This is a genomic window from Fictibacillus sp. NRS-1165 (genome assembly GCF_050468105.1).
Taxonomy (GTDB): domain Bacteria; phylum Bacillota; class Bacilli; order Bacillales; family Fictibacillaceae; genus Fictibacillus_C; species Fictibacillus_C terrinigri.
This window is the reverse complement of record NZ_JBDPNU010000051.1, coordinates 1-40,539: the sequence shown is the minus strand read 5'-3', so window position 1 is coordinate 40,539 and position 40,539 is coordinate 1. Positions and strand designations below refer to the sequence as shown.

Here is a 40,539-nt window from a genome sequence, read left to right as displayed (position 1 = left end):
TAAGCCTGAATGGCGGCTAATTGAGTGTCTAAAGAATAGTTAGTCACAAAAAACTGCACCTCCAATTGTTAGTTGTGTCTAACAATTGGGGTGCAGTTCATTCTGCTCCGGTTTATTTTTTCTTTATAAAGATAAAGTAAGCACCAACCCCAATAAGAATGAACGGCCAAAACCCTTCGATGGATGAGAACCATTCTTTGATGGAGGGAGTGTCTGATCGGTTGAAGAAACTCCATCCTGAGATCGCAAGCAGGACAATCCCTGCCAGCAAGCCTTCCTTTGTCTGTTTGTACATATATAAAAAGGCGAGCGCGATAATAAGAATAATCACGGCGGGTTCCTTTGGCCAGCCGTCAACATGCGAAATCGCATGAAAATGGATACCCAAGCCTAGCAGCAGAACAGCTGAAAAGGAACTTGGGCCCTCTTTACCGCTTGAACTTTGAACTAGAAAGGCCAATCCAATAATGATCAGAAACGTTGGCCAAGTTAAATAGGGCAGTACATATGTAATATTCATTTGCCGAGCTAAGAAGAATAGCCCGATCCCCAGTAATACAATACCTGAAAAACTTCCTTTACCTTTCATTACAACCTCCAAACCATTTTAAAACGAGTAAATCAATCCTTTGCTAAAAGGGTCGAAATTTGTTATTTTTATATGGGTATAAGTTTATTAATTTTTTTTAAATTAGATTTGTTTTTTTATAGTTTGTTACGGATTGGACAGAATAGGGAAGAACTAAATTTATGGCTGGAGCCATTTGCGCTTTTCTAATCATAGCATACGATTCATATTCTGTTCACATTTTTAAAATGATTATTTCTTAGTACATGTTATAATGGACATGGATATTATTGTTGATTTTACGATAGAGATAAAGGGGGTGAGTGGGATGCACATCCTTGTTGTCGGTTTAAACTACAAGACAGCACCTGTTGAGATTCGTGAAAAAGTGTCATTCAATTCAAACGAAATGGACCACGCATTGAAGGCTTTGCGGGAGAGGAAAAGCGTGCTGGAATGCACCATCGTTTCCACATGCAACCGCACGGAAGTATACGCTGTTGTGGATCAGATCCATACAGGGCGCTACTATTTGAAGTCTTTCCTTGCTGAATGGTTTTCCATTGATTCCAACGATCTGAATCCTTTCTTGTTTATTCGCGAGGAAGAGATTGCTGTAGAGCATCTTTTCAGAGTGGCAGCAGGTCTTGATTCTATGGTTCTAGGAGAAACACAAATTCTCGGGCAAGTTCGTGACAGCTTTCTTCTTGCTCAGCAGGTAGGAACTACAGGAACAATCTTTAACCAACTGTTCAAACAGGCAATAACACTTGCAAAACGATCCCACTCGGAAACAGAAATTGGAGAAAATGCTGTATCTGTAAGCTATGCGGCGGTGGAGCTTGCCAAAAAAATCTTTGGCGGGCTTGAAAAGAAGGATATTTTAATCGTAGGTGCAGGGAAGATGGGTGAATTGACGGCCAAACATCTTCACAGCAATGGGGTAGCGAGTGTTCATGTCGTCAACCGTACGTTTGAAAAAGCAGCTGAACTGGCAGCACGGTTCCAGGGTGCGGCTTATCCGATGGAACAAATGACGGCAATGCTCGCCCATGCCGATATCGTCATCACGTCAACCGGTTCGGATTCATACGTCATTACGAAAGAAATGGTTCAATCGGTACTTAAGCAGCGGAAAGGCCGTCCTTTGTTCATGGTGGATATCGCCGTCCCGCGTGACCTGGATCCATCACTGAATGAGCTGGAAAGCGTTTTTCTTTACGATATTGACGATCTGGAAGGCATCGTAGAAGCCAATTTGGCCGAACGAAAGAAGGAAGCCGAAAAGATAGAGATCATGATTGAAGATGAAATTGTGAGCTTTCACTCATGGGTCAACATGCTGGGCGTGGTGCCTGTCATAACCGCACTGCGCGAAAAAGCCTTGGCTGTACAAGCTGAAACGATGCAGAGTATTGAGCGGAAAATGCCTCATTTGACAGATCGTGAAAAGAAAGTATTGAGCAAACATACAAAAAGCATTGTGAACCAGCTGCTTCGTGATCCGATCGTAAGGATTAAAGAGCAGGCCGGAGAACCTGGGGCGGATCAAGCGCTTGAATTTTTTATGAAGATCTTTGCGCTTGAAGAAGAGGTTAAACAGCAAGAGCACAAAAGTGAAATGGAATTAAAAAAGTTAAGTGAAACATCCCCTTCATTGCCTCTGTAACGGGAATGTCACTGGGCTCCTAGAGAGGAGTTTCTGATATGCAGAACGCGAATTGGATATATGATACGACGATCATCTTGTATGCTTTAAGCATCATAGGTTATTTTATCGATTTCTTACAGAACAACCGGAAGGCTAACCGAATGGCCTTCTGGTTGCTTTCTATTGTCTGGACGATGCAGACCGTATTTTTTGTTCAAAGAATGATAGAAGTAGGCCGTCCGCCTATTTTAACGCCTTTTGAAGGCTTGTTTTTTTATGCCTGGATTTTAGTGACCTTCTCTTTGGTCATGAACTGGTTTTTCAGGATTGATTTTTTAGTGTTTTTTACGAACGTACTCGGATTCTTGATCATGTCTATTAATCTTTTCGCTCCGGGAGAACAGGTGAGTGATGAGATGTCGACCCGGCTCATCTCGGAGCTGCTGGTCATCCATGTGACGATGGCTTTTGTATCGTACGGAGCGTTTACGCTCTCTTTTATCTTTTCAATCATGTATTTGCTTCAGCACAGGCTTCTCAAGCAGAAAAAGTGGAGCAAGCGCCTGCAGCGTCTTGGAAGCCTGTCTTTGCTTGAAAGGCTCTCCTTTGTGCTCAACATGACAGGTGTTCCGATTCTCCTTTTAAGTTTAATATTAGGCGTGATCTGGGCATTCTTGAAAGTACAGGGCTTTTCATTGCTTGATGCAAAGGTCATTACATCCTTTATCGTTATCGCAGTATACAGTGTATTTTTATATCAAAAAGTGGCGAAGGGACTTCAGGGGAAATCGCTGGCAATCTGGAACGTAGGGGCATTCCTGATCGTTCTGATCAATTATTTCCTGGCTTCGACCCTGACTGAATTTCACTTCTGGTACCGATAAGGCATACGGTCACTCTTTTAGGAGGTTTTTATAGATGAGAAAAATAATAGTAGGTTCCAGGCGAAGCAAACTCGCCATCACTCAAACCAGCTGGTTCATCGGTCAATTGAAGGCGCTTGGGCTTCCTTTTGAGTTTGAGGTCAAAGAAATCGTCACCAAAGGCGATGTTATCCTTGATGTCACTCTTTCTAAAGTAGGAGGTAAAGGGCTGTTTGTGAAAGAAATTGAACAGGCCCTGCTTGATAAAGAGATTGATATGGCAGTACATAGTATGAAGGACATGCCCTCTGTTCTGCCGGATGGCCTGATCATCGGCTGTACGCCGAAGCGCGTGGATCCAAGGGACGCTTTTATTTCAGAAAAGTACAATTCCTTGGAAGAGCTTCCTTCAGGATCCATTGTCGGTACGAGTTCTCTCCGCCGGGCTGCACAGCTGCTTCATGTCCGGCCGGATCTCGAAATAAAATCGATCAGAGGCAATATCGATACACGTCTCGGGAAATTAAAATCCGGTGAATTTGATGCTATCATTCTTGCAGCAGCAGGTCTTGAGCGAATGGGCTGGTCAGCGGATACAGTGACTGAGTATCTGCCCGTATCATTGAGCCTCCCTGCGGTAGGGCAGGGATCGCTCTCCATTGAATGCCGTGAAGAGGATGCAGAGCTTAGAGAACTCCTTCAGCACTTGAACGATGAAGATACTTATCGAACGGTTATGGCTGAACGTGCTTTCCTGCATACGCTTGAAGGAGGCTGCCAAGTGCCGATTGCAGCTTATGCAGAAAAAATGGAAGGCGAAGAAATCTCTTTAACGGGGCTCGTGGGTACGCCCGATGGGAAAACGGTGATTAAAGAACAGGCGGTCTCGGATGATCCCAATATGCTGGGAGTGGCCCTCGCGGTAAGACTTCAAGAGAAAGGCGCACTTGAGATCCTCGAAAAAGTAAAGAAAGATCTCGGAATATGAATCCCCGGCCGTTAGCAGGAAAAACGGTGGTCGTAACAAGGGCGGCTGAGCAATCGGCAAGCCTGATTTCAAAACTGGAAGAAGCAGGAGCAGAAGCAGTCAGCTTTCCGGTTCTGCAGATCGTAAAAGTAAACCTGGATCCTGAAGCAAAAACTTTGCTTCAGCGGTTGGAAGAGTTTGATTGGCTGGTCTTCACGAGCGCGAACGGGGTGGGGTGTTTTCTTCAGTGGCTTGATGAATCAGGGAAGAAGCTGACTGCTCAGAAAATAGCTGCAGTGGGACCCAAAACCGCAAGCAGACTTCAAGAGAGCGGAATTTCCATTGACCTTATACCTGATAAGTACGAAGGAAAAGAGTTGGCCCGTGATTTAATGAAGAGTGTGAAACCCGGATCCAGAGTTCTTATCCCAAAAGGCAATCTTGCTAAGGCAACGGTCACTGATGCGCTTCAGCACCTTGCAAAAGTAACAGAGATCACCGTTTATGAGACGAGGAAGGCCATGCCTTCTATTGAAATGCTTCCCGGGAAAGTGGATGTCATAATTTTTATGAGTCCATCCAGTGTGGTCTATTTCGGTGAAGCTGCTGGCGATCGCCAGCAGCAGTATCACCAGAACACAGCTGCAGCCTGTGTGGGGCCTGTCACGGAAGAGAAAGCGAAAGAATTTGGGTTTCATAAGCGGATTAGTGCCACTGATTATACTGAAGAAGGTATAATAAAAGCTGTGAAGAGTTATTTCAGAGAGGAGACCACATCATGAATTTTCAAAGACATAGAAGATTAAGAAGCAGTGAAAGTATGCGGGCCCTTGTAAGAGAGACGCATATCACTACAGACGATTTGATCTATCCGATCTTTTTTGTAGAAGGTGAGCGCATTAAGCAGGAAGTCCCATCCATGCCTGGGGTCTACCATGTCTCTCTTGACTATTTAGAAGAAGAAATGCAGGAGCTTGTGAATCTTAATATCCGTTCTGTTATGGTCTTCGGGGTACCGGACCATAAGGATGAGGCAGGGAGCTCAGCATATGATCATAACGGAATCGTACAAAAGGCCATCAAGAAAATAAAAGAAGGGTTCCCGCAGCTGACAGTTATTGCGGATACATGCCTTTGCCAATACACGGACCATGGGCATTGCGGTATCATCCGTGACGGGGAAGTGCTCAATGATGAATCACTATCTGCTCTAGCCAGCACGGCGGTTTCACAGGCGAAAGCAGGAGCGGATATAATAGCTCCTTCCAATATGATGGATGGATTTGTCGCAGCGATCCGGGAAGGCCTGGACGAAGCAGGGTTTATGAATGTTCCGATCATGTCTTATTCTGTTAAATATTCTTCTGCCTATTATGGGCCGTTCAGGGAGGCTGCTCACAGCTCGCCGCAGTTCGGAGACCGAAAATCCTATCAGATGGATCCGGCCAACCGGCTCGAAGCAATGCGTGAAGCCGAGTCCGATATCGAAGAAGGAGCAGACTTCCTGATGGTCAAACCAGCACTTGCTTATCTGGATGTGCTGCGTGAACTGAAAGACCGTTATCCTCTTCCGCTCGTTGCCTACAATGTGAGCGGTGAATATTCCATGATCAAGGCTGCTGCCCAAAACGGCTGGATCGACGAGGAAAGCATCGTGATGGAAACATTAATCGGGATGAAGCGTGCAGGAGCTGATCTGATCATCACGTACCATGCGAAGGATGTATCACGCTGGTTAAACCGCTAAGGACAGGAGATGGTAAACATGAGAAGCTTTGAAAAATCAAGTGCTGCCTTTCAGGAGGCCAAGAAATACATGCCAGGAGGCGTTAACAGCCCAGTGCGTGCGTTTAAATCGGTAAACATGGATCCTGTATACATGGAGCGCGGCAAAGGCTCCAAGATCTATGATATTGATGGAAATGAATATATCGATTATGTGCTGTCCTGGGGCCCTTTAATTCTTGGACATGCCAATGAACAAGTAGTAGAAGCTCTAAAGAAAACAGCTGAACTTGGAACGAGCTTTGGAGCTCCAAGCGAATGGGAAACAAAGCTCGCCAAGCTTGTTGTCGAAAGGGTTCCTTCGATCGAGATCGTCCGCATGGTAAACTCCGGTACTGAAGCGACGATGAGTGTACTTCGCCTTGCGAGAGGCTATACTGGCAGAAACAAGATTTTAAAATTTGAAGGGTGTTACCACGGCCACGGGGATTCACTGCTCATTAAGGCTGGATCAGGTGTAGCGACGCTAGGACTGCCTGACAGCCCAGGAGTTCCCGAGTCCATCGCTAAGAATACCATTACCGTTCCATACAATGATTTGGAAAGCGTGCGTTATGCATTTGAACAGTTTGGTGAGGACATCGCATGTATCATCGTTGAGCCGGTTGCGGGTAACATGGGCGTGGTTCCTCCTCAAAAAGGGTTCCTGGAAGGTCTTCGCGAGATAACTAAGCAATATGGCTCTCTTTTAATCTTTGATGAAGTGATGACCGGATTCCGGGTGGATTACAACTGTGCACAAGGATATTTTGGAGTAACGCCAGACCTTACGTGCCTTGGAAAGGTCATTGGCGGAGGACTTCCTGTTGGAGCGTACGGCGGGAAGAAGGAAATCATGGAGCAGATTGCACCAAGCGGGCCGATCTACCAGGCAGGCACTCTATCAGGAAACCCGCTGGCCATGGCAGCGGGATATGAGACGCTGTCCCAGCTGAAACCTGAATCTTATCAGGATTTTGTGAAAAAGGGTGACCGCTTGGCTGAAGGAATCGCAGCTGCAGCTGAAAAATACAGCATTCCCCACACCTTGAACAGAGCAGGTTCCATGATCGGCTTCTTTTTCACTGACCAGGATGTAGTAAATTATGAAACGGCAAAATCATCGAACCTGGATCATTTTACCCGTTATTTTAAATATATGCTGGAAGAAGGCATCTCACTTCCTCCGTCTCAATTTGAAGGCTTGTTCCTTTGTACAGAGCACAGTGATGAAGATATCGAGAAAACCATTGCTGCCTGTGAAAAAGCCTTCTCCAGACTATAAATTCGAACTGCTCTTTTAGAGGGCAGTTTTTTTTGTTCTTCTCTTCCAATCATATTTTTACCAATTGGGTCATAATCCTGTAATGTATGATAATTGGCTGAAAGGAGGAGAAAGGCATGAATCCATCGAAGCTGCGTTTCTCCATAGAGGAGTCCGTCTGGTTAAAGAAAGGACAGGAAGTTGCAGAAGTGTTATCAATGGCTCTGGAGCCTGATATTCAGATCACTGAAGAAGGCGGCCAGGTTTGTGTAAAAGGAGCTTTAAAACTGCACGGAGAGTACCGTCCATGCGCAATGGATGACGGGAATTCCCTTAACCTGGAAACGGGGTCCCTGAGAGAGCAGGTTTCCTACCGCTCGCTGACACAGCTGAAAATGAACGATGAGGGGATAGCAGAACTCGATCACCGGTTCCCTGTTGATATCACGATCCCATCAACACGGGTGCCAAAGCTCGATGAAGTGTTTGTTCTTGTAGATGCCTTTGATTATGAGCTTCCAAATCCCACTTGCCTGGAGTTAACAGCATCCGTATCCATCTCGGGCATCCAGGATGGAAAAGAGGTGTCTGTACAAGATGAACAGGACGATTTTCAGGCTCCGGAGATGATTGAAGAGAACATGGTCGCTGATGAAGACATATCAGCGGTTCAGGAACAAAACGAATACGAAGCGTTCCAGATTCCTGTGTTTGAAGCTAGATTTGAAGAGAGAGATGAGCAGGAAGACATGGATTCAGAAGAGGAAATAAGAACAGAAGAACAAGAAATCTTTGCTCCTTTCCAATTTGAAGCGAAAAAGCTGTTTGAGATGCCGGTTATTGAACCGGAAAACGAAACCGAATATACGGAACCTGCGATTAATTACAACCGTCAGGACGATGAACCAGCTGCTTATCAAGCGTTTAATGAAGAAGAGGCAATGGACCAACGGGACCAACAGGAAGGACAGGAAGAAGAACAGTATGAACAGGCAGAACAGTATGAACAGACAGAACAGGAAGAACAGGCAGAACAGGAAGAACAGGAAGAATTAGAAGCACAGGAAGCACAGCAGGCAGAAGAGGCTGACAACGGAATCCCAGCTTTAAAATCTCTGTCTTACTATACACCTTCCTATACTCCTCCTCCTCCGCCTATCATGCCAAGCCAACAGATAGAGGTACCTGCCGAAGTTCAAGAGACTTATAGCCGGCCGGAGCCGCAGTCCTATTCAGCGGAACCAGCAGAACCGCCGTTCCTGGAGCCGTCTGATGAAATGGGAGACGATCAGGAAGAACAGGCAGATACTTCAGCAAGTTCGGCAAGGAAAGAGGAGAATGCTTTATATTTAACGAAGATGCTTTCCGGAAATGAAGAACGATTTTCAAAGATGAAAATGTATATCATCCAGCGCGGAGAGTCGCTTGACAGCATTTGCGAGCGATATGAAATCTCCATTCATTCTCTGATGAGAGTCAATCGCATCAACCAGGAAGAGGTCGCAGAGGGCCAAATCATTTACATCCCAGTTTCACAAAGCCGCTAGTTAAGGTCAGGTGGAAACGATGACCATATTACAGGAAATAAAGAAGCATTATGAGCTTCAAACCGTGACATGGAAAGAAAAAGAAACCCTGGTGGACACCGATTGCGGAGTCAAACGGATCCGAATCTGGAGTGACTTGCATCTCTTAAACTGGCATGTCCGATGGAGAGATGAAGTCGGCAAGAATAGCCTGGCGGTTGCCGACCGGATGATCAGGACAGTGGACGGAGCTTGTTGGGTAGATCTAGAAGGCAGATACCTTACTCTCCATGATTATGTGGAGGGGCGGCATGAGAGGGGCGGTCACGAGAAAAGGTGGGGCCTTCTGCTTGGCAATATGCTCCAAACTGGTCTTGATCTGCAAAAGGAGTTCGGTCCCATCACTCATGCCGACCGCTATTCCTTTGATGCGTGTCTGGCAGCCATCCATAAACTGAGCAAGGATTACAATGAACTTGTTAGTGTCCGTAATTCTTTGCCTGAAGCGAACAAAAGATTGAACCTTGCCATGGAACTAAAACAGGCATCCTCTCAAGTGCCGCTACCGCTTCTTGACTCAGATACACACATGAGCAATGGAGCACAGATTTTTAATATTTTATTTTATCGGGGAAGCAATGGATATCCAGAAGAAGGCTACCGCCCGCTCCGTAAATTTTTGACGGAATGGCTGAAGGAATGCGGTCCCTATTCTCTACGGAAGTTATTAACCTGCATCAACGAACATTTCTCCTTGGAGCGCGAACATGGATATTTGCTTCTGGCAGAAATCTTGACGCCATGGGAACTGCAGGATTGCGTGGATCAATTAAAGAATACAGAGCTGTCTCATATTGTTGCTTGCGTTGAATCATTCGAACAAGATTGGGATTTTAACAGAATCCTTCTTCACTGTTTTACTGACTGGATGGACGATAAACGAAAGAGGGTGGCTTTGTGAGCCATTCAAAAGAAACCGTAAATTATGGTCCCGTCTTATTTCAATATGACCTCTATCCAGAGAAAATTGAGGCGTTTGGCAAAGTGAAAAAAGTGATATCAAGAAGAGGGACATTTGCGTTAAAGGAAACGAGTTTAAACGAAGAAGAAGTGAACTGGTTTACTCATGTCGTCCACAGGCTGTCCGAAATCGGCTACCATCAGATCGTTCCTCTCTATCCAACGAAATACGGTGATTATACTGTACAGCATGGGAACAAGACCTACTATCTCATGCCGTGGTTTGCAGGCAGTGAACGGCTCGGGCAGACGCGGGAAGAAGTGATGATCGATGAGATCGGAAAAATTCATTATTTGACCTTGAAAGAACAGGACTTCTCTCCTGAGGTGGTCGACCACTCCTTTCAGTATTTGATGCAGCGATGGGAAACACGGCAGCTTGAAATGGAGAGATTTGCTGAGGAATCTGAAAGGATGCCGTACATGTCTCCTTTCGAGCTGACGTATTTAAGCCATTTTCATCACATGATGAAAATGGCGGAGGAAGCCAAACGGCGCTTGAAAGACTGGTACGATGCCTGCCATGCAGAAAAAAGGTATCGCAGTGCACTTTGCCACGGCAAACTGTCACGAAATCATTTGTTATTTTCTCATAATGGAGAACCGCATCTCCTTAATTTTGAAAGAGCAGTACTTGATACGCCTGTAAGGGATTTGGCGATCTTCTTCAGAAAAGCCGTACATCATTCCATCTGGACGCGAGAAGAGGGCGGAAGGCTGCTTTCGCTGTATGAGAGGCATATTCCACTCCTTGATGAGGAAAAAAGCCTCTTGGTCAGCTATATGAGCTATCCTGAACCCATCTTTAACTCCGTTGATTTATACCGTCATAAAAGAGAACGATACAGCCAGATTGAGTTTGTCCACCGTTTGGAAAAAAGGATATCGGCGATGAGGCATATCAGGGATTTCTGTGATCTTATCCTGACACCTCCGCCGCCTGCACCGCTCGATCCAAATGAAAATGTCGATCACATATAGCAGGCTATATGTGATCTTTTTTAATTTTTATAACACCTCATACGAAAAACAAAAATGAAGAATGAGCAGGATGAGGATGATCATAAAATCTATGCCGGATGGAAACAGGATGGTGCGGATAATCTGAAACACGATCAGAGGTATGGTAAATTGGCTAACGACATCCCTTGCTGCCCGGAGCCAATCAGGAATCTGAAACTTAAATGGAAGTTTGCGGTTTCTTTTGAAATAGCGTTTAGCCATGACGATCCTTCTTTCGTACATCTAGGTTGATATCATGGTATTCAGAAGCCCGCTTATTCGTGAATAAAAGCCGGCATTCACACTTTTCTTTTGCGTGAATAGAATAATTGTTACTACAAATGGGAAAGCTATTGACGTTTTCCTGTTTTACTAGTTAAAATAGTGAGTAATGAAATGATATCACTTGCTTTGAAAGGGAAGAGTACAACGACTGTCCTTAAAGAGAGGGAAATCAGATGGCTGAGAGATTTCCTAAGGAAAACGGCGCTGGAAGGTCGCCCTGGAGCAGCTTCTTTGAACAAAGGCTTTTTGCCTTATTAGAAGAAGACGGCGAAAAACCGTTATCCGGCAATGAGTGTGCAAGAAGTGTAATTTTGCTTTTTGCAAACAAAGGTGGTACCGCGAACAATGCTTCTTTCGTCCTTTGAGACGAAAGGGGCTTTTTTATTTGTATTGAGAAGGAGGAGACATTCATGTCTACTGAAAAGCAAGAAGTTACAATGCCTACGAAATATGATCCGAAGGCAACTGAAGAATCCTGGTATAAATACTGGGTGGACGGCAAATTTTTTGAAGCAACAGGTGAAGAATCCAAAACGCCTTATACGATTGTAATCCCGCCGCCGAACGTCACCGGCAAACTCCACCTTGGCCATGCCTGGGACACCACACTTCAAGATATTTTAAGCCGGGCAAAACGTATGCAGGGCTATGACGTTCTATGGCTTCCTGGAATGGACCATGCGGGAATTGCGACACAGGCAAAGGTTGAAGCAAAACTGCGTGAACAAGGTATTTCCCGTTATGATCTTGGAAGAGAAAAATTCCTTGAAAAAGCTTGGGAATGGAAGGATGAGTATGCGGATTTTATCCGGAATCAATGGGCAAAACTGGGACTCGGCCTCGATTTTTCACGTGAGCGCTTTACCCTGGATGAAGGTCTGTCAGAGGCGGTCCGCGAAGTATTTGTTACGCTTTATAACAAAGGTTTAATCTATCGCGGTGAATACATCATCAACTGGGACCCGCAGACAAAAACTGCTCTTTCTGATATTGAAGTAATCCATCAGGATGTCCAGGGGGCATTCTATCACATGAGATATCCTCTTGCAGACGGATCCGGCCATATCGAAGTTGCAACCACAAGACCGGAAACGATGCTTGGAGATACGGCCATCGCCGTACATCCAAAAGATGGGCGTTATCAGCATTTAATCGGTAAAAAAGCCATCCTGCCAATCGTCGCGCGTGAGATTGAAATTGTGGGCGACGATTATGTGGACATGGAATTCGGTTCAGGTGCTGTCAAGATTACACCTGCTCATGATCCGAATGACTTCGAGATCGGTAACCGCCATAACCTTGAACGAATCCTTGTTATGGACGAGGGCGGCAAAATGAATGAAAACGCAGGCAAGTATCAAGGATTGGACCGTTTTGAATGCCGCAAGCAGATCGTTAAAGACCTTAAGGATGCAGGCGTACTCTTTAAAATTGAAGAACACATGCATTCTGTAGGGCACTCTGAGAGAAGCGGGGCGGTAGTTGAACCTTACCTCTCGACTCAATGGTTTGTAAAGATGCAGCCGTTGGCAGAAAAGGCCATCGAGCTTCAAAAATCAGAGGAAAAAGTAAACTTTGTACCGGAACGTTTTGAGAAAACATATCTGCATTGGATTGAAAACATCCGTGACTGGTGTATTTCCAGACAGCTTTGGTGGGGTCACCGTATTCCTGCCTGGTACCATAAAGATACCGGCGAAGTATACGTAGGCCATGAGGCGCCAAAAGATGAAGAAAACTGGGAGCAGGATACAGACGTTCTTGATACGTGGTTCTCATCCGCACTTTGGCCATTTTCCACCATGGGATGGCCGGACGACGAAGCGATTGATTTCAAACGCTATTATCCGACCAATGTACTCGTTACAGGTTATGACATCATCTATTTCTGGGTGGCCCGCATGATCTTCCAGGGTATGGAGTTTACTGAAAAAAGGCCGTTCAATGATGTATTGATCCATGGACTTGTTCGTGATTCTGAAGGCCGTAAGATGAGTAAATCTCTTGGCAACGGTGTTGACCCGATGGATGTTATTGAAAAATACGGAGCGGATGCTCTTCGTTTCTTCCTGTCCACAGGCAGCTCGCCAGGTAACGATCTTCGTTTTTATTGGGAAAAGGTAGAATCTACCTGGAACTTTGCCAATAAGATATGGAATGCTTCACGCTTCGCCCTCATGAACATGGATGGAATGAAAGTGGAGGAAATTGATCTCACCGGCGACCTTAGCCTGGCAGATCAATGGATCTTAACCCGTTTTAATGAAACAGCTGAAAATGTAACCAGACTGATTGATACGTATGAATTTGGAGAAGTTGGCCGGCTTCTTTATAACTTCATCTGGGATGATTTGTGTGACTGGTATATTGAGATGGCCAAACTTCCGCTTTATGGGGAAGACGAGGCTGCCAAAAAAACGACTCGCTCAGTATTGGCTTATGTATTGGACCATACATTGAGGATGCTTCATCCGATCATGCCATTTATTACCGAGGAAATCTGGCAGCATCTTCCTCATGACGGTGAATCGATCACCGTTGCGCAATGGCCTGTGAAGCGTGAAGATCTTCACTTCCCGGAAGCTGCCAGAGATATGAATCTCGTAACTGAAATTATCCGTACAGTACGTAACATCCGGTCTGAGATGAACGTTGCACCGAGCAAGCCGATCGAGCTGCAGATCAATGCCAAGAGTCAAGAAGTGCTGAACGCCCTCGAGGCCAACCGCAGCTATCTTGAAAAGTTCTGCAACCCAAGCACATTGACGCTTGGGACGGAGCTTTCAGCACCGGATAAGTCAATGAGTGCTGTACTTACTGGGGTAGAGATGTATCTGCCGCTTGAAGGCTTAATCAACCTGGAAGAAGAGATTCAGCGTCTTGAAAAAGAAGTAGAAAAATACAACAAAGAAGTCGAACGTGTACAGAAGAAATTAAGCAACGAAGGCTTTATGAAAAAAGCTCCTGAAAAAGTAATCGAAGAAGAACGAGCAAAAGAGAAGGACTACAGCGAAAAACGCGATAAAGTCCGCCAGCGCATTCAAGAACTGAAAGCATAAAAAGAGAGCCTGAAGTGTCACACACTTTCAGGCTCTTTTAATTGCCTTGAGATATGGGCGATATAAATTTTGGCGATGTTGATGTCGGATGTTGCGCTTAACGTACGGCTGCCCACTACGTCCTCCACTTCATTAAAAATAAAGGAGTGGTCCTCTTCCATTAAAAAATCGATCCCGGCCATTCCAATATCAAAATAAGACATCACTTTGTGTACCAATGCTTTCTGTTCTGCATTCAGTTCATAGAATTGAGCTTTTCCTCCGAGAGAAAAGTTCGCTCTGAAATCCTCGTCAGAACTTCGAAGGACAGCGCCGACGATTTGGTCTTCAACGACAAATACCCGAACATCTCTGCCAGGAAGAGCCGCAGGTTTTTGAATCACCCAATCCTGCGTGGGATAAGTGGATAGCGCCTCCGACAATTCCTGATCGTTCTTTGCAAGGTAAACCTGTGCACCGCCTCTTCCTGAAGCTAACTTTGCAATTAAAGGAAAGTCAAAAGGCAAAGATTCAGGACGATATAAAGAAGGAGAGATGAACAGGGTATCCATCATGGGAATACCAGCCCCCGTCAAAAGCTGGTGTGTCATGGCCTTATCATTCGCTACTCTGGAAACAAAAGATGAGTTAAAGGTTTTAACACCCATTTTTTCAAGCTGCTGAGAGAATAGAGGGTGAATCGTTCGGACCACAGCAAACGCTGGTAATGGTTCCTGCCGCTTATCGTAATAGAGAGAAAGCTGATTTTTCGTTACACCGAATGCAAACCTTTCGATGTAGCGGAGTTCCAGATCTAACCCCGCTTCTTCAGCCTCTTCCGTCAGCCATCTGATGAAGGACGCATTTTTTACAGAATCTACTTCACTATATATCAACCAGCCCTTTTTATTCATGGACGGATCCTCTTCGTTTGAGATCATCGAGGATAAAATCCATCATAGGGAGAGCAACATCAATGCCCGTACATTCATAAATGCTGCGGATATGAGCGTTTGAGTTAATTTCACAAACGAGAGGAGATCCATCCGGGCCAAACAGCAGGTCGACTCCAGCAAAAGCGGTGCCTGTAACTTCCCCACACGCTGCGGCCAGTTGAACCTGTTCTTCTGTCGGGGTATAGGGCTCTGTTTTTCCGCCGAAACTTACATTTGCACGGAAATCGGACTCCGATCTTCTCAGCATGCAAGCAACGGCCTTACCACCGACAATATTGATCCTTACATCTCGACCGTAGCTCGAGCCGACCATCTCCTGAAACACATACTCCGTGTTTTTTAGGGTCCGCATCAGCTCCAGCAATCTCTGCTCATTTTCTGCGAGATGTACCTGCATGCCAAAGGAACCAAAGGCCTCTTTAATAACCATCGGAAAGCCGATTTCCTTTACGATAGCAGGATAATGGCTGTAATCATGCAGGTCTCCGAACACTTTTGGTGCTATAATGGTTTTTGGAAACGGGATTCCGTGGTCTGCCAGGGTTTGGTACATTCTCGATTTGTTATCGCAGATTTCTATAGAATCGGCAGAATTATATACCGGTATACCTAATTTTTCGAGTTGTTTGGCAAGGAAAATATCCTTGTCTCCGAAGATCACAAAGTCTGGAGAGCTGTTTTCATAGCGTCCAGAAATAGAAGATTTTCCGTTCTTAAACGACACGAGCAATTCATTATTTTTGATGATTGATGGTGTAATGCCTTTTTTTTCTGCAGCTTTAGCTGTCCATTCGGCAAAATCCATAAACTTTTTCTGAGGCAGATTGCCGTTATAGATAATCCAGCAGGTTGGTTGTGCCATGGTTGTCCTCCGTCATGTTCCAATACTATACCGTTATTTTATCGTTCTCAACTATATATCTCAATACGAAGGGTGGCGGATCGCCAATGTTTACAACTTATGATGATATCAACCATCAATTAGAAATATCCGATGCAGGCGAGATGAAAATGGGCATTGAACGCATGCAGTCCATTCTGCGAAAACTCGGAAATCCTGAAACAAACGTGCGCTGTATCCATGTGGCAGGAACAAACGGCAAAGGTTCAACCATACAGATGCTACAAGCCATCCTGCGTGAACAAGGCTATTCTGTCGGTACTTTTACATCCCCCTTTCTCATGAACGTCAAAGAACACATTCAGCTGAATGGTGAATGGATTTCGGATGATGAGCTGAAACAGATCATTATGAAGATGAAGCCACTGGTCAGGGAACTGGAAAAGGAAGGATTCGGAAGCTTGTCAGAGTTTGAAGCAGTCGCTGCTGCTGCTTACGTATTTTTCAGCCAATGTTCACCGGATCTATGTCTGATAGAAACCGGACTTGGAGGACGGACCGATGCAACGAACGTTATCTTGCCCTTGCTATCTATCATTACGAACATCGGGTACGATCATGTGAATCTTCTTGGCACGAGCCTTACTGAGATCGCCGGTCATAAAGCAGGAATCATCAAGCCTTCTGTTCCTGTCTTAACAGGGGCTGATCAGAGTGAGGCGCTGTCTGTTATTGAAAAGACAGCCCTGAAAAATCACTCGCGCTGCTACAGGCTGGGTAAAGAAATGTACACCGAGCGAATAAGGGCCAAGGAAGGCAAGGAAGTATTTTGCTACAGGTCCCCTTATTCAAACCGAAACCTTATGGAAATTACTATGCCAGGGAAGCATCAAGTCAACAACGCCGGATTAGCTTTAATGGCAATTGATCTTCTTAAATATGAGAGGGGCTGGGAGATCGATGAGGAATCGATCAGAAACGGAATAAAAAAGGCGAAGTGGGCCGGCAGGTTTGAGACAGTTAATAACCATCCAAAAATAATTATGGATGGTGCCCACAATCCCGAAGGAATCCTTGCTTTAGCGGAAACGTTAAAAAGCCATTTTCCCGGAAAGCCCATTCAAGTACTGTTTGCAGCATTAAAGGATAAAGATACTGGAAGCATGCTCAAACCGCTGGAAGAAATCAGTTCGTCCATAACGTTTACTTCGTTTAAGCACCATCGAGCCGACAGTGCCCGATCCTTATATGAAAAAAGTACTATGAATGAAAAGCAGTATGATGAGGATTTGGAAGCCGCCCTTACGAAATTTTTGAAACGGGGCAAAGGGAAAGATATCTTTCTGATTACAGGCTCCTTATACTTTATTGGGGAATGCAAGAATTTTTTACAGAAATTAAATGGCAAGTAATTGAAATTTTTCAAACTTTAGTTACAATAAGTAAGATAATAGTATTTACCTAGCTGTTTGCAGGATATAGGAATTTTTGCTCATGAAGGGGGACCGGGGGAACATGGATAAAAAAAGGCGGGTTGCTATGTGGATAGTATGGCTCATACTCTATCCAGCAGCAATTTGGACAGGCTACTCCCTGAATGTTTTCCTGCATCCATTTCTATATTTGATATTTCGGTATTAACAATACTCACCGTGGTCGTTTCATTGTTCCCAATCAGAGTACTAAACTCCAATATTTCTCTCATCACCGGTATTTCGCTGGCGATTTTCCTTTACTACGGATTGTTTTTCTCACTGGTCATCACTCAGATTGCTGTTTTCTCATTGACTCTTAAAGTCTATTTCAATACGAAAGAGCATTATCGCTACTTAACGAACAGTCTGATGTTTGCCTGGATTTCTGTAGGTTCCGGTATCATATTTGAGCTGCTTGGTGGGCAGACCGGCTCCTACGACAACAACACTGGTTTTTATTTATTACCGATTGCCGGATACATAGTGGCGCATTTCCTCTTGAACCATCTCTTGTTATATGTGGTTAGAACGTATGTGTTTGCACAGAAAGTACGTTTTATTGAAAAGGATCTATGGGTTGATATTATTTTTGAAATGATGGTTATTCCAGTCGGAGTACTCCTTTATGTTCTTTATTCGCAGATTGGCACACCGGCCATTTTTTACGTAGGGTTTCCGTTTTTGAGCCTGTCGATCATCATTAACTTGTACCATGCCAGCCAGCAGGTTAATGATCTCCTGCAGAAATCGAGTGAGATCGGCCAGCAGATGTCTGAACATCTGCAGGTTAATGATATTCTTGATGTGTTCATTGATAAGCTGACTTCCTTTATAATGGTGGATGGTGCCTATATCTTTGATGCAGAGGCAGGAGAATATTTTAAACCCATAAGGAAATACTAGAAAAACGAAGGCATGATCGAACATGATATTAAACTTCTTCGAACGGAAGGAGTTAGCGGAAAAGTTTGGGCAACCGGGAAAAGTGTGCTCTACTCATCAAAAAAACAATGGAGAGAAACTTCTGACAGCCACTTTAACGGCCACGGGGAATCTATTATCTCCGTTCCGATGATTAGAAATCAGAGAATCATCGGCGTAATCACCTTTATGAATCAGAAGAAAAAGACGTTCCAAAAACACCATCTCATGATTATGGAAATTCTGGCCAACTATTTAGCGGTAGCGATTGATAATGCGAGGAATTATGAGACCACGAAGCTCAAAAGTGAGCAATGCCCGCTGACGGGACTCTATAATTACCGTTATTTTGAGAATCTCCTCTCTCAAATGTATGATGAGTTTAATTATTTTAAGCGGGAGTTTTCTGTCATCCTTATGGACATTGACCATTTTAAAAAGGTGAACGATACATATGGACATCAAAGCGGCAACGAAGTGTTAATTCAATTGGCACGCCGTCTCGAACACTACATCGGAGAAAACGGGACAGTGGCAAGATACGGAGGGGAAGAATTCGTCATCTTGCTTCCGCATATGAATTAGATGGATTGCTATCGCGCGGCCGAAGAACTGAGGAGCATTATATCCATGCATCGTTCCTCATTAAAGATGATTTAAAAGACAAACGCTCTCATCAAATCTATATCACCGCAAGTATCGGAATTTCCACCGCTCCACTTCATGGTGAAGATCCGCTCACTCTACTGCGGAATGCAGACCGCGCCATGTATACCGGTGCCAAACAGCAGGGCAGGAACAAGGTTGCCAGGTATGTAGGATAATAATAAAAGCCTTCTCATGAGAGAAGGCTATTTCTTATTTCATGTGCGGTTCGACGATGGCTGGATCATCGGGGTCTGTGATCAAGGGTTCGGATAGAGTACCCATCAGGTTCACCGTAAATTGCTCTATCAATCTATCTCAACCGAAACAAGCCATCTGGTAGTGATTAAAAATTCTGCTGTACCTTAATGCAGGTAAAAATTTTCAAACAATTGGCTCAGATATTCTATCCGCTTTCTCAAGTTCCGTTTCTGTGCTTCAAGCTCTATCATTAGTAGAAAAGGTCGTAGAATTGAGGTAGTGGACCGGGTACAAGAAATCAAGAGGGGAACTTTGCTCAATAGTTGCACGAGCATATTAATCATTTTGCCTATGTTTAAATCCAGAAGCCTATGATTCGGATTGAAGCAGTGCAAAGATCTGAAAATTGGCCGAAAAAAGGAAAATAAAAATGCCCACTGTTTCTTAAACCAAAAAAGATACGGCGGATTTTAATTAAATGTCTAAGGATGTTCAATATGGAATTGTTAATTGTTTATATGGCAGCACTATATGGCAGTTTACTCGGATCCTTCTTCAACGTAGTGGGCCTGCGCGTCCCTAAAAACGATTCGATCGTACACACAGGCTCCCACTGCACAGCCTGCAGCCGTAACCTTAATTGGTACGAACTGATTCCGATTTTCTCATGGCTATGTCAAAAGGGAAAATGCAGAGGCTGTCAAACAAAGATATCAGCTCTCTACCCAGTAATAGAATTATCCACCGCATTTCTTTTTATGATTTCCCCACTGGTGGTGGGGTTGTCAAAGGAACTGCTCGTTTCCTGGTGTCTGATCTCGCTCCTTATGATTGTTACAGTATCGGATATCAAGTACATGATGATTCCGGATGGTTCTGTTATTTTTTATGCCCGTTTTCATTGCCTTACGTATATTTATTCCCCTTGCTCCTTGGTGGGATCCCATAGCTGGATTTGCTCTTGGCTTCGGGCTTCTGTTCTTCATTGCTGTTGCATCAAAAGGAGGGATGGGTGGAGGAGACGTTAAACTCATGGGTGTACTTGGAATCGTTCTTGGGTGGAAAGCCACACTGCTTGCTTTTATACTGGCTACCCTTTTTGGTGCCGTACTCGGTGTTGCTGGTTTGGCATTAAAACTGATAAAAAGAGGGCAGCGGATTCCGTTCGGTCCATATATTGTACTTGCAACATTCGTCTCCTATTTTTTTCCACGAGATGATCGATTGGTATTTTCATTTCATGAACTGAATGCAACAAAGACATAGTTGCAGAAAAAAATGGCTATGGATTAGCTTCATTTATTCTATTAAACGCGATTCTTTTTGTTCTATGAAACAGGATTTCTGCATACCCTGTTTACTAGATGATAGAACAAAGGAGCGGATGTCATGAAGGAGCAAAAGCCGATCACAGTATTGATCAATGGTAAGGATACTGCCTTTAAGGAAGTACAGAAAGAGAAGGAGTCTCCGACGAAGGAAATAGCGGCAGCGGTTTATACAGAGGAAACGACCGGATGGGAAATCATCGACTCTGAAGGATCCGGGAAAATACTTGACTTTAAAAAAGTGGTTTCCACAGTTCCCCGCCCGTCCGCTTTGCGAAAAAAGTGGTCCAAACGAAGAATGGTTCTGATGGACCGCAATCGCAACACCAGTCTGTTTTCAAAGAAATTCATTACCGCAGTCATTGCTGCAATTCTAACAGGCTGCACGTTTGGCGGAATAATCCTCATGCTGTTTACCGGTGAAACCGCATCGACCCAGAGCGAGACAGCGGCTGCACAGCAGGCCAGTGCCAGCTCCAAAGCCCAGGCTCCAGCGACGATTCCTTCAATCTCCATGGACTTTCATGCTGCTCAGAACGGACTCTTTTCAACCAAGAAAAAAGCGGAGGAAATCAGCAAGGACATGAAAGACCAAGGATATGCGGCGTCCGTTTATAAACAAGGGGCGAACTACTCTGTACTGATCGGTCTCGGAAATAAAAAAGAGGAGGCACGCGCACTGGCGGATGTCTATAAGCTTAAAGGAGTGGAAGTTTGGCCGAAGCAGCTGGATGCTTCTTATACGGATCTAAAGATACCCCATAAAATGGATGAACCTTTTATCGTAAACGGAAAGATTCTTCTTCAGAATGTGATTACTCTTTCTCAGGTGCCAACGCTGAGCAAGAAAGCAAAAGATTCCATTATGAAGGATTATGAGGGTTGGAAAGCATATGGTGATAAACAGCATGAACAATGGCCGGCGAAACAGGAAAAGGCCGTTCGGAACTACGAAAAGGATATTTCCCGGGCGTTAACCAGGCTTACCGCCAACCGGCCAGGCGAAGTTGACTGGCCGTTGCAGCAAGCCGTACTGGACAGTTTTGTGTCCTACACAAAGCTGCTTGAGGTTTTAAAATAGCGTATGAGAAGCAAAGCGCCGTAAACCAGCTTTGCTTTTTTATTTTCCATAAAAAAGAAATCCGACAAAAATTAAAAGAAAATGTTAAATCAAGACATAAACAGACAAGTTTTGGCGAAAAATTAATAGAACAATCATGATAAACGGATTGCTTATTGTCTAACTTTGGAGATTTTGATATGCTTAATTCAAATCTCTCTTACAGTTGGTTGATTATAGTAAACCGCTAATTAAAAGGGTGATTATATGAAACGCCTCATACTAGCCTCTTCTTCACCTCGAAGAAAAGAACTTCTTTCAATGAACCTTCTCACGTATGAAGTTATTCCAAGTACTATTCAAGAGGTCATGGATCCCTCATTGTCACCTGAAGAGCTTGTTTGTTCGCTTGCCAGGCAAAAAGCGGAAGATGTATTTAGGCTGCATAAAGAGCATGTAGTGATTGGTGCAGATACGGTTGTTGTGAACAATGGTACCGTGATGGGAAAACCAGCGGGAAGAAAGGAAGCTGTTGCGGCTCTCCGTTCACTTTCAGGCCGGACTCATACCGTGTATACAGGTGTCTGTATTCTGTCCGAAGGCAAAGAACGTTTATTTTCAGTTTCAACTGATGTAACGTTTTGGGAGCTTTCAGAAGCAGAGATCGAAAACTATGTGATCAGCGGTGAACCGTTTGATAAGGCCGGCAGCTATGGGATCCAGGGATTGGGCGCAAGACTCGTCCAGTCGATCGCCGGAGATTTTTACAGCGTGGTGGGATTGCCGGTATCCAGAGTAGTAAGGGAGCTTGAAAGCTTTGGAATCAGCGCAGTCAGTCAGGAAGATGACATTTAAGGAGGAATACGTAAGTGGCCGAAACACCGCTTATGATTCGAGATTATCCTGTACAAGAACGGCCGCGTGAGCGAATGCTCATCAGCGGACCAGACACCCTGGCGAACCATGAACTCCTGGCGATCATATTGAGAACAGGATCAAAGAACGAATCTGTCATTCACCTTGCGAACCGAATCATTCAGCATTTTGAAGGACTTCGTTTTTTGAAGGACGCAACGATTGGCGAATTGAAAGAAATTCACGGCATTGGGGATGCGAAAGCCGTTGAGCTTCTCGCAGCCATTGAATTGGGAAGGCGCATCAGCCGACTGCCGTTTGACGAACGGTTTGCGATCCGCTCACCTGACGATGGGGCTCAATATATGATGGATGAATTGCGCTTCCTCCAGCAGGAGCATTTTGTCTGTCTCTATTTAAATACGAAAAATCAAATCATTCACAAGAAAACGATTTTCATTGGAAGCTTGAATTCATCGATTGTCCATCCCAGGGAAGTTTCAAGGAAGGGTTCAGGCGGTCAGCGGCTTCCATTATTTGTTTCCACAACCACCCAAGCGGTGACCCCGCTCCAAGTAGGGAAGATATCGACGTTACAAAAAGATTGGTAGAATGCGGGAAAATGCTCGGAATCGAGCTTCTGGACCACATTATTATCGGTGATTTAAAATATGTAAGTTTAAAAGAAAAAGGTTATGTTTAACATTGTCATTTGCGCTTTTGTTAGCGTATAATCATATTTATGAGTTTTGCTTGATGAAAGGAGTTACATAAATGTTTGGTGGATTTTCAAGAGATTTGGGGATTGATTTAGGGACTGCTAACACTCTTGTTTACGTGAAGGGTAAGGGTGTTGTTGTGCGTGAACCTTCCGTAGTGGCATTGCGAACTGATACAGGATCAATTGAAGCAGTAGGTAACGCGGCGAAGAATATGATTGGCCGTACGCCTGGAAACATTGTAGCAGTACGTCCGATGAAAGATGGAGTTATTGCTGATTTCGAAACAACGGCAACAATGATGAAGTATTTTATTCAACAGGCACAGAAGAACCGTTCTGTGTTTGCTAGAAAACCTAATGTTATGGTCTGTGTTCCTTCTGGGATTACTGCGGTTGAAAAACGTGCAGTCGAAGATGCGACCAAACAAGCAGGGGCACGTGAGGCGTATACGATTGAAGAGCCGTTCGCAGCAGCGATCGGTGCTGATCTTCCGGTATGGGAGCCTACAGGAAGCATGGTTGTTGATATCGGTGGCGGTACAACGGAAGTGGCGATCATCTCCCTGGGAGGAATTGTAACAAGCCAATCCATCCGTATTGCCGGGGACGAGATGGACGATGCCATCATTCAGTATATTAAGAAAACCTACAACTTAATGATTGGTGAGCGTACAGCTGAAACACTTAAACTTGAGATCGGATCTGCCGGTTCTGCTGATGGAATTGAGAACATGGACATCCGCGGGCGTGATTTATTGACAGGGCTGCCGAAAACGATTACGATTACGGCGGAAGAAGTTTCCAGTGCGCTGAGAGATACAGTCAACAGCATCATGGAGGCCGTTAAAGTAACACTTGAAAAAACTCCTCCTGAGCTTGCAGCGGACATCATGGACCGTGGAATCGTATTGACTGGAGGCGGAGCTTTGCTTCGCAACCTGGACAAGGTGATCAGCGAAGAAACTAGAATGCCTGTCATCGTTGCTGAAAACGCTCTGGACTGTGTCGCTGTCGGAACTGGACGCGCGCTAGAAAACTTGCATCTTTTCCGTTCAAAGGCAGGGATTACTTCTCGTTCGAAAACAAAGATTTAAGTAGGTGTTTAGATCGTGCCACAATTTTTCTCAAACAAGCGGCTAATTATTCTTCTTGCGAGTATCATAGTCTTGGTGGCAATGATCGGTTTTTCTATGAAAGATCGGGAAGAATTAAGCTGGCCGGAACAATTTTTAAAAGATACGGTTGGTGTAAGCCAGTCGCTGTTTTATAAACCCGCTAACTCCATAGCGGGTTTCTTTGAGAACCTGACAGAAATGAAGCATATGTATCAAGAGAACAAACAGCTGAAATCGAAGCTGGACGAATACGCACAGCTATCTGTAGACGTGAAGGAACTGAAGAAGGAAAACAAAACATTAAAGAACCAGCTCGAAAAAGAGGCTGATCTTACGGAATACAAAGTAAAGGAAGCATCGGTCATCGGACGGTCCCCTGACCGCTGGAACAAGTTTATTTTTGTGAACAAAGGGTACAGAGACGGTGTGAAACCGAAGATGGCTGTTGTTTCACCTGAAGGATTCATCGGGAAAGTAGCAAAAGTATCTGCTTTCCATTCCACCATCCGGCTGATCAGTGACAACGAGCGCACGAACCGGATCTCCGCTATCGCTGAGAGCAACAAGCGCATTTTTGGCATGATTGAAGGCTATGATTCCAAAAAACAAGCGCTGCTGTTTAAAAAGATACCGGTGGATGCCAAGCTGAAAAAAGGCCAAAAAGTGATTACTTCAGGCCTTGGCGAGGTGTTTCCGCGCGGTTTGCTGATCGGTACGGTCAAGGAAGTGAAGCCGGATGAATACGGGCTGACAAAGACCGCTTATTTAAAGCCGTCGGCTAACCTTTATGATCTCGATCACGTGATGATTCTTGATCGTTCGATGCCTCAAGTCGACGAAAACGAATTTAAAGCAAAGGAGGAAGAATAATGAACAGGATTCTTCTTCCTTTTATTACCTATATTGCTTTTGTTGCCGAAAGTACAATCATGCAGGTTCTGGCGCCGGAGCATTATAATTGGGGCTTCCAGCTGATTCCCCATTTTTCTCTCGTGCTGATCATCCTTATATCCTGCTATCTTAAACCATCGTACGGCATTGTATACGGGATGGTCTTTGGGCTTCTTACCGATCTCATCTACACGGATCTGATCGGTGTGTATATGTTTTCTACTGCATTGGTGGCCTATTTCATTTCTGTTCTATCCCGCTATCTTTTCAGCAATTTCTTTGTTGCTATACTGTTAAGCGCAGCCGGGGCGGCAGGACTGGAATTTATGGTGTATGGATTAAACTCTCTGATTGGTATTGCCGATACAAATATAGACTCCTTCTTTTATGACAGGCTGCTTCCTACGCTGATTTTAAACGCTGTGTTTACTATCCTCGTTTATTATCCGTTTGCCAAGCTGCTGAAAAAGGTGCGAAAAGCCATCCATGAAAACTAATGGACATATAAAAAGAGGATTATTTAAAAAGTTGTCGAATGAAAGTATGTTGAGGTGAACGATGGCAATGGCACAAAAACTCCAACATAATGTAACAATAAAAGGTACGAAAGACGGTCTGGTCCTGTTGTTGGACGACCTATGCTCATTTGAGCAGCTGGTCGAAGAGCTTAACGATAAATTATCTGACGACCATGGACAGTTGCTGAATGGACCGCTTATTTCAGTCATTGTCAAAACGGGCAACCGGTATTTAACAGAGCAGCAGTCGCAGCTTGTCCGCGAGATTATCGGCCAGAAGCAAAACCTGGATATCAAACGGTTTGAATCGAACGTCATCACGGTGGCTGAAGCGGAGGAAATGAAGAGGGAAGCTCAAATCATCCGAGTTTCAAAAGTGGTTCGTTCCGGCCAGGTGTTAAGTGCTCAAGGGGATCTTTTGCTGATTGGAGATGTAAATCCGGGCGGCACGATAATGGCAACGGGCAATATTTTTGTGATGGGTTCGCTGAAAGGCATCGCCCACGGAGGTTCATCCGGAAACCGTGAAGCGGTCATCGCCGCTTCTGTCATGAAACCCACCCAGCTAAGAATTGCGGATCTGATCAGCCGGGCGCCTGACCATTATCCGGAAATTGGGCATGAAATGGAATGCGCCTTTATTTCTGATGAAGAAAATCAAATATTGATTGACCGAATCAGTACTGTACATAGAATCAGGCCCAATTTGAATCGTTTATAGTAAGAAAGGGGAATGAATCATGGGAGAGGCAATTGTCATTACTTCTGGGAAAGGGGGAGTCGGTAAAACTACGACTTCTGCAAATATCGGTACGTCCCTTGCCCTTTCTGGTAAAAAAGTATGTCTAGTGGATACTGACATCGGCCTTCGCAATCTGGATGTATTAATGGGTCTGGAAAATCGGATCATCTATGATCTGGTCGACGTTGTCGAAGAACGCTGCAAGCTGCACCAGGCGCTGATCAAGGATAAACGGTTTGAATGCTTGTTCCTTCTTCCTGCTGCGCAGACGAAGGATAAAAGCTCGGTTCAGCCAGAACAAATGAAGAAAATCATTACTGAATTAAAGCAGGATTATGATTATGTGATCATCGACTGCCCTGCAGGCATTGAACAAGGATTTAAGAATGCGGTCGCAGGGGCGGACAAATCCATCGTCGTGACCAATCCTGAAATTTCTTCGGTTCGTGACGCTGACCGTATTATCGGGCTGCTCGAACAAGAAGAGGTAGAGACTCCTAAATTGATCGTTAACCGAGTCAGGAATCATCTGGCTAAAAGTGGAGACATGCTGGATGTGGATGAGATTGTTTCCATCCTTGCGATTGAGCTGATCGGCGTGGTGGTCGATGACGAGAATGTCATTAAAGCGGCCAATAAAGGTGAACCGATTGCGATGAACCCTGACAGCAGGGCGTCCATCGCCTATCGGAATATCGCAAGGCGAATTCTTGGGGAATCCGTGCCTTTAACGACGATTGAGGAAGAAAAAGGCTTCTTCTCAAAAATTAAAACATTGCTGGGCATGAGATAAAATCATCCCAATTAAACCTTCGCTGAAGGGAAGACAGTGTATCTGCCTGTTCCCGAAGTGAAGGTTTTTTCGTTGTTTAGGGACAGACAGTGCCCTCCTCTGTCATAAGGGCTCCGGACAAGTCATAAGATGGGGTATAACATGATGCGGAGGAATGGATGATGAGAAACAGTGCGGATGATTTAAGGCGCAGGTATGCTGACAGAATGGCTCAAGGAGACAGTGAATCGTTTAGAACCAGTCTGAATACGGGGAATTCTGCTTCCATGGGGGAAAAGAAAAAAGGGCCATTGTTTAACGGTTCGATCTTTTTGTTTCAGATCATGATGTCCGTGTGCCTTTTTCTTGGAGCAGGAATCGTGTTTAAAAATGACAGCGAGCTGTCTGCAAAAGGGCAGAGTTTGATTAAGAACATGTATCATAGCGAATTTCAGTTTGCCGCCGCTAAAAAGTGGTATGAAAATCAGTTCGGTAAACCACTGGCGTTATTGCCAGAAAAACAATCCGCAGCACCCGAGAATACCGCCGCCGGGAATAAAAAGGATACTTATGCACAGCCTGCATCCGGCAGAGTGTATGAATCCTTTCAGGCCAATGGAAAAGGCATCATGCTTGAAACGGGAAAAACCTCGAAGGTGGATACGGTAAAAGAAGGGTACGTCATTTTTATCGGGAAAAAGAAAAATCTCGGAAATACCGTTGTGATCCAGCATAGCAATGGGGAAGAATCGTGGTACGGCGAATTGGACAGCATTGATCCGAGTGTAAAGCTATACAGCTATATGGAAAGCCAAAAAACGCTGGGTAAGGTGACACCGAATAAGGACGGGAAGACAGGAAAGTTTTATTTTGCACTAAAAAAAGGCAATACGTACATCGATCCGAGCAAGGTGATCAGATTTGAATAATACAGTCTTTCAATTTTTAAGCAAAGTAAGGATCAATCCTCTCTTCTGGATGATCATCGGACTTTCGATCATCACCGGGCATTTCCGTGAAATAATATGGCTGTTTTTGGCTGTTTTTATACATGAGATGGGTCATTATGCGGGGGCCCATCTTTTTCAATGGCGCGTGAAAAAAATTGAACTGTTTCCTTTTGGAGGGGTGGCTGAGGTAGAGGAACACGGGAACCGGCCGTTCCGAGAAGAAGTGATCGTTACATTGCTGGGTCCTGTACAGCACCTCTGGCTGATGCTGGCTGCTTTTTTCATTTTTCAGCTTGGCTGGTGGAACCCCGGTGATTACGAGTGGTTTATCAAAATGAACGTAACTCTTTTAGTCTTTAATCTTTTACCGGTTTGGCCGCTGGATGGGGGGAAGCTGATGTTTGCTGCAGCTGCCAGCATTTTTCCGTTTAAAAAAGCACAAACTGTATTTTTATTAACCTCTTTTTCCATCATGCTGATCCTCTTTGTTTCCTTTATACACCGGGATCCTCTCCATTTAAACTTATGGTTTGTTGCCATCTTTCTTGGTGTCTCCCACTATATGGAGTGGAAAAGGCGGCAGTTCGTCTTCCTCCGTTTTTTAATGTCCAGGATAGCAAGTGTTCAGCCGGCGAGTGCCCTTACAAAACCCATTCATGTCCCGGCAGATGCTGCACTGTATGACGTCATCAGCCTGTTTCGAAAGGGGGTTCGGCACTTTATCGTTATTCAAATCTCTGGAAGAAGCAGGATCGTTGAAGAGAAGCAAGTGCTGAGCATGTTTTTTTCATCCAATCAGGTCAGGTGTGCAATCGGCCATCTTTTTCGTTAGAATAAGAGGATGAGTCATGTAAGCGAGGTCAGTAAATGTGAAAAAAATTATTATAAACGCTTTAACCCAAATCAAAAGAACAGCAATAATGGAAAACGGAGAAGCATTAGAACTGCATGTGGATGATTCCTCCGATCAGCCTGTACCCGGCAGCATCTATAAAGGCAGAGTAAGAAAAGTGCTGCCCGGCATGCAGGCAGCCTTTGTGGACATCGGAGCGGTCAAGAATGGTTTCATTCATCGTGATGATCTGCTCTCCTATCAGCAGTCCTATATGGCACCAGAAGATAAAAAGGCGGCATCGATCAGTTCCTTCGTGAGAGAAGGGGAGGAACTGGTCGTACAGGTTATAAAGGAAGAAACAGACACCAAAGGAGCCAGGCTGACCGGGATGCTGTCCATACCGGGCTCACGGCTCGTCTTTCTCCCCAATGCCTCCCATATCGGTGTATCCAAGAAGATGGGCAGGAATGAGAAGGAGAAATGGCGTCAGTTTGGCCATTCTCTAGTGAAAGGCGAAGATGGGGTTATTTTCCGCACGGCTTGCACAGGGCAATCGGAAGCGGACATACAAGCGGAGTTCGATGGTCTTGTAGAACGGCATCGCCATCTGGCAGCAAGAGCTGAACAAGCAGCGGCACCTGGTATTTTGCATGATGAGGGAGAATTTTTAAATAAGATCATACGTGATCACGCCTATGAAAACGGTACGGAGATTATTATCGATGATGCATCGGAATTCAGGAAACTGATCTGGCTGGCCAAGCCTTTTCCGCTTCTCCAGAAGAATATTGTCCTGTACAGCGGAAAGGAAAATATCTTCTCGTATTACGGAGTGGACGCACAATGGGAAAAAGCGCTCAGGCCGCACGTCTGGCTGAAAAATGGTGGTTCATTGCGGATCGATCAAACCGAAGCCCTGTCTGTCATCGATGTAAACACGGATAAATTCACCGGAAAGTCCAGCCGAAGAGAAACCGTTCTTCTAACGAACCTTCAAGCGGCAGAAGAGATCGCGAAACAGCTGCGGCTTCGAAACCTTGCGGGGATGATCATCATTGATTTTATTACGATGAGCGAGCCTGAGGATCAGCAGAGGGTAGAGGCTGCTTTAAAAGAGGCTTTGGCTTCTGACGGAACAACGACCGTGGTGCATGGCTTTACACGGATGGGCGTTTTTGAAATGACACGCAAAAAAGAGAAGCAGTCCTTGTTCCATGCCCTGTCCGAACCTTGTTCTGTCTGTAAGGCCACGGGAAGGGTCCAGTCCGTGAGAGCCGTTGCCAACCAAGCGGAGCTCGTACTGCGGGAATACCGGCATATGGATGATGAAGCCTTGTGGATCGAGGCTACCCCTGAAGTCGCCCGCCAATTAAAGGGCGTAAACAGTGAGCATCTCCACCATCTGGAGGCACACCTCTCTTATCGTATTTATCTTACGGAGAGCGGAAGTGATGCAATGCCATCCTTTGCCATCCGGCATATCGGGCCATCCAGGGAAATTGAAGAAAGAATAAAAAAGATAAATTGACACGGCAGATCATAACATGGTATGATTCTTCTGTTAGTTTATTGGAGCACCGTCTCCAACCGCTCAGGAACAGGTTTTCAAGCTTACACAAGCACCTGTGATGGCGAGTCTGAGTTTACAAGGAGGTGCACGTGATGTACGCAATTATTCAAACTGGTGGTAAACAAGTAAGAGTTGAAGAAGGTCAAGCGATATATGTTGAAAAGCTTGATGTGGAAGCTGGCGATACTGTAACATTTGAGGATGTTCTTATGGTTGGTGGAGACAGCCTGAAAGTAGGAGCTCCTTTGCTTGATGGAGTGACTGTAACAGGTAAAGTTGAAAAACATGGCCGCGGACAAAAAGTGATCGTTTACAAGTTCAAAGCGAAAAAGAACTACCGTCGTAAACAAGGTCACCGTCAGCCTTACACTAAAGTAGTTATCGATAAAATCAACGGTTAATTCCAATGATCAAGGTAACCATTTATAGAGATGAACAGCATCATATTCGTTCGTTTTCAATGAGTGGACATGCCGATTCCGGGCCTTATGGACAAGATCTTGTCTGTGCCGGGGCATCAGCCGTCTCTTTTGGAGCGATCAATGCGCTGGAAATCCTGTGCAGCATTACACCTGATGTGGAAACACGCCAGGATGGAGGCTACCTGGTATTTCATGCTCCAGATCATCTCGAAAGCCATATCCATGAAAAAGTACAGCTTCTTCTGGAAGGTATGGTTGTTTCCTTAAAAACAATCGAAAACGACTACGGTCGATTTATTTCATTGCAGGAAAAACAGGCATAGGCTTGGAAAGACTGCAAAACACCGAATGAGGAGGTGGGACGAATGCTAAAATTAAACCTTCAATACTTTGCTTCCAAAAAGGGAGTAGGTAGCACAAAGAACGGTCGTGACTCCATCTCTAAGCGCCTTGGTGCTAAGAGAGCGGACGGTCAGCTCGTAACAGGCGGATCTATCCTTTACCGTCAACGCGGTACTAAGATCTACCCTGGTACTAACGTTGGACGCGGCGGAGATGACACTCTTTTTGCGAAAGTGGACGGAGTTGTTCGTTTCGAGCGTCTTGGACGTGACCGCAAACAAGTAAGTGTATACCCAATCGCAAACGAAGCGTAAGAAGATAGCTCTAACCGGGTTGGTTAGAGCTTTTTCTTTTGTAAGATGGGTATTTCATAACAGGCTTTTCGGTCTAATCCAGTGAAGCAGAGGAAATGGAATTTAACTATTCAAACAGGAGTGCGAATATGGGTAAAGATTGGTCAACGTTAGAATTATTAAGGCATGCCCGCCATGACTGGCTCAATCAGCTCCAGCTTATTAAGGCAAACCTATCTATGGGACGGGCCGAACGGGCAAACGAGATTATTGAGGAAATCATCCTTGCTTCGAGGCACGAATCAAACCTCATGAATTTGAAAGTTCCTGAACTGGCGGAATACCTCATTACCTTCAACTGGCTGAAACACCCCATTGTACTTGAAGCGAAAGTAACCGGAGAGATTAGAGACCTTTCGAAGGCGGAGAAGGTACTGCTTGAGGCGTGCCAGTCTCTTTTTGGCGTCATGAACCGCTCTGTTAATCCCCAGGCTGAAAACAGGCTCGTTTTCACCATTTCAAACGAGCAGCATCCTTCCGCCTTCATGTTTCGGTTAACCGGAAGTATACATAATTCTGAGGAATTTGAATCGGAGCTGCAAGATGTGATGGCAGCACATAAATTATTGGACGTAATCGAAAGCTATATTCAACCCCATGAAGTATATCTTGTTTTACAATTGTATCAGTAAAGAACTTATAGAAGGAGGCGAGCAAACATGTTCGTGGATCAGGTCAAAATATTTGTAAAAGCCGGCGACGGCGGAAACGGAATGGTTGCGTTTCGCCGTGAAAAATACGTACCTAACGGCGGCCCTGCCGGTGGAGACGGCGGTAAAGGCGCTAATGTTGTTTTTGAAGTAGAAGAAGGCCTTCGTACGTTAATGGACTTTCGCTTCAACAAGCATTTTAAAGCCAAACGCGGTGAACATGGCATGTCCAAAGGCATGCATGGCAAAAATTCAGAAGATATGATCGTAAAAGTACCACCTGGCACAGTCGTAACAGACGCTGAAACCGGACAAGTCCTGGCCGATCTTGTTCATCATGAACAGCGGGCAGTAATTGCCAGAGGCGGACGTGGGGGACGGGGAAACACACGTTTCGCTACACCGGCTAATCCTGCGCCTGAACTGGCGGAAAACGGCGAACCCGGTGAAGAAAGAGAAGTCATTCTGGAATTAAAGGTATTAGCGGACGTTGGGCTGGTCGGATTCCCGAGCGTAGGAAAATCCACGCTTCTTTCTGTGGTTTCAGCGGCTAAGCCGAAGATCGCAGAATATCATTTTACGACCATTACTCCAAACTTGGGTGTAGTAGCGGTCGATGATGGAAGAAGTTTTGTTATGGCTGACCTGCCGGGTTTGATCGAAGGCGCTCATGAAGGTGTCGGTCTCGGGCACCAATTCCTTCGCCATATTGAACGCACGAGGGTTATCCTGCATGTGATCGATATGTCCGGCATGGAAGGAAGAGATCCGTATGAGGATTTCATAAAAATTAATGATGAACTGAAGCAGTACAATTTAAGGCTAACCGAACGGCCGCAGATTGTGGTAGCCAACAAGATGGATATTCCGGGTGCGGAAGAGAATCTTGAAGAGTTCAAACAGAAACTTTCCGGAGATATTCCAGTGTATCCGATATCAGCCATTACAAGACAAGGATTAAAAGAGGTCCTCTATACAACGGCTGACCTTCTGGAAAATACACCTGAGTTCCCGTTGATTCATGAGGAAAAAGAAGAGAACCGGGTGCTCTACCGCCATGAAAAAGAAGAATCCGGTTTTTACATTACAAGAGATTCTGCCGGAACATTTATCATCAACGGACCGAAGATCGAACGACTCTTCAAAATGACCGACTTTACACGGGACGAGTCTGTTAAACGATTTGCGCGCCAAATGCGTTCGATGGGCGTGGACGAAGCACTTCGTGAAAAGGGAGCGGAACATGGAGATACGATTCGAATCTTAAAATATGAATTTGAATTTATCGAATAGGCTGCGTTTCAGAGCAGTCTATTTTTTTGTCTATATGGGATAGACATATGGCGTTCTCATTGGATATACTTATGAAAAAGCCCGTTTTGGAGGTTACGTTACATATGAAGGAAAGGCAATTTTACATGGTAAGGGATGATGTTCTTTCGGAATCCATGCAAAAAACGCTTGAAGCGAAGTCCTTGCTCGACCGAGGCAAGGTCAAAACAGTCGCTGAAGCTGCTGAAAAAGTGGGACTCAGCCGAAGTGCGTTCTATAAGTACAGAGATGGAATATTTCCTTTTCACACGATGATCAAAGAAAAAATCATAACGCTTTCCATCAATCTGGAAGACCGTTCGGGAGCATTATCAAGCCTGCTTACGATCGTAGCTTCCGTAGGCTGCAATGTGCTCACCATCAACCAGACCATACCGCTGCAGGGGAGAGCCAACGTTACACTCACGATTGAAACCAACGGTCTTCGCGGTGAGATCAATGAACTTCTCTCCACACTGAACCGGATGGAAGCGGTAGAACGAGTAGAAGTAATTGGGACAGGAGCCTAAAAAAATGAAAAAGGAGCACTGCACATCTGGCTGCAGCGCTCCTTTTTCATGTAAGCAGATATCCCTTTTCCTCCAGTTCCCTGCATGCTCTATCCAGCTGTTCTTTTGTCGGTGCCTCGAGCATGTGAAGGTGGATTCCTTCTGTTAACGTACTCAGCAAAGTCGCATTGGTCGAGGAAAGTTTACTGATAAATTCCTCTACATCCTTTCGGGTACTGAGAAGAAGCGATGCCGTCAGATCCCCGTAGATCGGATGCTCGACAATAACATTCCTGACCGTTACACCATGGTCAACGATCGTAAAAAGTTCATCTTTCGTCTGCTCGGGAGAATGGTTGGAAACGATCAGGTGAGTATGAGGAGCTGCTTTTTCTTCGGCTTTTAAATAGAGATAGCCTTGGGATGTAGCGATGATCGGTTCCTCTCTTGCTTTTAACAGCGAGATGTCGCCGACAATCACCTGCCGGCTGACGTTTGTTTTTAGAGCGAGTTCACCGCCTTTAATCGGGCTAACGCTTTCTTTTAGCCACTTTAATATAAGGGCTCTTCTTTCGTCTCCTGGTATTTTTGGAGCCTCCATTATACGTTTCAACTCCCTGTTTGATCATAATATCGTTTGGTCAGAACATGAATGGCTTTCGTCAATGCTTGTATTTCTGCCTTAGTTGTTTCTTTGCCAAGTGTAATTCTCACGAGTTCATGAGCTTCATCCGCTGAACGACCCATTGCGAGCAGTGCTTTTGAAGGTTCCTGCTGTCCTGCTTTACATGCGGAACCTGTTGAAACAGCGATTTTATAGCGGTTTAATTCGAGCATGACATATTGTCCTTCAATTCCTTTCAGACGGATTGCGAGAAAATGAGGCAATGTCGTACGGCTGTCCCCTTCGACAATAAGATGTTCATCCTCATCCGTTAAGGAAAGAAAGTAGTTCCTAAGTTCCTGAACATTTGTATTCCATTCTACCATATGGTTCACCTGATTGCTTGCGGCCGTAATGAAAGAAACGATTCCCGGCGTGTTCACAGTTCCGGGGCGGAATCCTCTTTCATGGGTGCCGTTTGAGAGCAGCGGCTTCCATGAGAAATCCGGAGAAATATAAACCGCACCAACCCCTTTAGGGCCATGAATTTTATGGGCGGAGATCGTTAAGGCGCGAATATTCATTTCCCCTGCATGGAGAGGGATCTTTCCAAACGTTTGAACGCAGTCACTGTGAAAAATGATGTTTTGCTCCTTAAGGAGAGCCCCGATTTCCGACAATGGCTGGATAACGCCGATCTCGCTGTTCCCATGGGCAATGGTGACAAGAATGGTTTCTTTTCGGATGGCTCTTTGAAGGTCGTCTACATTAATTCTGCCGTTTGGATCAACCGGAAGTACAGTGATCTCAAATCCGTCCTCCTCTAAAAAAGAGAGGGCCTGCTGAACGGAACCATGTTCAAGAGGGGAAGTGATGATATGATTTCCTCTTTCCCTGTTTCCAAGAGCCAGGCTTGTCAGAGCAAAAAAATTCCCATCTGAACCGCCGCTTGTAAAATAGAGGCCCTCACAGCGTCCTCCGATCATATGGGCCAGTTCAGCACGTGCCAGATTAACGAGCTCGGCTGCCTGAGTTCCATCATCGTGCAGGCTGGATGGATTTCCATAATATATTCTTGCCGTTTCTGTAAAAGCAAACAGTGCTTCTTCTGACATAGGGGTTGTTGCTGCGTAATCAAGATAAATCATTGGATAAACACCCTCTCAAAAAAACTCTTGTCATAAGTGTAATTCTATGTAAATATAGGTGTCAAGACACCTGTAAAGAAAATGAACGGGGGTTTCGTCATGAACGTAGAGTCAACGGACGTTCTCATCATCGGCTCCGGCATCGCTGGATTAATGACAGCCGAATGTTTACGCTCGCATAAGAATGTGACAATTGTCACAAAGTCTTCCTTCCGGAGCAGTAATTCATATCTTGCACAAGGAGGGATCGCAGCGGTCACAGAAACAGAGGACCACTGGGCTGAACACTTTATGGATACTGTAACAGCAGGCAGCTTTCACAATGAAGAAACACTGAGCGAGATCCTGGTTAAAGAAGGTACGGAGATGATCCGCCAGCTGGAGGAGTGGAACGTTCCCTTTGACCGGAACAAGGATGGCAGTCTAACCCTTGGCAGAGAGGGCGGCCATCGCCGTTCAAGAATCATCCACGCCGGCGGTGACAGAACCGGATCAAGAATCATCGATACGCTCTATAAAAGGATTGCCGGTCATGTCACTATGAAGGAATACGAAATCGCTGGCGACCTGATCATCAAACAGAGAAGATGTGCGGGGGCCTGGACGAAAAATTCAGAAGGTGAGATCACCATCTATTTTGCAAGCACTGTCATTCTTGCTTGCGGCGGGGCGGCTGGCCTTTATTCCGTCCATTCTAACGACAGGAGCATTTCAGGAGACAGTATCGCACTCGCCTATCGGGCAGGTGCTGTACTTTCCGATCTGGAATTCATACAATTTCACCCCACGATGCTGTTTAAAAAGGGCGTTTCCTACGGCCTGGTATCAGAAGCGGTAAGAGGAGAAGGCGGCAGACTGGTTACATCTGAAGGAGCTCCTGTTATGTCCGGTGTCCACGAGCTGGGTGATCTGGCTCCTCGTGATGTTGTTTCGAGAACCATTTTTGGCTTTATCCAAAAGGGCGAGGATATTTTTCTTGATGTTTCAAAAGTGAAAAACTTCACAAACAGGTTTCCGTCCATAACTTCCCAATGCAAAAAAGCGGATGTTGTACTTAAGGAAGGAAAGATTCCTGTTACGCCTGGTGCACATTTTACGATGGGGGGAACGGTGACCAACCAATGGGGGGAAACGACCGTCCCCTGCTTATATGCAGTAGGAGAGGCTTCCCGAACCGGTGTTCATGGCGCCAACAGACTCGCGAGCAATTCATTGCTTGAGGGTGTTGTTTTTGCCAAACGGACAGCTTCCAGGATCTTGGAATCAAAAGATCATGAGGTGTCCATCTACCCGGTTGAATGGGAGTTTCCAACACAAAAGCAGAAAAAATTGCCGGAGAAAATTGAGATTCAGAGGCAGATGACGCAATATGCAGGAATTGTCCGTACAGGGAAGAATCTGGACAAAGCGCTTCGCTGGTTTCGACGTTTTTCTATAGACAAACCGGATTATCACAGTACACCCGATGAGATTGAAAGGATGAATATGCTGCAGACCGGCTGGCTGATCATTTCATCTGCGCAAATGCGTACAGAGAGCAGGGGCGGCCATTACAGAAGTGATTATCCGACAAAAAATGATAATGACTGGCTAAAAAAACAAATATACAGAAAGAAGGATTTGAATGAACAAGCTGAAGCTGAAAAAACAGCTGCAGGAATTTTTGCTTGAGGACCTTGGAGAAGGAGACATCACCTGTGGATTGCTGTTTTCAGAGCATGAGCATACAGAAGCTCGTTTCATCGCTAAAAAACCGGGTGTTTTTTCGGGCATGGAGGTCATCTCCGAGGGATATCGCCTGCTGGATAAGAACTGTCAAGTGGTGCCAAAGGTAAAAGATGGTGACAAGATTGCGGCAGGTCAGATCATTGCAGATGTCAGTGGCTCGGCACCTGCTATCTACAGCGGAGAAAGGGTCATCTTAAACTTAGTGCAGAGGATGTCAGGCATTGCGACGTTAACGCAAAAGGCAGTAATGGCCTTGAACAGTGAAACAACCAAAATTTGTGATACAAGGAAAACCACCCCCGGGCTACGTATGTTTGAAAAATATGCGGTCCGCAGCGGCGGGGGATATAACCACCGATTTGGCCTTTATGACGGGGTGATGATCAAAGACAATCACATTGCCCGGGCAGGAGGCATTACAGAAGCAGTCAAAGCCGTAAAATCACGGCTTGGACACATGGTAAAAGTCGAAGTAGAAACGGAGAATCTTGAACAGGTAAAGGAAGCGGCAGCAGCGGGAGCCGACGTCATCATGTTTGATAACCGCACCCCTGAAGAAATATCAGCATGGAGACCTTACGTTCCAAAGCATGTGATCACGGAGGCTTCTGGTGGAATTTCCATTGACGCTCTTCATCACTATGGAAGAACGGGAGTCGATTTTATCTCGCTCGGAATGCTTACTCATTCAGCCATTTCATTAGATATCAGTTTAAATATCACAGGAGGGTTAAAAGATGAGCTTACTGGAAGCGTTCAAGCTGAAGTCCAGCATTCCTGAAACCTATTTTACGATGACGGAAGAAGATATGTTCGAACGGGTCAGATCAGTTAAGAAACAGCTAGGTAATAAACTCTATATTCCCGGCCATCATTATCAAAAAGATGAAGTCATCCAATTTGCGGATACGACGGGAGATTCCCTTCAGCTTGCCCAGCAGTCAGCCAAGAATCGCGACGCTGAGTACATCGTGTTCTGCGGAGTCCATTTTATGGCCGAGACGGCGGATATGCTGACTGAAAACCGCCAAAAAGTCATACTCCCGGATATGCGGGCTGGTTGCTCCATGGCGGATATGGCAGATATTCATCAGACAGAGAAAGCTTGGGAACACCTTCAGTCATCATTTGGCGACACGATCCTGCCGCTCACCTATGTGAACTCGACAGCAGCGATTAAGGCATTCTGCGGCAAGAACGGCGGTGCTACCGTAACCTCTTCTAATGCGGAACGCATGCTTCAGTGGGCGTTTACACAAAAAGAAAGAATCCTGTTCCTTCCCGACCAGCATTTAGGCCGGAACACCGCTTATGCATTAGGCATTCCTTTAGAGAAGATGGCGGTATGGGATGCAATTGCTAGGGAACTGGAAATTGAAGGTGACCTGAGCGATGTAAAGGTTATCCTTTGGAAAGGGCACTGTTCTGTCCACGAAAAGTTTACGGTGGAAAACATTCAATCTCTTCGGGACAGCGACCCGGAGATGAGAATCATCGTTCATCCAGAATGCAGCCATCAAGTTGTTCAGCAGTCGGATATGGCAGGATCTACACATTATATTATCCAAGCGATACAAAATGCTGAGCCGAACAGTGCATGGGCGATCGGGACGGAAATGAACCTCGTGAACCGTCTGAAAAAAAATAACCCGGATAAACGCATTGTTTCATTAAATCCAAACATGTGTCCATGTCTTACAATGAATCGTATCGATCTCCCACATCTGACGTATGCGCTTGAAAAAATTGCACAGGGAGATCCTGAAAACATCATCACAGTGGCCCCGTTAACAACAGAAAATGCCGTCAAAGCTCTAGAGAGAATGTTAGCCAGAGCTTAAAAGACCCCCTCCTGTCAAAGTCATACAGCCGATTTCCAGGGCATAACTTGGTAAAAGACCGACTACTGAAATAGGTAGTAGCACAATGCCCAGAGACTCATATACTGTATAGAAATTTGGCAGGAGGGAGTTTTGTTTACGTGAGAATTCATATCGTTCAAAAAGGTGATACTCTCGAAAAAATCGCCGATAAGTATCATGTTTCATCAGAAGATTTAAAAAGAGCGAATTTCGGTTTATCTTCAGGCAATCTGGAAAGAGGAGCAAAAGTAAAGATTCCTTCTGAACAAGTGCCGATCGGACGCGGAGAGAAAGCGAAGATGCCGTTTAAGATGCCAGGCTCTAAAAAAGAGCAGCAGAAGAAAAAAGAAATGCCCAAAAAAGAAATGCCCAAAAAAGAAATGCCCAAAAAAGAAATGCCGGTTGCACCAGTTCAGCAAATTCCAATTCCAGCCCCGCCGCCGCCAAAACCTGCACCTATTCCAGCTCCGCCAAAGGCAGCACCGATCATGCCAAAAGCTGAACCGAAAATGGCTCCGAAGGCCGAGCCTAAAATGCCTTTCAAAGCTGAACCCATTATGCCTTTAAAGCCGGCACCACCCAAAAAAGATATGCCGTTTCAACCATTGCTTCCGAAAAAAGATTACAAGGAATCACCTATGAAATCACCAAAGCCGCTGGCACCAATGTCCCATAAAGATTTTGCAGCGTATATGGAATCCTCCTCATCATCGCATATGAAATGGGGACATCACCATCAGCCGATTCATTATAAAGAACCAACTATGAATTATGTACCTCCAGCTTATCTTTCTCCGGGACTCAGCCATGGAAAAGACCAATTCGGTATGGGGAAACAGCATAAACACCCGTTCTTGGGTGAAGAATCTTCTTCTGTAATGAACCAAATGTATTCAGGAGTGCCGCCGATGTTTGAACAGCCTCAGGGCTATAGTGCTCCTGTATACGGCACTGCTGGTGCAGGCATGCCGCCTTTCAGTGCAATGCCGTATCATGGCCAAGGTCAGCAAGCGGGATATTATCCGCAAGTTCCCCTTGGGGGTTCCCAAATGGCCAATCCAGGTTCGGGTCAAATGGGATACAGCAGCATGCCTCAATCCGGAATGCAGGAGCCTTTTGAAGGATCGCCGCAGCAAGGGATCATGCTGTCACAAGATTCGCAGCAAAATCCGTATGGTATGTTTATGCCGATGCAAGGCCAGCCATACGGTGGAAGCGATCTGATGGGCCAAGGAATGCAAGGCCAGCCATACGGTGGAAGCGATC

General features: G+C 45.2%; 41 protein-coding genes, 2 pseudogenes and 2 other annotated features. Of the genes and pseudogenes, 37 read left to right on the top strand and 6 right to left on the bottom strand.

Going from position 1 to position 40,539, the window contains the following annotated elements; translation table 11 throughout:
• Positions 1-112: 112 nt before the first annotated feature.
• On the bottom strand, positions 113-589 hold the full coding sequence (locus tag ABHN01_RS20555; RefSeq protein ID WP_429877059.1) for a LiaF transmembrane domain-containing protein: 477 nt from the start codon (positions 587-589) through the stop codon (positions 113-115).
• 307 nt (positions 590-896) lie between these two features.
• Here ABHN01_RS20555 and hemA point away from each other — a divergent pair, with 307 nt between their 5' ends.
• From hemA to ysxE, 9 genes are all read left to right on the top strand, one after another.
• Positions 897-2,237, top strand: coding sequence for a glutamyl-tRNA reductase (hemA, locus tag ABHN01_RS20550; RefSeq protein WP_429877058.1), 1,341 nt, complete (start codon positions 897-899; stop codon positions 2,235-2,237).
• Positions 2,238-2,275: 38 nt separating this feature from the next.
• A complete protein-coding gene (locus ABHN01_RS20545; protein WP_429877057.1) occupies positions 2,276-3,103 on the top strand; it encodes a cytochrome c biogenesis protein in 828 nt (275 codons plus the stop codon).
• A 34-nt stretch (positions 3,104-3,137) separates the two neighbouring features.
• Entirely contained in the window at positions 3,138-4,070 is a 933-nt protein-coding gene (hemC, locus tag ABHN01_RS20540) for a hydroxymethylbilane synthase (protein ID WP_429877056.1), read from the top strand.
• A gap of 26 nt (positions 4,071-4,096) precedes the next feature.
• Complete coding sequence (locus ABHN01_RS20535; RefSeq protein ID WP_429877055.1) at positions 4,097-4,831, top strand: uroporphyrinogen-III synthase; 735 nt, start codon at positions 4,097-4,099, stop codon at positions 4,829-4,831.
• Positions 4,828-5,796 carry a porphobilinogen synthase gene (gene hemB / locus ABHN01_RS20530; RefSeq protein WP_429877054.1) on the top strand — a complete coding sequence of 323 codons (969 nt, stop codon included), beginning with the start codon at positions 4,828-4,830 and terminating at the stop codon, positions 5,794-5,796. The genes ABHN01_RS20535 and hemB overlap by 4 nt, the downstream gene beginning before the upstream one ends.
• Positions 5,797-5,814: 18 nt before the next feature.
• A complete protein-coding gene (hemL, locus tag ABHN01_RS20525) occupies positions 5,815-7,098 on the top strand; it encodes a glutamate-1-semialdehyde 2,1-aminomutase (protein WP_290398811.1) in 1,284 nt (427 codons plus the stop codon).
• A 116-nt stretch (positions 7,099-7,214) separates the two neighbouring features.
• On the top strand, positions 7,215-8,624 hold the full coding sequence (locus ABHN01_RS20520) for a LysM peptidoglycan-binding domain-containing protein (protein ID WP_429877053.1): 1,410 nt from the start codon (positions 7,215-7,217) through the stop codon (positions 8,622-8,624).
• Between the two features lie 19 nt (positions 8,625-8,643).
• Positions 8,644-9,564: a hypothetical protein gene (locus ABHN01_RS20515; protein ID WP_429877052.1), complete on the top strand. Its 921-nt coding sequence runs from the start codon at positions 8,644-8,646 to the stop codon at positions 9,562-9,564.
• The gene (gene ysxE / locus ABHN01_RS20510) at positions 9,561-10,604 is read left to right on the top strand and encodes a spore coat protein YsxE (RefSeq protein WP_429877051.1); all 1,044 of its coding nucleotides are present in this window, start codon (positions 9,561-9,563) and stop codon (positions 10,602-10,604) included. Before ABHN01_RS20515 ends, ysxE begins: the two co-directional genes overlap by 4 nt.
• A gap of 27 nt (positions 10,605-10,631) precedes the next feature.
• Here ysxE and ABHN01_RS20505 read toward each other — a convergent pair whose 3' ends face one another.
• The gene (locus ABHN01_RS20505) at positions 10,632-10,847 is read right to left on the bottom strand and encodes a hypothetical protein (RefSeq protein ID WP_290398815.1); all 216 of its coding nucleotides are present in this window, start codon (positions 10,845-10,847) and stop codon (positions 10,632-10,634) included.
• Positions 10,848-11,027: 180 nt separating this feature from the next.
• Positions 11,028-11,275 (top strand) — a binding site (T-box leader).
• A 45-nt stretch (positions 11,276-11,320) separates the two neighbouring features.
• Here ABHN01_RS20505 and ABHN01_RS20500 point away from each other — a divergent pair.
• A complete protein-coding gene (locus tag ABHN01_RS20500) occupies positions 11,321-13,969 on the top strand; it encodes a valine--tRNA ligase (protein ID WP_429877050.1) in 2,649 nt (882 codons plus the stop codon).
• Between the two features lie 17 nt (positions 13,970-13,986).
• On the opposite strand, the gene ABHN01_RS20495 is transcribed toward ABHN01_RS20500, so the two are convergent.
• Entirely contained in the window at positions 13,987-14,862 is an 876-nt protein-coding gene (locus tag ABHN01_RS20495) for an ATP-grasp domain-containing protein (RefSeq protein WP_429877049.1), read from the bottom strand.
• Entirely contained in the window at positions 14,855-15,766 is a 912-nt protein-coding gene (locus tag ABHN01_RS20490; protein ID WP_429877048.1) for an ATP-grasp domain-containing protein, read from the bottom strand. The genes ABHN01_RS20495 and ABHN01_RS20490 overlap by 8 nt, the downstream gene beginning before the upstream one ends.
• A gap of 86 nt (positions 15,767-15,852) precedes the next feature.
• On the opposite strand from ABHN01_RS20490, the gene ABHN01_RS20485 reads away from it, so the two are divergent.
• From ABHN01_RS20485 to ABHN01_RS20375, 23 genes and pseudogenes are all read left to right on the top strand, one after another.
• Positions 15,853-17,157: a bifunctional folylpolyglutamate synthase/dihydrofolate synthase gene (locus ABHN01_RS20485; RefSeq protein ID WP_429877047.1), complete on the top strand. Its 1,305-nt coding sequence runs from the start codon at positions 15,853-15,855 to the stop codon at positions 17,155-17,157.
• 129 nt (positions 17,158-17,286) lie between these two features.
• On the top strand, positions 17,287-18,123 hold the full coding sequence (locus ABHN01_RS20480) for a hypothetical protein (RefSeq protein WP_429877046.1): 837 nt from the start codon (positions 17,287-17,289) through the stop codon (positions 18,121-18,123).
• 12 nt (positions 18,124-18,135) lie between these two features.
• Complete coding sequence (locus ABHN01_RS20475) at positions 18,136-18,726, top strand: sensor domain-containing diguanylate cyclase (protein WP_429877045.1); 591 nt, start codon at positions 18,136-18,138, stop codon at positions 18,724-18,726.
• Positions 18,727-18,731: 5 nt separating this feature from the next.
• Positions 18,732-18,965: a diguanylate cyclase domain-containing protein gene (locus tag ABHN01_RS20470; protein WP_429877044.1), complete on the top strand. Its 234-nt coding sequence runs from the start codon at positions 18,732-18,734 to the stop codon at positions 18,963-18,965.
• 510 nt (positions 18,966-19,475) lie between these two features.
• Positions 19,476-19,694: pseudogene (locus ABHN01_RS20465) on the top strand (prepilin peptidase); the annotation flags it as partial.
• 163 nt (positions 19,695-19,857) lie between these two features.
• Positions 19,858-20,253 (top strand): prepilin peptidase, encoded by a 396-nt coding sequence (locus ABHN01_RS20460; RefSeq protein WP_429877043.1) that lies wholly within the window; start codon positions 19,858-19,860, stop codon positions 20,251-20,253.
• A 123-nt stretch (positions 20,254-20,376) separates the two neighbouring features.
• Positions 20,377-21,396, top strand: a complete 1,020-nt coding sequence (locus ABHN01_RS20455) for an SPOR domain-containing protein (RefSeq protein ID WP_429877042.1) — start codon at positions 20,377-20,379, stop codon at positions 21,394-21,396.
• 246 nt (positions 21,397-21,642) lie between these two features.
• Positions 21,643-22,230: a Maf family protein gene (locus ABHN01_RS20450; RefSeq protein WP_429877041.1), complete on the top strand. Its 588-nt coding sequence runs from the start codon at positions 21,643-21,645 to the stop codon at positions 22,228-22,230.
• Positions 22,231-22,262: 32 nt separating this feature from the next.
• Positions 22,263-22,933, top strand: a pseudogene (gene radC, locus ABHN01_RS20445) (RadC family protein).
• 71 nt (positions 22,934-23,004) lie between these two features.
• Positions 23,005-24,045 (top strand): rod shape-determining protein, encoded by a 1,041-nt coding sequence (locus ABHN01_RS20440; protein WP_290398824.1) that lies wholly within the window; start codon positions 23,005-23,007, stop codon positions 24,043-24,045.
• A gap of 15 nt (positions 24,046-24,060) precedes the next feature.
• Positions 24,061-24,936, top strand: a complete 876-nt coding sequence (mreC, locus tag ABHN01_RS20435) for a rod shape-determining protein MreC (protein WP_429877040.1) — start codon at positions 24,061-24,063, stop codon at positions 24,934-24,936.
• Positions 24,936-25,454, top strand: a complete 519-nt coding sequence (gene mreD / locus ABHN01_RS20430) for a rod shape-determining protein MreD (RefSeq protein ID WP_290398826.1) — start codon at positions 24,936-24,938, stop codon at positions 25,452-25,454. The genes mreC and mreD overlap by 1 nt, the downstream gene beginning before the upstream one ends.
• 67 nt (positions 25,455-25,521) lie before the next feature.
• Positions 25,522-26,196: a septum site-determining protein MinC gene (gene minC / locus ABHN01_RS20425; protein WP_429877039.1), complete on the top strand. Its 675-nt coding sequence runs from the start codon at positions 25,522-25,524 to the stop codon at positions 26,194-26,196.
• Between the two features lie 19 nt (positions 26,197-26,215).
• Entirely contained in the window at positions 26,216-27,010 is a 795-nt protein-coding gene (gene minD, locus ABHN01_RS20420) for a septum site-determining protein MinD (RefSeq protein ID WP_290398828.1), read from the top strand.
• Positions 27,011-27,171: 161 nt separating this feature from the next.
• Positions 27,172-27,918 carry a peptidoglycan DD-metalloendopeptidase family protein gene (locus tag ABHN01_RS20415; protein ID WP_429877038.1) on the top strand — a complete coding sequence of 249 codons (747 nt, stop codon included), beginning with the start codon at positions 27,172-27,174 and terminating at the stop codon, positions 27,916-27,918.
• Positions 27,911-28,771, top strand: a complete 861-nt coding sequence (locus ABHN01_RS20410) for a M50 family metallopeptidase (protein ID WP_429877037.1) — start codon at positions 27,911-27,913, stop codon at positions 28,769-28,771. Before ABHN01_RS20415 ends, ABHN01_RS20410 begins: the two co-directional genes overlap by 8 nt.
• A 37-nt stretch (positions 28,772-28,808) precedes the next feature.
• Positions 28,809-30,302 (top strand): Rne/Rng family ribonuclease, encoded by a 1,494-nt coding sequence (locus tag ABHN01_RS20405; protein ID WP_429877036.1) that lies wholly within the window; start codon positions 28,809-28,811, stop codon positions 30,300-30,302.
• Positions 30,303-30,349: 47 nt separating this feature from the next.
• Positions 30,350-30,423 (top strand) — a sequence feature (ribosomal protein L21 leader region).
• Positions 30,424-30,436: 13 nt separating this feature from the next.
• Positions 30,437-30,745, top strand: a complete 309-nt coding sequence (rplU, locus tag ABHN01_RS20400) for a 50S ribosomal protein L21 (RefSeq protein WP_090234719.1) — start codon at positions 30,437-30,439, stop codon at positions 30,743-30,745.
• A gap of 5 nt (positions 30,746-30,750) precedes the next feature.
• The gene (locus ABHN01_RS20395; RefSeq protein ID WP_290398832.1) at positions 30,751-31,089 is read left to right on the top strand and encodes a ribosomal-processing cysteine protease Prp; all 339 of its coding nucleotides are present in this window, start codon (positions 30,751-30,753) and stop codon (positions 31,087-31,089) included.
• A 42-nt stretch (positions 31,090-31,131) separates the two neighbouring features.
• Entirely contained in the window at positions 31,132-31,422 is a 291-nt protein-coding gene (gene rpmA / locus ABHN01_RS20390) for a 50S ribosomal protein L27 (protein WP_290398833.1), read from the top strand.
• 128 nt (positions 31,423-31,550) lie between these two features.
• Complete coding sequence (locus ABHN01_RS20385; RefSeq protein ID WP_429877035.1) at positions 31,551-32,093, top strand: Spo0B C-terminal domain-containing protein; 543 nt, start codon at positions 31,551-31,553, stop codon at positions 32,091-32,093.
• Positions 32,094-32,120: 27 nt separating this feature from the next.
• A complete protein-coding gene (gene obgE, locus ABHN01_RS20380; protein ID WP_290398835.1) occupies positions 32,121-33,404 on the top strand; it encodes a GTPase ObgE in 1,284 nt (427 codons plus the stop codon).
• A gap of 104 nt (positions 33,405-33,508) precedes the next feature.
• The gene (locus ABHN01_RS20375) at positions 33,509-33,952 is read left to right on the top strand and encodes an ACT domain-containing protein (protein ID WP_290398836.1); all 444 of its coding nucleotides are present in this window, start codon (positions 33,509-33,511) and stop codon (positions 33,950-33,952) included.
• A 46-nt stretch (positions 33,953-33,998) separates the two neighbouring features.
• Here the strand turns inward: ABHN01_RS20375 and ABHN01_RS20370 are convergent, their stop codons facing one another.
• Both ABHN01_RS20370 and ABHN01_RS20365 read right to left on the bottom strand, forming a co-directional pair.
• Positions 33,999-34,535 carry a transcription repressor NadR gene (locus ABHN01_RS20370; protein ID WP_429877060.1) on the bottom strand — a complete coding sequence of 179 codons (537 nt, stop codon included), beginning with the start codon at positions 34,533-34,535 and terminating at the stop codon, positions 33,999-34,001.
• 5 nt (positions 34,536-34,540) lie between these two features.
• Positions 34,541-35,683 carry an IscS subfamily cysteine desulfurase gene (locus ABHN01_RS20365; RefSeq protein ID WP_429877034.1) on the bottom strand — a complete coding sequence of 381 codons (1,143 nt, stop codon included), beginning with the start codon at positions 35,681-35,683 and terminating at the stop codon, positions 34,541-34,543.
• A gap of 99 nt (positions 35,684-35,782) precedes the next feature.
• Between ABHN01_RS20365 and nadB the strand changes: the two genes are divergently transcribed.
• The 4 genes from nadB to ABHN01_RS20345 form a co-directional block, all read left to right on the top strand.
• Entirely contained in the window at positions 35,783-37,354 is a 1,572-nt protein-coding gene (nadB, locus tag ABHN01_RS20360) for an L-aspartate oxidase (RefSeq protein WP_429877033.1), read from the top strand.
• A complete protein-coding gene (gene nadC / locus ABHN01_RS20355; protein WP_429877032.1) occupies positions 37,308-38,192 on the top strand; it encodes a carboxylating nicotinate-nucleotide diphosphorylase in 885 nt (294 codons plus the stop codon). Before nadB ends, nadC begins: the two co-directional genes overlap by 47 nt.
• Entirely contained in the window at positions 38,149-39,252 is a 1,104-nt protein-coding gene (nadA, locus tag ABHN01_RS20350; RefSeq protein WP_429877031.1) for a quinolinate synthase NadA, read from the top strand. Before nadC ends, nadA begins: the two co-directional genes overlap by 44 nt.
• A 140-nt stretch (positions 39,253-39,392) precedes the next feature.
• A partial coding sequence (locus ABHN01_RS20345; protein WP_429877030.1) for a LysM peptidoglycan-binding domain-containing protein occupies positions 39,393-40,539 on the top strand: 1,147 nt, incomplete at its 3' end.

Excerpts from the sequence above, each read along its gene's own strand:
- hemL (WP_290398811.1), top strand. The coding sequence starts at position 5,815 with ATGAGAAGCTTTGAAAAATCAAGTGCTGCCTTTCAGGAGGCCAAGAAA.
- minC (WP_429877039.1), top strand. The coding sequence starts at position 25,522 with ATGGCACAAAAACTCCAACATAATGTAACAATAAAAGGTACGAAAGAC.
- ABHN01_RS20395 (WP_290398832.1), top strand. The coding sequence starts at position 30,751 with ATGATCAAGGTAACCATTTATAGAGATGAACAGCATCATATTCGTTCG.
- nadA (WP_429877031.1), top strand. The coding sequence starts at position 38,149 with ATGAGCTTACTGGAAGCGTTCAAGCTGAAGTCCAGCATTCCTGAAACC.
- ABHN01_RS20440 (WP_290398824.1), top strand. The coding sequence starts at position 23,005 with ATGTTTGGTGGATTTTCAAGAGATTTGGGGATTGATTTAGGGACTGCT.
- ABHN01_RS20475 (WP_429877045.1), top strand. The coding sequence starts at position 18,136 with ATGATCGAACATGATATTAAACTTCTTCGAACGGAAGGAGTTAGCGGA.
- ABHN01_RS20545 (WP_429877057.1), top strand. The coding sequence starts at position 2,276 with ATGCAGAACGCGAATTGGATATATGATACGACGATCATCTTGTATGCT.
- ABHN01_RS20500 (WP_429877050.1), top strand. The coding sequence starts at position 11,321 with ATGTCTACTGAAAAGCAAGAAGTTACAATGCCTACGAAATATGATCCG.
- ABHN01_RS20555 (WP_429877059.1), bottom strand. The coding sequence starts at position 589 with ATGAAAGGTAAAGGAAGTTTTTCAGGTATTGTATTACTGGGGATCGGG.
- nadB (WP_429877033.1), top strand. The coding sequence starts at position 35,783 with ATGAACGTAGAGTCAACGGACGTTCTCATCATCGGCTCCGGCATCGCT.
- ABHN01_RS20520 (WP_429877053.1), top strand. The coding sequence starts at position 7,215 with ATGAATCCATCGAAGCTGCGTTTCTCCATAGAGGAGTCCGTCTGGTTA.
- ABHN01_RS20365 (WP_429877034.1), bottom strand. The coding sequence starts at position 35,683 with ATGATTTATCTTGATTACGCAGCAACAACCCCTATGTCAGAAGAAGCA.
- ABHN01_RS20485 (WP_429877047.1), top strand. The coding sequence starts at position 15,853 with ATGTTTACAACTTATGATGATATCAACCATCAATTAGAAATATCCGAT.
- minD (WP_290398828.1), top strand. The coding sequence starts at position 26,216 with ATGGGAGAGGCAATTGTCATTACTTCTGGGAAAGGGGGAGTCGGTAAA.
- hemB (WP_429877054.1), top strand. The coding sequence starts at position 4,828 with ATGAATTTTCAAAGACATAGAAGATTAAGAAGCAGTGAAAGTATGCGG.
- ABHN01_RS20385 (WP_429877035.1), top strand. The coding sequence starts at position 31,551 with ATGGGTAAAGATTGGTCAACGTTAGAATTATTAAGGCATGCCCGCCAT.
- ABHN01_RS20495 (WP_429877049.1), bottom strand. The coding sequence starts at position 14,862 with ATGAATAAAAAGGGCTGGTTGATATATAGTGAAGTAGATTCTGTAAAA.
- mreD (WP_290398826.1), top strand. The coding sequence starts at position 24,936 with ATGAACAGGATTCTTCTTCCTTTTATTACCTATATTGCTTTTGTTGCC.
- ABHN01_RS20450 (WP_429877041.1), top strand. The coding sequence starts at position 21,643 with ATGAAACGCCTCATACTAGCCTCTTCTTCACCTCGAAGAAAAGAACTT.
- obgE (WP_290398835.1), top strand. The coding sequence starts at position 32,121 with ATGTTCGTGGATCAGGTCAAAATATTTGTAAAAGCCGGCGACGGCGGA.
- rpmA (WP_290398833.1), top strand. The coding sequence starts at position 31,132 with ATGCTAAAATTAAACCTTCAATACTTTGCTTCCAAAAAGGGAGTAGGT.
- nadC (WP_429877032.1), top strand. The coding sequence starts at position 37,308 with ATGAACAAGCTGAAGCTGAAAAAACAGCTGCAGGAATTTTTGCTTGAG.
- ABHN01_RS20505 (WP_290398815.1), bottom strand. The coding sequence starts at position 10,847 with ATGGCTAAACGCTATTTCAAAAGAAACCGCAAACTTCCATTTAAGTTT.
- hemA (WP_429877058.1), top strand. The coding sequence starts at position 897 with ATGCACATCCTTGTTGTCGGTTTAAACTACAAGACAGCACCTGTTGAG.
- ABHN01_RS20455 (WP_429877042.1), top strand. The coding sequence starts at position 20,377 with ATGAAGGAGCAAAAGCCGATCACAGTATTGATCAATGGTAAGGATACT.
- rplU (WP_090234719.1), top strand. The coding sequence starts at position 30,437 with ATGTACGCAATTATTCAAACTGGTGGTAAACAAGTAAGAGTTGAAGAA.
- ABHN01_RS20490 (WP_429877048.1), bottom strand. The coding sequence starts at position 15,766 with ATGGCACAACCAACCTGCTGGATTATCTATAACGGCAATCTGCCTCAG.
- ABHN01_RS20375 (WP_290398836.1), top strand. The coding sequence starts at position 33,509 with ATGAAGGAAAGGCAATTTTACATGGTAAGGGATGATGTTCTTTCGGAA.
- ABHN01_RS20515 (WP_429877052.1), top strand. The coding sequence starts at position 8,644 with ATGACCATATTACAGGAAATAAAGAAGCATTATGAGCTTCAAACCGTG.
- ABHN01_RS20415 (WP_429877038.1), top strand. The coding sequence starts at position 27,172 with ATGAGAAACAGTGCGGATGATTTAAGGCGCAGGTATGCTGACAGAATG.
- hemC (WP_429877056.1), top strand. The coding sequence starts at position 3,138 with ATGAGAAAAATAATAGTAGGTTCCAGGCGAAGCAAACTCGCCATCACT.
- ABHN01_RS20460 (WP_429877043.1), top strand. The coding sequence starts at position 19,858 with ATGGTTCTGTTATTTTTTATGCCCGTTTTCATTGCCTTACGTATATTT.